This is a genomic window from Pantoea phytobeneficialis (assembly GCF_009728735.1).
Lineage (GTDB): Bacteria > Pseudomonadota > Gammaproteobacteria > Enterobacterales > Enterobacteriaceae > Pantoea > Pantoea phytobeneficialis.
Genome location: NZ_CP024636.1, coordinates 2856021 through 2913691, shown reverse-complemented (window position 1 = coordinate 2913691; position 57671 = coordinate 2856021). Strand labels below are relative to the sequence as shown.

Sequence of the window (57671 nt, the reverse complement as noted above, 5' to 3'; positions counted from 1 at the left end):
TCCAGTACCAGCCTCTGCGCATACACGCCCTCGCGGGCGGCGCAGGAAATCTGCCAGTCCAGCACCGTGATGCGCTCACGCAGCAGCGGCACCCGTTCACCGTAACCGGGTGTTTTCTCACCGGCGGCCAGCAGCGCACTGAGCGCCTGCTCCGCATCAGTGCGGGACGTCAGGTGCGTCTGCCACTGGCTCCGGGCGGCGCGGAACTGGTCCAGCGCCTGTGCGGGTGTGGTGGCAATGGTCACTGTGCATTCTCCTTCTTCGCCGTTTCACGGCGGCTCAGCAATTTGAGACGCGCTGCCGGTGACGGACCTTTACGGAAGTCGGAGTGCGCGGCGTCATCGGCAAAGATACCTGCCAGCTTAAACACCACGTCATCTTCCGGCAGCGCACCACCGGACAGCGCGGGCTGCGTAATGTTTCTGCTGATGAAGTCTTTCAGCACGGTTTCCGGGTCGTTGACGGAATGAACAACCCCGGAACCGCTACCGGCGCTGCGTCCGAGCGTGATTTTCAGCAGGCTGAGGGTTTTTATCAGCTGCTGGCCGTGCGTCCGCATGAAGTCCTGCCAGATATGCATGGCGCGGTGTTCTGCCAGACGGTCATGGGCGTTAATGTATGCGTGTGCCCGGTCTGCGGTTTTCCACGGCAGAAACTCGTTTTCGCTTTCATGCGCGGCCAGCAGGGCGTCGAACTCCTCCAGCGACTCGCGCTCGAGCGCCACCTCAGCGCGCAGCTTTTTCATTTCCGGCGTCATCACGCCGCCGTTCTCGCGGAACAGCCTGCGCCATTCGTCGTTCTGCGCGTTTGCGCTGGCTTCAGTCTCGCTGCGGCGCTGGCGGATGATTCCGGCCTGTGCTTCTGCTGACTCCTGTTTACGGCGAGCCTCAAGCCAGGCGGCTTTCGTGATGTTTACCTTTTCCAGCGCGGCCTGCGTGGCGGCGGGTAAGGATTTACTGCTGTCTGCGGTGGTGTCGGTCATGGCGGGTTCCTGTCAGGTCGGTTTCGGTAAGTCAATTGTGCCGGGGCTGGCACAGAAGCAGCCAGCGGCGGACGTTGTACGACGGACCAGACAAAAAGCCCTTCTTCTGGCGAGCCAGGGAAAGGTCTCACGAAAGCCCTTACTCAGCTTTCAGTTTTATATACATCCTTCACCATTCTTCACCTTGAAGAAAAAGAGAGTAAATACAGTAAATTAAAGGGTGAAGAGTTGAGAGATAATCCTTCACCCGCTGTTCACCACTCTTCACCTTCTGAATTTCTGAACGAAACCCCTCATAGAATAAATGGGAATAAAAGCCATGATTTATGTAACCACTAGTTACTGGGAAAAACGCTCTCAGCACTATCCGGTACTATATGACACTATATGGAACACACGTTTTTAGTGTGGTTATTGTGACGTTTAACACACAAATTTCTCCTGTTGTCACCGGCAGAAATATTCGCAGAATAAAGGGCTACCCGGTGCCGGACGTATCTGTCCGGTGCTCTACGGACACACTGAGAGGTAGCCCATGAACACCGTTTTATCCGCACCATCTTCCGCCCCGGCGGTTCCGGTTATGCCGGTATCGTCACCCGTTCAGGAGCGCTTTATGCGCCTGCCGGAAGTCATTCACGTCAGCGGCCTGTCCCGTTCGACCATTTACGACCTTATCAGCCGTGACGCCTTCCCGGCGCAGGTCTCGCTCGGCGGTAAAAACGTCGCGTGGCTTGCCAGCGAGGTGAGCGCCTGGATGAACGAACGCATCGCTGCGCGCGGTCAGGAGCGTGCCGCATGATTATGCTGACCCTTGGCGGTAAAACTCACGAACTGTCCGTGGCGGACGCGAAGCAGCTGGCGCTGGCGATTGCCTCTGAAGTGGACAGGCCGGGACAGCCGCAGCGCTTTCGCGGCTCCGGCATCGCCTTCAGTGTGCAGAGTGCCGAGACCGCATCTGCACCGTCAGACACTGAGATGTTTTCCGGTAACGGCATCACCCTCACCGACTGCTGAGGTGTTCCCCATGTGCTTTTTTCCTGCTTTCCCCGGCTTGCGCGCCGGGGGCTTTCCCTGGTACAGTAATTCTGCTGCCGCAAAATCGGCAGCCGGGCGTGGAAACCCGAGTTACTTCAAGGCGACACCAGACGCGTCGTGCGTCTTTTTTTGTGTCTTTGCCTCAGTGCACCCGTTATCCGGGCAGCGGTTTCTTTTCCGTTGCGCCGTACTCGTAATGGTGGCCCGGGCGGGGCAGCCTTCGGGCTGGCCGGTTTCCTTGAAGGCCGGTTTTCCACCCCCGTTCGGGTCACCGCCAGAGCGTGGAAACTCCGGTGGTGGCGATAACCGCTACTTCAAGGAGACTGCCCTTATGGCTACCGTCCCTCATTCCCCGCACCCTGAGTTTGTCTTTGTGTTTGCCGCCGTGCGCCGCTGTGAGCGCCATTCCCGCATTCAGATGCTGCGCACCACTGCCGCCGATGAGCACGCCGCCCGCCGGACTCTGGCCCGCGATTACGTCCTGTCCTTTGCCTGCCGCCTGCCGGTTGCGGAGGTGCGCGCATGAGCCACGCCTCGATTTCACACGCCGACATCATCCGCCTGGAGCACCTGCGTAACGCCGGGCGCTTCGTGTCCGACATGACCACCCTTCAGGAATGCTGCGAGAACCCGCAGCCACTTCAGCGCGCGCAGCTGGCCTCGCTGGTCTTCCTGATGACGGAACAGCTCGACGCCGTGGTGGCCCGCTGCCACGACAGCTGGATGAATGAGGAGGTGACGCCATGAAATCACAGCTGCTTTCCCCCGACCTGCGCGCGGCACTGGCCCGCCGCGCGGTGGCCTGCGCCTGGCTCACCCTGTGCCGGAAACAGCAGCGCTGGCCCGGCCTGACGCTCGCACGCCTTGAGCACGCGATTGAAAACGAGCTGGAGGGCTTCTACCTGCGCCAGCACGGCCGCGCACGCGGTCAGGAGATTGCCTGTGCGCTGCTGGATGACCTGCTGGCCGCCGGGCCGCTGAAGTCGGCCCCGTGCCTGAGCTTTCTCGGCCAGGTGGTGATGGACGAACTGAGCGGGCGCATTCACGATGCCCGCCCGCTGCACTGAGGGACGACACGATGAACAGAACCGTATCCGACGCGGCAGCCGCCGCGCGGGGGCACTGGCCCCGTATCCTGCCCGCACTGGGCCTGAAGGTGATAAAGAACCGCCATATGCCCTGCCCGGTATGCGGCGGGAAAGACCGCTTCCGGTTTGACGACCAGGAGGGACGCGGCACCTGGCACTGTAACCAGTGCAGGGCCGGTGACGGCCTGGACCTGGTGAAAAAGGCGCTCGGCATCAGCCTGACCGAGGCCGCCGAACGCGTCAACGCCCTGACAGGCAATCTGCCGCCCGTGGATGAAAAAGTTTCCTCCCTTTCCGGGGCTGAAGATAACGAAGCCGCCCGCGCTGCCGCTGCCTTTCTTGCCCGGCAGCTGGTCAGCAGCGCACAGGAGGCCGCCGGTAACGCCTACCTGTCCCGCAAGGGCTGGCCTGAGCACGTTTCCCTGACGCTGACAAAACCACAGAAGGTAGCGATAACGCGTTACTGTCCCGGCGATTTGGTTGTGCCGCTGTACGACATGAGCGGCGAGCTGGTCAACGTACAGCTGATTAACGCCGCCGGTGAAAAGCGCACCCTGAAGGGCGGGCAGGTAAAGGGCGCGTGCCACGTTTTCAGCAGCAGGAAATCAGCCAGGCGCATCTGGCTGGCCGAGGGATACGCCACCGGCCTGACGGTGCACAACCTGACCGGGGATGCGGTGTGGATTGCCCTGTCATCTGCCAACCTCCTTTCCCTGGCTGGCCTCATCCGCGACAGACATCCGTCACTGCCGCTGGTGATTGCCGCTGACCGCGACCTGAACGGCGACGGCCAGCGCAAAGCGCACCAGGCCGCGGCTACCTGCAACGGCACCGTGGCGCTGCCGCCGGTGTTCGGTGACTGGAACGATGCGTTCATTCAGCACGGTGAAGCCGCAACCGGGCAGGCGCTGACGGAGGCCGCTGCACCGCCCGAAGCCAGCCCGTTCGACACCATGAGCGAGGCGGAATTTTCGGCCATGAGCGCCAGCGAAAAGGCCGAGCGCGTGGCGGAGCACTACCGCAGCAATCTGGCCGTGGACGCCAGCGGGGAAATCCTCTGCCGCTACGAGGCCGGAGCGTGGAAGGTGATTTCCGGCAACCGGTTTGAACGTGACGTGGCAAAACTGTTTCAGCGCCTGCGCGCGCCGTTCTCGGCGGGCAAGGTGGCGGGTGTGGTGGACACGCTGAAGCTGATGCTGCCGCAGCAGGATGCGCCGCAGCGCCAGCTTATCGGCTTCCGTAACGGCGTGCTCGATACCCGCACCGGCGCATTCAGCCCGCACCGCCGGGAGAACTGGCTGCGCACGGTCAGCGACGTGGACTACACCCGCCCGGTGACCGGTGAGACGCTGGAGAGCCACGCGCCGCACTTCTGGCAGTGGCTGGACCGGGCCGCCGGTCGCAGCGCGGAGAAGCGCGACATCATTCTGGCCGCGCTGTTCATGGTGCTGGCGAACCGCTACGACTGGCAGCTGTTTCTGGAGGTCACCGGCCCCGGCGGCAGCGGTAAAAGCATCATGGCGGAAATCGCCACCATGCTGGCCGGGCCGGATAACGCCGTGTCAGCCACCATCGAGACGCTGGAATCCTCGCGCGAGCGCGCGTCCGTTATTGGCTATTCGCTCATCCGCCTGCCCGACCAGGAGAAGTGGAGCGGCGATGGCGCGGGCATCAAGGCGATTACCGGCGGCGATGCGGTATCGGTGGACCCCAAGTATAAGGACGCCTACTCAACGCACATTCCGGCGGTGATTCTGGCGGTGAACAACAACCCGATGCGCTTCACCGACCGCAGCGGCGGCGTCTCCCGTCGCCGGGTTATCCTGCACTTCCCGGAAATCATCCCGGCGAACGAGCGCGACCCGCAGCTGAAGGAAAAGATACAGGCCGAGCTGGCCGTTATCGTGCGCCAGCTGATGCAGCGGTTCAGCCAGCCGCAGGACGCCCGCGCGCTGCTCCAGTCACAGCAGAACTCCGGGGAAGCCATGCGCATCAAGCGTGACGCTGACCCGATGGTGGACTTCTGCGGCTACCTGTTTGCGACGCCTGAGCCAAACGGCCTGCACATGGGGAACGCCAGCATCCGGCCCCTGCAACCCCGTCGCTATCTGTATCACGCCTATCTGGCCTACATGGAGGCCAACGGCTACCGCAATCCGCTCAGCATGAAGTCATTCAGCCAGGCGCTGGAGAGCATCCTGCGCGAGTACGGGCTGAACTACCTGAAGCGCCGCACGAAGTCAGGGATACAGACCAACCTCGACCTGACGGACGACAGCAGCGCCGACTGGCTGCCGAAGTGTGATGAACCGGCAGCAGCCTGACCAATCCGAACCGGCGAAAGCCGGTTTTTTTACGCCCATGCTTCACCACCGGTGAAGAATACCCGCCACCATTCACCCATTCAGCACCACATAACACTCTGTTTAATATGGATAAAAGTGAAAGGTGAACAGTGTGAAGGATTTTTAGTAAAATCATTTTTTTATCAACAGGTGTCTGTTGTGCATTCAGAAACACAAGACCAAATAAATTCTCTTTTGAAAGAAGCTAAAAGCATTGCCTTGAGATACTACCGGTTGACTTGCAAGCCGCTGGGAGTGACAGGCGAGGTTGCAGAGTATGAAGCCGCAACTATCCTTGGATTGGACTTATGCACAGCTCGCCAGGCGGGCTACGATGCTACCGAGTCAGTTGATGGCATCGTAAAAACGATCCAGATAAAAGGGCGCTATATGCCCGATCCGAAGAAGATTTCTGCAAGATTAGGATCGATTGATATAGCAAAACCATTTGATACCGTCTTACTTGTTCTTCTCGACGAAAACTATGATGCTTTCGCGATATATGAGGCCACACGCGAAAATGTGCTTAGTGCACTTCAAGCCCCAGGTTCGCGCTCAAGAAATGAACGAAATCAGTTAGGCATAGCAAAATTCAAAGCGATAAGCACATTGCGTTGGAGCCGAGCTTCCCAGTAAGAGATGTCGAAATTGGTATACGTTTAGGTATACGCACAAAGTTGAATTTAAAAATAAAACATATAAATCAAAAAGATAAAAAACAAACACAGACTCCGCCAGCCCCAAAATTCTCCGTCAGTGATTACCAGAGTCATCTGACGAAGTCCTGAAAGCCCGCAAAGCGCAAGCTCTGCGGGCTTTTTTGTTTTGTACCGAAGGCCAGTAATGGTGAGACCATCGCTACCAGTGAAATGTACTCAAGCAAGCTGCACACAATGGGAGCAAATCAGTGCAGCCAAATGGTAGCTCTGTCGACGTTCATGATGAGAAAGACATCACGGTGCAACTGGGCTCAAATGCCCCCTCACATCATGACCTCGTTATTAATGCTACCTCGGTCGGAATGGGAAACGATGAACGCATTCCCTTCTCTCTTGAAAAACTGCAACGCTCTGCACTCGTCTGCGACATCATCATCTACCCCGAAAAAACAACATTACTACGAGAGGCAGAGTTGAAAGGCCATCCCATACATTTCAGGCGATTGATGTTACAGCATCAAATCAGCCTTATGCGGGCGTATATGTTAAATCAACAGACTATCCCCTAAGATGCCTCGTTTTAAACGCTGTAAGTGGTGATAACAATAAATAGGTACACCCTACAACTCGGTACAAATTTGACTTACGTCGACATCATACAACGATCACATCATCAATTTATTCCGACCTATCTATCGCTCATGCAATGAAATCCGAAATGCGCACAACCTTATCTCAGCGGTCTTTTGTAGCTTAATTTTTTCGGGGAGACGATGATGTCTACCTCTAATACCGCTTAATAAACACGTAAAAAAGAGTACCGATTATTGATTTAACTCAGCCATCAAAGCATGCATAAATGATGACGTTTCCCTCCCCATTGTTTTAGAATGAAGAGTTTATGAGGTCATTCGCCTTCTTAAAATCTATCGCTGGGAGAGTTGTTTTGATTGGGAAACCACTTGTAGTGGATTTGGATGGTACGTTAATCCATTCCGACATGCTGCACGAATCTGCATTAAGGGTGTTTAGGGATAGCCCGTTTGAAACGCTCCGCATTCCATTCCTTCTGTTAAAGGGCAAGGCTTGTCTAAAACAGCACCTTGCTTCACGAGCTGAATTTACTCCTAAGACTCTCCCATACAACGAAGAGTTACTTGAATGGCTCAAGCAACAGCGTGAAGAGGGCCGATATCTGGTTTTGTGTACGGCATCTGATAAATCGATTGCAGACCGGATTGCGGAACACTTAGGCATTTTCGACGAAGTTATTGCCAGCGATGGGGTGTCGAATATTGCCGGGGAACACAAAGCAGCTGCTTTAGTGCAACGCTTCCAACAACATGGTTATGATTACGCTGGAAATTCCTCGACGGATTTACCGGTATGGTCGCAAGCGCATAAAGCCATCGTTGTTAATGGGTCAAACGATCTGGTGAAAAAGGCCCAGGATATTGCAACGGTTGAACGCGTATTTCCTAAACGAGAAATCGGCTTTTCCGCATGGCGTCGGATGTTACGAATTCACCAATGGCTAAAAAACCTTCTCCTTTTAGTGCCATTGTTTGCAGCACATGATGTGAGCAATGGTGAGGCATGGCTTTCTCTGCTGTTGGCATTCATTGCGTTTAGCCTTTGCGCTTCATCAGTGTATATCGCCAACGATTTACTCGATCTTGACAGCGACCGCCTACATCCCCGAAAACGAAACCGACCGTTTGCGTCAGGCCTGATACCCGCCTGGATAGGCGTATTGCTTGCGCCACTGCTACTGATCATCAGTCTGGCCGTAGCCGGGTTAGTAGGGAAACACTTTTTATTCTGGCTGCTGTTCTATTTCGCCCTGACCTGCGCCTACTCATGGCTACTCAAACGACTGATGTTGGTTGATTGCCTCACTCTGGCAATGCTGTATACCTTGCGAATTGTTTCTGGTGCGGCGGCTGTGGGTCACGATCTCTCATTCTGGCTGTTGGCTTTTTCGGTATTTCTATTCCTTTCTCTCGCATTCGTTAAACGTTATGCAGAATTGGAACTTCAACTGCTCAGCGGAAAAGAGAAAATTCATGGCCGTGGATACCATACCGCCGATGCACCTTTGATTCAGACTATGGGGATTGTGGCTGGTTACTCATCTGTTTTGGTACTCGCGCTATATCTGAACAGCGATGCTGTGCTGAAATTGTACGCCGCACCTGAACTGATTTGGGGGGCCGTACCTGTCATGTTGTTTTGGGTAAGCTGGATGTGGATGCAAGCCCATCGAGGCAAAATGCACGATGACCCACTGGTCTTTGCAGTCAAAGATCGTGCCAGTCTCAGCGCGGGTATTATATTTGCCGCTATTTTGGTTGCCGGCACAGTGGGGGTTTCATGGTAACGATAAACTCATGGGGCCGCCTGTCTCGTGAAGAACACAACGTGGTGGCATTGAGTGACCGTGGTCAGATACAGGCTTCTCTCACCACTCCCGGTCTGGCTCATGGCATGGGACGCAGCTATGGCGATGTATGCCTAAATCCGCAGGGTGAGATCTGGATAACAACCGGACTTGACCACTTTATCGCCTTTGATGAAAGCACAGGGCGTTTGGTATGCGAAGCTGGAGTCTTGCTCCAGGACATTCAGAGGCTGATGATTCCGCGTGGCTGGATTCTGCCCGTTACGCCAGGGACTCAGTTGGTGACCGTTGGCGGAGCCATCGCCAATGATGTACATGGTAAAAACCATCATGTTGTGGGTTCATTCGGGGATCACATTAAAAGTCTGACCCTGATCCGGACCAATGGCGAAACGATCGAATGTGGCCCAGACCAGCATCCTGAATGGTTTTCCGCCACGGTGGGTGGCGTTGGTCTCACTGGCGTGATCGCTTCAGCCGAAATACAGCTTCGTCCCGTTGCGGGTCCATGGGTCGATACCGAGACCATTGCCTTTGACAACCTCGAGGAGTTTTTCCGACTGTCGGACACGTCAGAAGCCCAGTGGGAGCATACCGTCTCGTGGATCGACTGTATCTCAAAAGGCGGCGGCCGCGGTTTATTCATGCGCGGGAATCCGGCTGATACAAAGGATCGTAAGGCACCGAAGGCTGGCAAACTCACGATGCCCATCGTGCCCCCGGTCTCAATGGTTAACCGCCTGACACTTCGTCCTTTCAATATGACCTACTACCACCTCAAAAAGTGGCAGGCAAAAAGGGAACTCGCTCATTACGAGCCCTTTTTCTATCCCCTCGATAATGTGCTGCACTGGAACCGGATGTACGGTCCCAAAGGTTTCTATCAGTACCAGAGTGTGGTACCACGCGAAGTGGGACAAGATGCAGTTCAGGCGATGTTGAAAGAGATAGCACGCTCTGGAGATGGCTCCTTCCTCGCAGTACTCAAAACTTTTGGTAACCGACAGCCCCTTGGTATGCTGAGTTTTCCACAGCCGGGGGTCACACTGGCGTTGGATTTCCCAAACCATGGAGACCGCACGCACAAACTGTTCAAGCGACTGGATGCCATCGTACGTGAAGCGAAAGGCCGTATCTATCTCGCCAAGGATGCGCGCATGCCGAAAGAATTGTTCGAAGCTGGCTATCCACGCCTGGCTGAATTTATCCAATACCGAGACCCGGGCATCAGCTCTGGCCTCTCACGCCGCCTAATGGGAAGTTGAATGAAGCTTAAGAAAAAAATCGCCATCATTGGTGCTACTTCTGCGATTGCTGAACAATGCGCACGACAGTGGGCGAAAGAGAACCCATCAGAGATTGTTTTGGTCAGCAGGAATCAGGAAAAAGCCGAACGTATTGCTTCAGATCTCAAGGTGCGTACCCCGGATGCAGTAATTACCAACCTTCAGGTAGATTTTCTCGATGCGGGCCAAATTCAAGAGCTGATTCATCAAATCTATCAGTCAGGCAATGTTGATGTGGCACTTATTGCGCACGGCTCCCTGCCTGACCAGGAAGCATGTCAGAATGATCTCGTCCTGTGTCGGGAAGCTCTGGATGTCAATGGTATTTCGCCGGTGCTGTTTGCCGAGGCGTTTGCCATGCAGATGCAAAAGGCCAATAGTGGAACGCTCGCGATTATCGGTTCAGTTGCGGGTGACAGAGGCAGGAAATCTAACTATACCTACGGTGCCGCAAAAGGGTTGGTTGCAGGCTATGTACAAGGTTTACAACACCGCTTTGCAAATACGAATGTAAAGGTGGTTTTAATTAAACCAGGACCAACCGATACACCAATGACCGCACATCTCAAACAATCCGGTGCCAAACTCGCCCCCGTTGATCGCGTGGCAGCGGAGGTTGTACGCGGCATTGAAAGCGGGCAACGTGTTATATACACGCCAAAAATTTGGTCAGTAATCATGATGGTTATTCGCAATTTGCCACATTTCGTATTTAAAAGGTTGGATATTTAATGTCAGGATTGAAACCTAATACGGCTTCAGGAAGAAGCGCCAGCCTTATTAATAACCGTGCTATAAAGGATGCCGTATTTTTACTGGCTCTACTGTTGGTAGCAATTGTGGTTATTGTTCCTTTGTCGCCAAGAATGCCATGGTCAGGTCTCGACCCATCATGGATGTATGGGATGAACGAGGCAACTGCTCAGGGAATGTCTTTCGGCAAAGACATCGTCTTTACCTTCGGCCCATACTCTTCAATTTATACAAGAAGCTATCTTCCAGCCACCGATCACTTGATGATCTGGGGGTCGCTCGTTCTGGCAGTTTCCTTTGCCGTTGCTGTCTGGCTTAACTTCAGGACGGCGGGATGGGCTTTAAAAATTGCATTACTGGTTACCCTGAGCGCATTAACATATAGCCGCGATGCTCTATTCTTCTTTTATACAATGTTGGTAGGTATTCAGGTCTATCACTGGGCAATGGCATTCGATGCAAAGCAGGTTGCAGGATCAAAGGGTTTCGCTCTCAACGCAGTTTTGTTTGTGCCCTTTGGTTTATTGCCACTGATTAAAGGCTCGACGCTTGCTGCATGCATAGGAATTTCTTTTCTTGCGTTTGCTTTGCTGGTGAAAAGAAGGCAATGGAAACTCTGTCTTCTGATTGGCGCAACAATTTTAGTTTCGATGATGGTTTTTTGGGCGCTTTCCGGACAACCGTTAACCGGTCTTGCGGGTTATTTTATCGGGATGGCACCCATTGTTAGCGGTTACACCGAAGCTATGGCAATAAAAGGGGCTTCGCGTGAATACATTATGTATTTGCTGGCGACAGTCGCCCTTGTTGGTTTTCTGCTACGTGGCACGCGGGGTTCTTATTACGACCGAACGATTGTTGCATTTGTTTTTTTAGGCATCCTCTTTTTGGCTTTAAAAGCGGGCTTCGTCAGACATGACAGTCATGCGAACATTTCTGGAGCGATGATTCTGCTGGGAGCATTATTGGCAGGAACGCTACTCTCAACCAGAAGCGCCCCCCCCCTCCTCGCAGTCTGTTTGCTGGTGTGGGGTTACATCGATTTTTCCTATGCCCAAAACCCCATTGAAAGCATTGGAGCCAATACCAAGAACACGTTTTCCGGCGCATGGAATGGGCTAAAACAGCGCGTATCGACACCCCAGGCACTGACAAACGATTTTAACGATCGGATAAACCAACTGAATAAGCTTGGAGCCATTCCGAAGTTGGAAGGAACCGTTGATATTTATTCCTACGATCAATCTTATCTGCTCGCGTCTGGAAATAAGTGGAACCCACGCCCTATCCTGCAAAGTTATTCGGTCTACACCCCTAAACTTGCCGAATTAAATAAGATGCACCTTCTTGGAGACAATCGACCAGATAATGTTATCTTCAACGTTCAACCTATTGATAATAGGTTACCGACGCTTGAGGATGGTGCAAGCTGGCCTATTTTGCTGTCCAATTATGAACCAACCGCATTTTCGGGTGGTTATTTGTACCTTAAGCACCGAAACACCCCCACGCCATCAAACGAACCACTAAAACCAATCGGTGGAGGCGTTTACTCGTTTGGTGAGCAGATCAATTTGCCTGAATCTGACAAACCGCTATTTGCGAAGCTTGATATTCGCAAAAGCTTAGCGGGTTCGGTCATGAATACGTTATTCAAGACAAGCCAGCTTGAGATGAAACTGACGATGCAAAATGGCATCACTCGCAACTACAGAATCATCTCGGGAATGACGGAGTCTGGTTTTATCATTTCACCACTTATCGAAAATACTGAAGAATTTGGATTACTTACCTCAGATGCGCATACTCTCAATGATAAGAGAGTGAAATCGATTGAGATTTCTGCAACAAAACTGCCCTTTCTTTGGAAGCGGTCGTTTAATATCGAATTCTATCCGCTCGATTACCCGTCCTCACCGGATTTCATTGGTAAAATGGGTTTTGCTAAACCTCTGTCGGGATCCTTTGACAACGCCACATTAGTTCAACAATGCAACGGGAGTATTGATTCTGCGAATGGCGTCTCTCCATCATCTGGCACCATCAAAGCTTCATCATTACTCAATATTCAAGGCTGGCTGGCAGCTTCCGTTTCCCCTGCCGAAGTCCCGGATAATATTTATCTGGTACTAACTGATAGTGAAGGAAAACGTCATTTGTTTGATACTGAGCATGTAACGCGCCCAGACGTTGGTGAGTACTTCAAACAACCCTCATTGAACTCTTCCGGTTACCAATCGACCGCTGATGTGTCAAATTTAAATGGGGACTACAAGTTGGGACTTGCATACGCCAGAGACAATGAACTCTTTGTGTGCCCCCAATTCAACGTCCCGGTCAAGATATCTCAGGAGTAAATTTTGTTGCAGAAAAAGATAATACTTTCTGGCGGGGCTGGTCTGGTCGGTCAAAATTTGGTGGCCCGACTCAAGGCAAAAGGCTATTCAAACATTGTTGTTCTCGACAAGCATCGTACTAATCTGGACGTGCTGAAACGAGTTCAACCCGACATCACTGTCGAGTATGCCGATCTTGCCGAACCCGGCCAGTGGCAGCAGCACTTCGTAGGGGCGGATGTCGTGGTGATGTTACAGGCTCAGATTGGCGGTAACGATTATCAGGAGTTCGTGCGAAACAATATTGATTCGACCCGCCTCCAACTGGAAACCATCAAAGCGAACAACGTACCCTACATGGTACAGATCAGCTCCTCGGTCGTGGAATCGGTCGCTGATGATTTCTATACCAACACCAAAAAGGAACAAGAGAAAATGGTGTTAGAATGTGGTATTCCCTGCCCCATTCTGCGCCCCACCTTGATGTTTGGCTGGTTTGATCGCAAACACCTGGGCTGGTTATCACGCTTTATGAAGAAGGTCCCCGTGTTTCCGATCCCTGGGGATGGTCGCTACATGCGACAGCCACTTTATGTCGGAGATTTTGCCAATATCATTATCAGCTGCATCGAGAATGGCATTCGCGATGGCGTGTATAACATCTCAGGCCATGAAAAAATCGACTATATCGACATGATTCGCGAGATTAAACGCGCAATTCGGGCCAAAACGATAATTTTACGCATTCCATATTCTCTTTTTTATGCCTTGCTGTGGGTATGGGGCAAGTTTGATAAAAACCCGCCTTTTACCACCCAACAACTGGCGGCTTTAACGGCGAAGGATGAGTTCGAGGTGATTGATTGGCCCGGTATTTTCGGTGTTCCTTACACCCCTTTCAGTGCGGCTGTGGAAGAAACCTTTAACGATCCGCGCTATAGCGGTGTAGAGCTGGAGTTTTAAGATGGGACAACGCATTGCGGTGTTGGGCGCGGGTCCAATGGGTTTAGCAGTAGCCTACCAGTTAGCGCTTGATGGTCATCAACCCGTGCTTTTTGAAGCAGACGATCGTGTGGGTGGCATGACCGCGACATTTGATTTTAGTGGTCTGGATATTGAACGCTACTACCACTTTCATTGCATCTCTGATCATGCCTTTTTGCAGGTACTTGAAGAATTAGGCATTGCCGATCAGATGAAGTGGACGGAAACCAAGATGGGCTACTGGTATCAGGGACGTTTGCAGCCCTGGGGTAACCCGGTTGCCCTGCTCAAATTCCGTGGTTTAAGCCTGATGGCTAAATTCCGCTATGGCTTACATGCTTTCCTGTCGACCAAACGCGACGACTGGCGTCCACTGGATCATGTGGAGGCAAGTGGCTGGATCAAGCGCTGGGTGGGTGCAGAGGCCTGGGAAGTTTTGTGGCGCCGACTTTTTGACTACAAGTTCTACGACTATGCCCAAGGTTTGTCAGCAGCCTGGATTTGGAGCCGTATCCGTCGTATTGGCCGTTCCCGTTACAGTTTGTTCCGTGAGAAACTGGGTTACCTTGAAGGGGGTTCAGCCACGCTGTTAACCGCACTGAAAAGTGCCATCGAGGCCAATGGTGGCGAAATAAGACTGAAGTCACCTATCGAGAAGGTAGTCATCAACAATGGCAAGGTGGCTGGCGTGCAAGTAGCTGGTCAGCTTGAATCCTTCGATAAGGTGATCAGCACCATTCCGCTGCCTTATGTCTCTAAACTTATGCCAGATTTACCCTCAGATCTGTTGGCTAAATTCAGTGCCACCAAGAACATCGCGGTGGTCTGCGTAATTGCCAAACTCAGAAAAGCAGTAACAGAGAACTTCTGGTTGAACACCAATGACCCGGAGATGGATATCCCAGGCCTGGTGGAGTACACGAACCTGCGTCCACTCGACCAACATGTCGTGTATGTGCCGTTCTATGTGCCGGGCGAGCATCCCCTGTATGCTGAGTCTGATGAGGCTTTCCTGACTAAAGTGCGCAACTATCTCAAGAAGATCAATCCGTCGCTGACTGATGATGATTTTATTGACATGCGTGCCAGCCGTTATCGCTACGCACAGCCGATCTGCGATCCCGGATATCTGGAAAAATTGCCTCCAGTCGCCTTACCCGTGCAGGGACTGTGGGTGGCGGATACCTCTTACTACTACCCGGAAGATCGCGGCATTTCAGAAAGTATCGGATTTGGCCGACAAATGGCGAAGATGGCCACCCCGGAAAACAAGGAGTCTCCTCAGCCATGATCTCGCCACAATTCCTGCGATTTCTAGTCGCTGGAGGAATCGCTGCCGCAGCTAACTTTGGTTCACGATTCGTCTTTAGTATGTTTGTCGGCTACGGCTTCGCGGTTTTTTTTGCTTACCTGGTCGGTATGCTGGTGGCTTTTCTGCTGATGCGCGGGCATGTTTTTAATGCAAGTCAGGGCCCGCTCGCACCACAGGTATACAAGTTTGTGGCAGTGAACGTTTTGGCCGTTATTCAGACATTGGCGATCAGTCTGCTTCTGGCTCGCTGGTTGTTGCCATCGGTTGGCATCGTGGATCATGCCGAAGCGATAGGCCATTTGGCCGGTGTGCTGGTACCGGTGGTGACCAGCTACTTTGGCCATAAGCTTTTAACCTTTCGATGAACAAGTTCTTTACTCGACTCCAGGGTGCGCTGCATGAGCGGCGCATCATTCGCGCCATTGTCTGGTTTGTCACTATTGGAGTAATGCTTTATCTGGCGGCTGTTTTCTGGTCCGGGTGGCAGTCGACGGTAGAAGCATTCTCTGCGCTAGGACTTCAGACGTTGGTGATCAGTGCCGTTCTGTCGAGTAGTTCTTATTTATGGCGCTTCGGACGGTGGGAGTATTCTCTTCATTGTCTCGATAATGTCGTCCCCAGATTTACCCATCTCGGCATTTATATGTCCGGGCTTGCCTTGACGGCCACACCAGGGAAATCCGGCGAAACTTTTCGTTCTGCTTTGTTGGTCCCGCACGGCGTGAAGGTTACGCACAGCCTCGCCACGTTCCTTGTTGACCGAGGGTCAGATGTATTGGGGATGATTTTGCTGGGTATGCTGGCCGCCATGACGGCAGGGCAGTCGCTGGCTTGGGTATGGCTGTTGGCGTTCGCTGCTATTCTGCTGGGGAGTTGCGTCTTTGCATACGCCCTTTCACACCCTATGGTCAGTACCGGCTGGAACCGACTGGGTCGTGCAGTGACATGGTTGCCAATCAAAGGTGGGCAAGCGACGCTTGAAGCCTGGGCTCAAGTGTGGAAACCCACCAGAGTTTCGGCTTTCTCGGTTGTCGCGATGGTAGCTTATGGCACGCAGGCTCTGGTCTTTGCCTGGTTCTGCCAGATCCTGGGAACGGGCATTTCAAGCGCTGACTGCGTGTTAATCTTTGTGCAGGCAACGTTGTTCGGCGCAGCAAGTATGATACCAGCCGGACTTGGCGTCATGGAGGCCGCACTGGTTTTTCAGTTGGTGGCGCATGGTGTCAGCGATGGTACGGCGATGTCTCTTGCCATCTCAATTCGTCTGGTAACGCTATGGTTTGGGATGTCATTGGGTGCGCTCTCTTTGTTGCTGTTGTCGGGTCGGGACCTGAGCTCAAAACAAGGCCCCACCAGAACACGATGATTCATTTACAGTTTATTCCTAAAGCCAGATGTTATTGAGCGTGCCATTGTTAACTACAGTCATAACAATGATGACTTTGATGAGGGAATATTCATGAAAAAGACAATTATCGCTTTATCAACATTTCTGCTGGCTTCGTCGGCATTTGCCGCTACCACACACGCAACAGATAACGATGTGGCCAATGCACAGGCTGGCGCAAATACGGCTAAAGAGAAACTGCATCAGGCCCAGGATCAGGGCGCTGAGCTGAAACTCAAGTCCAAACATGCCGCTGAAGGAAAGAGCGACAGCCTGAGCAGCAAAGCCAGCGAAGGGACGCAAAAAGCCTGGCATAAAACCAAAGAAACCACGGAAAAAGGTGTGGATGCCACCAAAGAAGGTGCGCAAAAAGGCTGGAACAGCACCAAAGAAGGTGCCAGCGAACTGAAGAAAAAAGTGACCGAATAATGCTCACAGAGGCCGCAGCGAATGCGGCCTTTTTTATTGCCATAATCCTCAATTTTGCTTCCCGACGACATAGCGCTTACACTGGTGTTTTCCATTCATAACCATTAATCATTCTTATGTCAGACACCTTCACTCGCCAACCTCTTCCCCTGCCAAATGGTCACAACAAAGTGCTGCTGCACTCCTGCTGCGCGCCATGTTCAGGTGAAGTGATGGAAGCGATGCTGGCCTCCGGTATCGACTACACCATCTTTTTCTACAATCCGAACATTCATCCGCTGAAAGAGTACGAACTGCGCAAAGAGGAGAATATCCGCTTCGCCGAACAGTTTGGCGTACCTTTTGTTGATGCAGATTATGACAAAGACAACTGGTTTGAACGCGCGCGCGGTATGGAGTGGGAACCGGAGCGTGGGGTGCGTTGTACCATGTGTTTTGATATGCGTTTCGAACGCACAGCGCTGTATGCTTATGAACATGATTTCCCGGTGATTACCAGTTCCCTCGGCATCTCTCGCTGGAAAAACATGCAGCAAATCAACGATTGTGGCGTACGAGCCGCAGCGCGCTATCCCGACATGTTGTATTGGGAATTTAACTGGCGCAAAGGTGGTGGCTCGGCACGTATGATTGAAATCAGCAAGCGCGAACGTTTTTATCAGCAGGAATACTGCGGCTGTATCTATTCGCTACGCGATACCAATCGCCATCGCGTGGCCAGTGGCCGTGAACGCATTGAAATAGGCGTACAGTATTACCAGCCAGATGAATAAAGCCAAAGATTAACTTTGCAGGATGCTGGTGAAAAAACGCTGCACCAGCGCCGCATTCGGTTTTTTCCCTTCCTGAATGATGGAACGTAACAGCCAGGCGTCGGTAAAGGCGACTACCGCCTCGGCTTGCTGCGCAGTCAGTGCAAAATGTTGCTGTAAAATGTGCTGGTGGCTGGCAATCCATGCGGCAGCAGCCTGACGCAGACGTGGACGCGATACTGCCGCCACAAATAACGCGTATTCACAAATTAGCCTTTCGCGTTCATCCAGAGTCCAGAAAAGAAATTGGGTTAGTTGCTGCGCGACAGAGTTTTCTTCCATTGCAGCAAACCACGCGTGCGTCTGCTGCGTAAAGCTCTCCACCGCCCGTTCAATTACCGCCGCATGCAGTTCATCCAGGTTTTTAAAATGATAGGTGACGGTGCCTGGTGAAATCGCGCACTGTTCAGCCACCGCACGGTGAGTACAGGCATGCAGTCCCTCCAGGCGGATAATCATCGCCGCATGATGCAAGATCGAATCACGCATCTGTTCACCACCGGCGCGCCCTGCCCTTTTTCCGTCACCTGACATTTGGCTCACCTTATTTCAATAGCTCGGCAGTGCCTGAAAAGGTGTTCTTACCATTGGCAGAAGTGATATGAAATGCCGACGCACCGGCAAGGTCAGCTTTCTGCCCCAGTGCAGCCACCAATTCATCCAGATTACGGGCACCGCTGGCGCTGATATGCCCAACCACCTGTTGCGTACCAGGCATTATCACTTCCGTCGCCGCCAGAGAAGAAGCACTGACTGCAACCAGCGCGCCCGCCATCATCATTTTCACAAGGATATTTTTCATGTTTGCTCCAATTAACAGGGAAATGTTGGAGCGCATGGTAGAGCGGTACTCAGACAAACATAACCCCGCCCCGCTGACAAACTTATTCACTAATATTGAACAACCAAACACAACAAAATTACCGTACATCGTACAAATTTCAGCACTAAAACCCAACCATAAGCTGAATGACATGGTTATGCAGCCAAAACCTCTGCTAATCGTACTGGCGTACAACCAAATCGTGTCAAGCCTTCTCGATATGCAGCAAAAAAAAGCAGCGTTTCGCGCGGAAACGCTGCTTGATAAAAAGCCCAAATGGTTAAATTCGTTAGCGAATCACCACGGTTAACAGCACAATCACCACCATGATGATCAGGCAATGGCACACCACTTTATCCAGTTTGCGCATCATGCCTCCCTGGGGTTAGAACCACTGACCAAAACGTTTGATGTAGAGGGTTTTCATTCCCTGGGCAACCAGGCAGTAACCCAGCAAGGTGGCGACCAGCCACGGGAAGTAAGCCCACGGCAACGGGACCAGTCCCACCATGGCACCAAGCGGTGAGAACGGCAGCAATATCCCCGCTACCATCACACAGGCCGTCGTCAGCAGCACCGGTAACGCTGCGCGGCTCTGAATAAACGGGATCTTTTGCGTACGCAGCATATGTACCACCAGCGTCTGCGACAGCAATCCCTCGACAAACCAACCGGACTGGAACAACGACTGCATGGCCGGAGAATTAGCGGCAAACACATACCACATCACCGCAAAGGTGGTGATATCGAAGATCGAAGATGTCGGCCCAATCCACAACATAAAACGTTTGATGTTGCGCGCATCCCATTTACGCGGTTTACGCAGAAACTCGCGGTCCATTTTGTCCCACGGTAGTGCCAGCTGCGAGACGTCATACATCAGGTTCTGAATCAACAAATGAATCGCCAGCATTGGCAGGAATGGAATGAACGCACTCGCCACCAGTACCGAGAACACGTTGCCAAAGTTAGAGCTGGCGGTCATGTTGAGGTACTTAATGATGTTGCCGAAGGTTTCACGTCCTTTCATCACCCCCGCTTCCAACACCATCAAATCTTTTTCCAGCAGGATAATGTCAGAAGACTCCTTGGCGATATCTGCCGCACTGTCCACCGAGATGCCAACGTCGGCATCGCGCAGTGCCGGAGCATCATTGATACCATCGCCCAGAAAGCCTACGGTATGATCCTGCTGCTGCAAGGCTCGCAAAATGCGCGATTTTTGTAACGGCGTCAGTTTGGCAAACACCGCGCTACGTGCAGCAACTGTTGCCAGCTGCTCATCGTTTATTGCCGCGATATCATCGCCGGTGACAATGGTGCCGCAGTCGATGCCCACCTGCTGGCAAATACGCGCCGTGACCACCGGATTATCCCCGGTCAACACTTTCACGCTGACACCATTCTCCTGAAGCGCGGTGATGGCTTTCGCAGCGCTCTCTTTAGGCGGATCGAGGAACGTCAACAACCCTTCCACCGTCAACCCCTGCTCATCTGCCACGCTCAACGCATGTTGTAAGCCCGGATCAGGCAGCACACGACTGGCTACCAGCAAGACCCGGAATCCTTGTTGGTTGTACTGATGAGCCAGCGCCAGTAGCTCCGCACGGCGGGTTTCATTAAGTGGCTGGATCAGTTTGCCTTCACGTTCAGCGACGGAAATGCTCAACATCTCTTCCACCGCGCCTTTACAGATCAACAGTTGCTGGCCGAGACGACGATCGCCCACCACCACCGAGACACGGCGACGGACAAAATCAAACGGCAACTCATCCACTTTGCTGTAATAATCGGCCACCGCATGGCTGACGCGGGTTTCACCGTAGCGCAGAATCGCGCGATCCATCAGGTTGGGCGTGCTGCTCTGATAGTGGCTGTTCAGCCAGCTCAGCATCAGAACGCGTGAGTTCTCGACACCAGCGCAATCCAGATGATGCTCCAGAATGATGTTGTCCTGGGTCAGTGTGCCGGTTTTGTCAGTACACAGGATGTCCATCGCCCCGAGGTTCTGAATCGCGTTCAGACGCTTCACAATCACTTTGCGGCGCGACATGGCGATGGCCCCTTTCGCCAGATTGGAGCTGACAATCATCGGCAACATTTCCGGCGTCAGACCCACCGCCACCGCCAGCGCGAACAGGGTGGCATCCAGCCAGTCGCCTTTGGTCAGGCCATTGATCAGCAGCACCACCGGCACCATCACCAGCATAAAGCGAATCAATAACCAACTGACGCTATTCACCCCCCGGTCAAAGGCAGTTTGCGTCCGGTTGCCAACAATGGATTTCGCCAGGCTGCCAAAATAGGTTTCTTCACCGGTTGCCACCACCACCGCTTTGGCGGTGCCGCTGGAGACATTGGTGCCCATCAGGCAGACGCTACCTAACTCCAGCAAAGATGCGCCCTGCTGGCTTTCGCTGCTGCTTTTACTCGCCACATTGCCGGTGACATCATATTTTTCTACCGGCAGCGATTCGCCAGTCAGAATCGCCTGGCTGATAAACAGATCGCGTGAATCCAGCAGGCGCACATCAGCCGGGACCAGATCACCGGCAGACAGCCAGATAATGTCCCCTGGCACCAGCGTGGTGATATCCACTTCCTGTTTGCGGGCGGGTTGCTGTGCCGATTCACGACGCTGCACCGTGGCAGTGGTGCGAACCATCGATTTCAATGCCTGGGCGGCTTTATTGGTGCGAAACTCCTGCCAGAAGCGCAGCAAACCGCTGAGCGTTACCATCGTTACAATGATGATGACACCGGTAAGGTCAGTCTCCTCCCCACGACGCGCGGGCAGCCAGAAATCGGTAACGAAACTCACCAACGCCAGTACCATCAGGACATAGATAAACGGGTTGTTGAATGCCTGGACCAGTTGCACCAACGCCGGTGGCGCTTTGTCATGAGCCACCTGGTTGTAGCCAAATACCGCGAGGCGCGCTTCGGCTTCGTTGTGGCTCAGCCCCTCGGCATCGCTGTGCATGCGCGCGAGGGTTTCGTTGGCGGTGTAAGCCGCTTCTTCTTCAATCAGATAGCGAGGAGTTTTCTGGCGTGGTGGACGTGCCAGATTCAGCACACTTTTTTCATTATTGAGTTTCATGTCAGTCATCGTGACATTCCTCTTTTTTACGGCGATAAATATCCCTGCATGTCAGGCATGCATTATTGGGGTGCAAATTAACGGCTAAAGGTTATTTAGAAAAAAATAACCTGTCGGGAATTTTCATATATCCTCCCGGAAATACAGAATAAACAACCCACCTGCCTCACAGGCAAGAAGCTGAACTTAAAATGTGGGTCTGCACACGACAGGCGCAGTAAAACTCAGCACACTGAAGATCAGTGTGCGCACCGAGGTGGAGGGAAAAGTGCGTGTAAAATCATATGCATGACGTCAACCCCCGAGCATTAGCCCGTAGCAAATCCATATAAAGGGGAACAATCGTCAGAAATGAGAGAGGATTGCTGCCCGCCGACTCCGGCAAGCAGCAACAAAAGAATTCGCGCGTCAGCTTGCCTTGTGTAATGTTAAATAAGGGTGACTGTCCAACTGAATTCTCCTGTTTGAAGTTGCGGCCATTATATTCCCGAGTCGGGTATTGTAAAGTTAATTATTCGGCCATCGGCTTCCGTTTAATTTCCGTTGTAAATTGCCGGATACGCCGCAGCCGAATGTTAAGGTTTCGCAAATCCGTTAACCTCCTTATAACCGTAACGCTAGTCTTAGAACAGATAAGCATATGCATAGCCAATAATTGACTATTCTTCATGGCAGCGCTTTCGTAAACTCGCGTTACTTTTTTATAAGGCAAGGAAATCACATGAAAAAAATAATCCCCTCCCTGCTGGCGTTATCGATGGTAGCCGCATTCACAACGCAAGCCGCCACCCCGAAAGATACGCTGGTGATTGCCCAATCTACCGACGATGCCGACAGCTTTGACCCGGCGAAAGGTTTTGAGCTGACCACGGTGCAGGCGTTTACTAACCTTTATCAACGTCTGGTCCAGTCTAATCCGCAGAATCCGACCGAACTGCAACCGACACTCGCCACCTCGTGGCAGCCAGGCAGCGACAACCGCAGCCTGACCTTTGAACTGCGTAAAGATGCCAAATTCTCCAGCGGCAACCCGCTGCGCCCGGAAGATGTGATCTTCTCGCTGGGCCGCGTAGTGAAACTAAACCTCGATCCATCCTTTATCCTGACCCAGTTGGGCTGGAACAAAGACAACGTCGACAGTTTCCTGACCAAAGTCGACGATAACCACGTCAAAATCAGCTGGAGCGCCAACGTCAGCCCGGCCTACGTGCTGAGCCTGCTTTCGGCACCGGTTTCTTCGATTGTTGATGAGAAAACCGCGCTGGCGCATGAAAAGAATGGCGACTTCGGTAATGGCTGGCTGGCGACCAACTCCGCAGGCAGCGGTCCGTATCAGATCCGCAAAGTGGTACTGCATGAAGTGGTGCTGCTGACGGCTAACCCAACCTCGCCGGCTGGCGCGCCAAAACTGAAAAATATTCTGATCAAAAACGTGCCGGAACCGGCCGCCCGTCGTCTGCTGCTGGAACAGGGTGATGTGGATATCGCACGTAACCTCGGCGCTGACCAGATCGCCGCGCTGAAAGGCAAAGCGGGCGTCAAAACCGAAGCCATTCCGATGGCCTCGCTTTACTACATCCAGTTCAACGTCGGTTCCGATCCGGTGCTGAAAAACCCGGCCCTGTGGGAAGCAGCACGTTACCTGTTCGACTACAAAGGTATCGCTAACGACCTGCTGAAAGGTCAGTTCGAAGTGCACCAGACCTTCCTGCCGAAAGGTTTCCTTGGCGCGCTGAACGATACCCCGTACAGCTACGATCCGGAAAAAGCCAAAGCGATTCTGAAGAAAGCCGGTCTGACCAACGTCAGCTTTACCCTCTCCACCAGCAACCAGCCGCCGTATCTCGACATTGCTCAGGCGTTGCAGGGCAGCTTTGCCAAAGGTGGCGTGAAAGTTGAAGTCCAACCGGGCCTCAGCTCTGAAGTCTCCACCAAAGTGAAGGCGCATCAGTACCAGGCCACGCTGAATGCCTGGGGTGCAGACTACTTCGACCCCAACACCAACGCCGCCTCTTTTGCTTACAACCCGGAAGATGGCAGCAAAACCATCGCTTACCGTTCCGACTGGCATATCCCGGAGCTGAGCAAGCAAACGCTGGCGGCCACCGCCGAGAGCGACAACAACAAACGTGTTGAGCTGTACCAGGCAATGCAGCGTGAAGTGTTGAAGAACTCACCGTATGTCATCGGCTTGCAGGCACGTAACCTGATTGCGTTACGCGATAACCTGAAAGGCTATGTGCAGGGGATCAACCCGGATATGGTGTATTACTCACAGGTCACCAAGTAATGGCGGCGTCAGCCCCACAGGCCGGGTCCGCCCGGCCACTCTGGCAACGCACCAGCCGATTGCTCACCAGCCTGCTGTCGTTGCTGGTGACGCTGATCGGCCTGCTGGCCTTTACCTTTATGCTGTCGCATCTGTCGCCGGTCGATCCGGTACAACAGATCGCGGGCGATCACGCCAGTGAAGCCACCTATGCCCAGGTGCGGCACGATCTCGGTCTCGATCAACCGGTGCTGGTGCAGTTCTGGCGTTATATCAGCCATCTGGCACAGGGTAATCTTGGGCTGTCCCACCTGACCAATCAGCCGGTAAGTGCCGACCTGATGCGCACCTTCCCGGCCACCATTGAGCTGGCAACCTGTTCGATGATTTTTGCCGCCGTGTTCGGCGTGGCGCTGGCATTGCTGGCTGCATGGAAACCGGGCAGCATCATCGACAACGTGGCACGTTTTATTTCACTGCTTGGCTACTCGGTGCCGGTGTTCTGGCTCGGCTTGCTGGGCCTGCTGCTGTTTTATGCCGTGCTGCACTGGTCTGCCGGACCAGGACAGTTAGACGACATCTGGATTTATACGCTGGAGCCAAAAACCGGCTTCGTACTGATCGACAGCTGGCTGTCGGGCGATCCTGAGATGTTCCGCAACGCCATTGCCCATATCTGGCTGCCGGTGGTGATCCTCGGGCTGCTGGCGATGGCAGGGATTACGCGCCTGTTGCGTGCCGCGCTGCTGGAAGAGAGCAGCAAGGAGTACGTTATCCTGGCGCGCGCCAAAGGTGCTGGCCGCACACGTATTCTGCTGCGCCATATCTTTCCTAACGTGCTGGGCACGCTGATTACCGTTATCGCCCTCTCATACGCCACCTTGCTGGAAGGTTCGGTGCTGACTGAAACCGTTTTTGCCTGGCCTGGTGTTGGGCGTTATATGACCAATGCCTTGTTCTCCGCCGATGTTCCGGCGATTCTCGGCGCCACCTTGCTGATTGGCAGCTGCTTTATCCTGCTCAACGCCGTGGCCGACGCCCTGACCTGGTTAACCGATCCGAGAACCCGATGACTCAACAACTCTCTGAACTGGAAACGTTACGTCCACGCCGCAGCCGTCGCCGCATCACCTCCCTCAGCATCGGTTTAACGCTGGTGGGAATTCTGCTGGTGATGGCGATCTTTGCCCCGTGGCTCGCCCCTGACGATCCCAATGTGCAAACCATCGGTATGCGTCTGCTGCCCCCTTCGGCCGCCCACTGGTTTGGCACCGATGGTTTTGGCCGTGACCTGCTGTCGCGCGTGATTTACGGTACGCGCCCAACGCTGATGCTGGTGACGCTGATTTTGGTGCTAACCATTCCGGTGGGTCTGCTGGTCGGTATCACCGCCGGTTACGTTGGCGGCTGGACTGAACGCGTTTTGATGCGCATTACCGACATCTTTCTCTCGCTGCCTAACCTGGTGATCGCTCTGGCGTTTGTCGCCATGCTTGGCCCCGGCCTGATGAATGGCGCATTGGCGCTGGCGCTCACCAGTTGGCCGCCATTTGCCCGTCAGGCGCGTGCTGAGACTCTGGCACTGCGCCGCAGTGATTACCTCGCCGCAGCGCGTATGCAAGGCATTACCGGCCTGCGTCTGATGTTTGGTCATATTCTGCCGCTCTGCCTGCCCACCGCCGTGGTGCGTGCTGCGCTGAGTCTCGGTGGCATCATTCTTTCCGCTGCCGGTTTGGGCTTCCTTGGTATGGGCGTGCAACCGCCGACCGCCGAATGGGGTTCGATGGTGGCCGAAGGCAGTAAAGTGATTTTCGACCAATGGTGGGTCGCCGCTGCGCCTGGCGGGGCTATTTTACTTGCCAGCCTGGCATTTAACCTGACAGGCGATGGCCTGCGCGATCAACTGGATACCCGTCATGCCAAATAATCTGTTAATTGATGCGCAGGGACTGACGATCCGTAGTGACGATGCCCTGCTGGTCGATAACATTCACTTGCAGCTGGGCCGCGAACGCGTGGCGCTGGTCGGCGAATCCGGCTCGGGTAAATCCCTCACCGCCCGCACCCTGATGGGCCTGCTGTCGCCGTCGCTGCATTTGCAGGCCGAACGTTTGCAGGTGGTTGGAGAAGATGCGTTGCAGATGCGTGAGCGTGACTGGAGCCGACTGCGCGGTAGCAAGGTGGCGATGGTGATGCAGGACCCGAAATATGCCCTCAATCCCACGCGCACCATTGGCTGGCAGGTGGAGGAACCGCTGGTGTTGCACCATCGTCTGAGCCGCGCCGAGCGCAAAGAGAAGGTGTGCGAGATGCTGGATGCGGTGGGCCTGCCCGATCCGCGCCAGCTGATGAAGCGTTATCCCCACCAGCTCTCCGGTGGTATGGGGCAGCGCGTGATGCTGGCGATTGCGCTGATCACCGATCCCGAACTGCTGATCGCTGATGAACCGACCTCTGCGCTCGATCATGCAATGCGCGATCAGGTACTGGCGCTGATTCGCCGTCTGGTGGAACAACGCAATATGGGGCTACTGCTGATCAGCCACGATCTGCAACAGGTGTCGGAACACTGCGAACGGGTGATGGTGATGTACAAAGGCCGCCTGCTGGATACGCTGCCAGCGGCGGAGTTGTCCCACGCCAGCCATCCTTATACCCGCACGTTGTGGGCCTGCCGCCCGAGCAAAGCCACTCATGGTACAGCACTGCCGGTGCTGGATCGTGCCGCCCTGGAGCAGAAGCATGATTGAGTTATCCAACCTGAGCGTCTCCCATAAGCAGGGCTACGAGCTGCGTACCGTGGTGCATGACGTCACCCTTAACGTGAAGGCTGGCGAGTGTTTTGGCCTGGTTGGCCCTTCTGGCTGCGGCAAATCATCGTTGCTGTGGGTGATTGCCGGTCTGAATCCCCACTGGTCCGGCAGCATGGCGCTGGCAGGCACCCGCGTGCAGCCCGGTAAGCCCTTTACCGGCCAACTCCGCCGCGATGTGCAGATGGTGTTTCAGGACCCCTATGCTTCGCTGCATCCACGCCACCGGCTGCGTCGCACCCTGGCCGAGCCGCTGAAGATGCTGAAATACGACCATATCGATGATCGTATTAACGAGGGCTTTCGCCATGTCGGTCTTGATCCGGCATTGGCGGATCGCTATCCACATCAGTTGTCCGGTGGTCAGCGCCAGCGCGTGGCGATCGTGCGCGCCCTGCTGTTGCAGCCGAAGATCCTGTTACTGGATGAGCCGACGTCGGCGCTGGATATGTCGGTCCAGGCAGAAATCCTTAACCTGCTGAACGAGCTGAAGCGCGATGATGGACTGACGATGGTGCTGGTAAGCCACGATCCCGATGTCATCGACCATATGTGCGATCGTGCGGCGCGTATGGCTCAGGGGCGGATTGTTGAACAGTTAAGTGCATAAATTTCCGTCGCGGCGCGATTTATCGCGTCGCGACGGGTGGATTCATCGCGCAATCCATTAATGCGCCATCGTTTGCAGCGTTTCGCTGCGAATCGACTCCGTTATCTCCGCCTTCAGCGTCATAAATTCCGGTGAGGTTTTGATGGTGTAATCCCGTCCACTGTTAAAGTTCACCGCCACTTCCTGCTTGATGCGACCCGGCCTGGCACTGAAAATCGCCACTTTGTTCGCCATAAAAATCGCCTCGTCGATATCGTGGGTAACAAACAGTACCGTCTTACGCGACTGCTCCCACACCGATAACAACAGTTCCTGCATCATCACGCGCGTCTGATTATCCAGCGCACCGAACGGCTCATCCATCAACAACACTTTGGGATCGTTCGCCAACGCGCGGGCAATGGCGGTACGCTGCTGCATCCCGCCTGATAGCTGGCGCGGATAGTGCTGTGCAAAACCGCGCAGACCCACCTGCTGGATATAGTAATCGCTGCGTTCTTTCTGCTGCGCCGTGCTTAAGCCCCGCTCACGCAGGCCGAAGCGAATGTTCTCCTCCACCGTCAGCCACGGGAACAGCGTGTAGCTCTGGAACACCATGCCCCGGTCAGCGCCAGGGCCATCGACCGGTTGTCCATCCAGCCAGATCTCCCCGCGCGTGGGGGTATCCAGCCCGGCGATAATGCGCAGCAATGTTGATTTTCCACACCCCGATGGCCCAAGAATGGTAATGAAATCATTCTCTTCCACCTGATAATGAATCGGTTGCAGCGCCTGGGTTTGTTCGCCTTTCGGCCCGGTAAAGACGCGCTCCACTCCGCGTACATTCAGCTTGCTGTGCTTCATCACAGGTTACTCCATGCAAACAAGCGCCGGTTGGCGACTTTGAACAGATAATCCGACACCAGACCGATACAACCAATCACAATGATGCCAAAGATAATTTGCCCGGTATTCAACAGCGCCTGGCTGTCGACGATCATATGACCGATGCCGCTTTCCGAGCCGATCAGCTCCGCGACGATGACGTAAGTCCAGGCCCAGCCCAGTACCAGCCGCAACAGCTCCGCAATGCCTGGAGCGGCGCCAGGGATCAACACCCGACGCACGATCGAGCGATTGCTACACCCCAGCGTGTAGGCCGCTTCGACCAGATCGCGCCGCGCGCTGCTGACAGTGACCGCCACCATCAACACAATCTGGAAAAAGGAGCCGATAAAGATGACGAGGATCTTTTGCATCTCACCAATACCGGCCCACAGGATCAGCAGCGGCACAAACGCCGACGCTGGCAGATAACGGCAGAAGGAGACAAAAGGTTCGAGAAAGGCTTCCCACATTTTGTACGCGCCCATCATGATGCCGAGCGGCACACCTATCAGCGCCGCCAGCAGAAACCCGGCCAGTACACGCATCACCGTCATACCGATATCCAGCGAGAAATTATATTCGGTGAACAGCGATACGCCCTGCTCCAGCATGGTGATCGGATCGGCCAGGAAGGTAGGCGAAACCATGCCACTGAAGGTCACCAGCGCCCACACCGCGACAAACAGCACAAAGAATCCCACGCCGAGGCCAATTCTCAGCCGGGTTGAGATCGCTTTCAACGGCACCATCAGCGGATTGTGCCAGCGACGTGGCGCATCCGGCAGTGCCTCGGGTGGCGTTACGGGTTGGCTTTTACTCATCTCCATCTCCTGTCTCCCTGATTACTGCACGAAGCTGGCGTCGTACAGGCTTTTCACGTCCGGCATTTTCTTGATCACACCGGCACGCAACAGCAGCTTGCCCGCTTCATCGCTAAAGCTTTCGATCTCACCATTAAAGAATTTTTTGTTCTCTTCCGGGCCTGCCCAACGCAGGTAGCTGGCAGATTCGGCAAACTCTTTACCGCTGGATTTCACCGCCGCACCCATGATTTCGTTCGATTTATCTGGCTGTTGTTTGATCATCTCCAGCGCATCGTAGTAGCTCGCCACCAGCGCTTTGGCTGCCTGTGGATGCTCTTTCAGGAAAGTTGGCGTGCAGCCGAGGGTATCCATCACCATCGGGTAGTCGAGGGTAGTGGCAAGGATTTTGCCGGATTTCGGTTGATTACGGATCACCGACAGATAAGGTTCATAGGTTACCGCCGCATCGTTTTGCCCGGCCGCGAATGACTGAGCCGCGGCCTGCGGTGCCATAGTCGCCAGATGGACGTCTTTCATCGTCAGGCCGTTTTTATCCAGCATCCACGCCAGCAAGAAGTAGGGTGACGTGCCCGGCGCATCAACCGCAATGGTTTTGCCTTTCAGGTCTTTGATGCTGGTGATGTCGCTACGGGTTGCCAGACCATCAGCGCCGTAGGATTTATCCAGCTGGACGATCTGTTTAATCGGCACACCGGCTGCATTCCACGAAATATAGGTTTCTACCGTGGTTGCCGCGCACTGAATGGTACCCGATGCCACCGCCAGATGACGGCTGCTTTGCGGGATCATTTTTACATCAACATCAAGGCCATGTTTTTTGAAGATTCCGGCTTTGTCGGCCAGGGTCAGAGGCGCAAATCCGGTCCAGCCGGAGATACCGATTGCCACTTTAGTGTCGGCTGCCTGGGCGCTCAGCACGCCTCCTAACATCACTGCTACGGTTAACGCACGAACTGCATGTTGCACTGGCTTACCCATCTTCCACTCCTGTCAAAAAGGTGATGAAAAACAACAGTTGTATAGGCTTATCTATACAAGCAAAGCAATGGCTGTGCCAGAAAGGAGATTGAGTCTGTGCGGTGGCGCACGCGGATGATCCGAAAATGCGCTGCACCGTCACAGAGCAAGTTTGCAAACGTAACAACCACTTTGGTGCAGCTATACTCGCCACATCTCAGTCAAAAAAGGAATGCCGTATGACGGTCAAATTGCGTCCGCTGGAGCGGGAAGATCTGCACTTTGTGCACCAGTTAGATAACAACGCCAGCGTGATGCGTTACTGGTTCGAGGAGCCGTATGAGGCCTTTGTTGAGCTTTCGGACCTGTACAACAAACATATTCATGATCAGACCGAACGCCGTTTCGTGGTTGAGCATGATGGACAAAAAGCCGGGCTGGTGGAGTTGGTCGAGATTAATCACGTCCATCGTCGCGCTGAGTTTCAGATCATTATCGATCCGGCGCATCAGGGCAAAGGTCTGGCAAGCCAGGCGGCGAAGCTGGCGATGGATTACGGATTTTCGGTGTTGAATCTCTACAAACTCTACCTGATTGTCGATCAGGAGAATGAGAAGGCCATCCACATCTACACCAAGCTGGGATTTGAGGTGGAAGGGGTGCTGAAACACGAGTTTTTTATCAACGGCGCCTACCGCAACACCATCCGTATGTGCATCTTTCAGCAGCAGTACCTGGCGCAGCATAAAACGCCGGGGGCGATGGTGAAACCAACCGCCCAGTAGCGGCGCGATTTATCGCGCCACTACGGTTCTTGCGTACCATTAACCGCGCGCGCCCACTGGGTTCAGGAAAGGTTTAGGGTTGGCTGGCTTCAGGTCATACATGCCACCGTAGAAGGGATCGACCAGCAGCCAGCCAGGGAAACCAAGCAACGGAATATTACCCAGCAGATACCATAAATTGGCGCTGCCCTCGATCGGCATCGTCACCGGCACATAGCCCGGTCTTTCCAGCATCACCTGATAATGTTTCTTGCCAAAATAACGACCGGTGGATTTCGCCAGCTCAACGTTTTGCGGCGTAAAGCCCTGCGCCACGGCATGGCCGGTCTCATCCTGCACGGTAAAACGCGCGCCTTGTGGCACGGAGTCGATTCGTACCGATTGCGTTTCGGTGCCAACAATGGTCGCACAGCCGCTTAACAGTAGCGCGCAGGCAGGAAGGAGATGTCGCAGGTTCATAGCAGGTCCGCTTCAGAGTCAGAAGGGACAGTCTAAACTGCCCTCCCGCCCTTTTCACTCGCCTCAATCGCGCTATCAGTGGCGCTTTTCTGCGCTTTATTGCGGTTGACAACAGGCAGCAATCGCCGCGATATCCTGTGGCGTGGTGCGACAGCAACCGCCAATCAGGCGTGCACCAGCCTGTTGCCATTCGGGGAATTTGTCGTGCAACGTGCAACCCGACGGGGCCGAATGCCAGGTTTTACTGGTGGCATCGTACTGTTCGCCGGAATTGGGATAAACCAGCAACGGTTTGTCGCACAGCGCCTGCAAGGTGCGCAGCGCGGGCGTGACGCTCTCCAGCGCAACGCAGTTGATTCCCACCGCCACCACCTGTGGAGCCGCGTTGAGCAACGCCGCAACCTCGTTCAGCGGGGTGCCATCGCTGATATGATTTGCGTCACGCAGCGTAAAGGAAAACCAGGCACTGCTGTCCGGGAACTCCGCCAGCAGGCTGACCAGCGCCTGCGCTTCGGCAAATGATGGCAAGGTTTCACACGCCAGCAGATCCACACCCGCTTCAAGCAAGGCGGCAACGCGCGGGCGATGGAAGGCTTTCATTTCAGCCTCTGGCAGCGCGTAATCACCACGATATTCCGCGCCATTGGCGAGAAAAGCTCCGTAGGGACCAACCGAACCGGCCACCAGCAGCGGTGCTGCCGTGCCTGATGCTGCGCGATAATCATCACGCGCCCGTTGTGCCAACGCGGCACTTTGCTGAATCAGCGTACGAGACTGAGCTTCATCCAGGCCGCGTTGCGCAAAGCCCTGCGGTGTGGCCTGATAGCTGGCGGTAATGGCGCAATGGGCGCCTGCGGCGAAGTAGTCGTAGTGCACCTGATAGATCAGTTCAGGGTTTTCCATCAACACCTTCGCCGACCAAAGCGTATCAGCCAGATTACAGCCTCGCGCTTCCAGTTCGGTTGCCAGTGCACCATCAAGAATCAGGGTATCGGTTTGAGATAGCGCCTGCGCTACCGGGTTACGCCACATCGTTGGCCTCCTCAGCCTTCAGAGATGATTTACGTCGTTGCGTGACATGGTATGCGGCATAGCAGAAGAGAACAAACGGAATCCCGCACCACAAGGCAATCCGCTGTGACGGGTCGAAAGCCAGCCCAACACATGCCAACAGGCACAGCAGAAAGCCGAGAATCGGCGTCAGTGGGTAAAGTGGCGCTCGATACACCAGATCTTTCAGCGAACCGCCCTGCTGCACATGATGGCGACGGAACATAAAGTGAGATGCGCAGATACTGAGCCACACGGCCACCACGGCAAAACCGGAGATGGCTGACAACGCAACGAAAACGGTATCGGGGGCAATCACGCTGGAGAATAACGCCAGCAGGCCGCCAATCATGCTGACGGTAATCGCCAGCACCGGGATGCCACGACGATTCACGCGGGCAAAACAGCGCGGCAAGGTGTTTTCATTGGCCAGTGACCACAGCATACGACCCGAGGCGTACAAGCCGGAATTTGCGGCCGACAGGATGGCGGTGAGAATCACGAAGTTGAAGATATCCGCCGCCCAGGGAATGCCAATCTTCTCGAATACCAACACAAACGGGCTTTTCACGATCCCCGCCTGATCCATCGGGATCAACGCGGCCAGTACCAGCACGGTGCCGATAAAGAACACAATCAGACGAGCGACCGTGGTGCGGATCGCCAGCGGCAGGGCTTTTTGCGGCTGTTCGGTTTCACCGGCGGCAATGCCAATCAGTTCGGTGCCTGAGAAGGCAAAGTTGACGGCGACCATAGTCATCAGAATCGGCAGCGTGCCATGCGGCAGCCAGCCGGATGCGGTGAGGTTATGCAAGCCAGGTGCAGCACTGCCATCCTTCATCGGGATAAAACCAAACATCGCCCCGGCACCGAGAATGATAAAGGCGACAATGGTGATGACCTTGATAATCGAGAACCAGAACTCGCCTTCGGCAAAGAAGCGCGTTGAGACAATATTCAGCAAATAGATGGCGACGCAGAACACCAGGCACCAGACCCAAACCGGGATGCTCGGGAACCAGTACTGCATACAGAACCCGGCGGCGGTCAAACTGGAGCCGAGGGCCACCGTCCAGGTCAGCCAGTAGAGCCAGGCCACGGTATAACCGGTGGCCGGACTCAAATAGCGCGCGGCATAGACATGGAAAGCACCGGTTTCCGGCATGGCAACGGCCAACTCGCCGAGGCATACCATCACCAGCCACACCACCAGCGCACCAATCAGATACGCCAGTAGCGTACCGGCGGCACCGGTGGTGGAGATGATATAACCGGTATTAAAGAACAGACCTGTGCCGATCACACCGCCGAGCGACAGCATCACCAGATGCCGTACTTTCATGGTGCGCTTAAAGTTTTCCTGCGAAGGATTTTGCTCGCTTTGCATTATTTTTATCCATATGGACGTCTAAACATCTACATGGATACAGGGTTATACGCGCCAGCGCGTCGAAATGCAACGTGGCAAAAGGTAAGGATTTTGTTGGAAGGGTGCGGCCCCGCGATGGCGGGGCGCAGCGTCAGCCGCCGAAGACACCTTGCAGATAGCGCTCCAGCGCAATACGCGAACTAAAGCCGTGCGGGATACCGTAATGTTCCTGGTTATCGCCTGCCAGATAGAGAGGAAACTGCGTATAGTGATCGCAGGTTTTCATTTCTGATGCCGGTTCAGCAAAGTTCAGACTTTTCTCTTTCAGCGTGGGATGAATGATCAGGGCCGTACGCCCCATGCGGGCTTCACGGTTGACGTAGACATAATTGTCGCCACGACGATAACCATAGATTTTGGGCGTAAGGGTATCCATTTCGAACCCTGCTTTTTCCAGTACGCGCGCTACCTCATCTGGTCGTAAATACATGCTTGCTCCTCTCTTCTTAGCCTCGCAACCTTACAACAGCCGTGCTGCACAAGGCATTCGGAATTTTCCATAAAGCCAGGTTAAAACCTGCCATCACTGGCAACTCGTCTGCATTAAGTATTACGTTTTAATTTAAAGGGAGCGAAAAATGTTTAGCCAGATTGGCAAAATGTTCCCATCGCTGCCGCAAATTAACGGAGCTCGCTCGAGCCACCGTAGATGCACTGCAAATAGCGCTTCAGAGATGCACGCGAGGTAAAGCCGTGAGCGATACCGTAATGCTCCTCCGTTTCGCCCGCCAGATAGAGCGGAAACTGCGTGTAGTGATCGCAGGTTTTCATCTCTAAAGCAGGTTCAGCGAAGCCCAGGCTGCGTTCTCTCAGCGTAGGGTGAATGACGAGTGCGGTGCGCCCCATGCGCGCTTCGCGGTTGACGTAGACATAGTCCTCGCCACGGCGATAACCAAAAATTTTGGTGGTAAGGGTATCCACTTCGAAGCCTACCTTTTCCAGTACGCTCGCTACCTCATCCGGTCGTAAATACATGATTGTTCCTCTGTTATAAAAGTCGCGCAACTTTACACAGCGGGGAAAAACGGGACATCCGGAATTGTCCCGAAAGTCAGGAGAAAATCTGCGTTTGATCGCGATTCGTCTACACTAAGTCTTACGTTTTAAAGTAAAGGGAGCGAAAAATGTTTAACCGAACCAGTAAAAACGAGGCCTCTGATATCAATCAGGATGTGAACGAGCTGGCTGATTCGCTGGAAGCATTGCTGAAATCGTACGGCAGCGAAGCCAAAGATGAAGTGGAAAACGCACGCAGTAAAGCACAATCGCTGCTGAAACAGACGCGCGCGAAACTGAACGGTAACAACCGGGTTTCCCAGGCCGCGCGTGACGCGAGTTACCAGGTTGATGCGTATGTACATGATAAACCCTGGCACGGTGTCGGCATTGGTGCCGCGGTCGGTCTGGTGATTGGTGCGCTGCTGGTCTCGCGCCGCTAATCCACATTGTAATCCCGTAGCGGCGCGATTTATTGCGCGATAAATCGCGCCGCTACGGTCCGGTCATTGTTCAAATTTGCAGCAGCGCTTGCCTTAATCACCCCGCCCTCACCCTTCACAAAAATTTTTTTTCCTCGCAAAGGCGCATGATCCCTGGTCTTAGGCCAATTCTGAGGCTTCAAATCACAAACCCATATATATAGTGGGCTTGACCACAACAACCACTACATCTAGTATTTGCTTCATCAGTTCACTACCAGATGTCGGCAAGGATGAGGCTCGCAGCAAAAGGATTTTTTGCTTCGTATCTCGCATCCTGACCATACCAAGAGGGAAATACGAATCATGCGCATTATTATTTACACCAAGAACAATTGTGTCCAGTGCAATGCAACAAAAAATGCCATGGACCGTAATGGCATCGATTACCAACTGATTAACCTCGATGCTCAGCCTGAAGCTATCGACAACCTCAAATCCCTTGGCTATCGCCAGGTGCCGGTGGTGATGACTCACGATGATCACTGGAGCGGCTTCCGTCCCGATAAAATCGCCAGCCTGCGCCAGCTCGCTGCTGTCGGGGGATAAGGCGATGTTTCCACTGGTGTACTTTTCCAGCCAGTCGGAAAACACGCACCGATTTATCATACGTCTGGGCCTGCCTGCACGACGAATACCCATCGACAGCACGCAGCGCCTGCATATCGACCAGCCCTACATTCTGGTGGTGCCGAGCTATGGCGGCGGCAGTGCCAGAGGGGCGGTGCCCGGACAAGTGATCCAATTCCTCAATGATGAAGCTAACCGACGCGGTATCCGCGGGGTGATTGCTGCCGGCAACCGCAACTTCGGAGCGGGATTCTGCCTGGCAGGCGACATCATTGCGCAGAAATGTCAGGTTCCCTATCTCTACCGCTTTGAGTTGATGGGAACCCCCGACGATATCGCTAATGTAAAAGCGGGAGTGACCCAATTTTGGCAACGACAGACACCCTCAATGGCGCAGGACTTGACTACCACGCCCTGAACGCGATGCTGAACCTGTATGACGCCGATGGCCGCATCCAGTTCGATAAAGACCACGAAGCCACGCATCAGTTTTTCCTGCAACATGTTGCGCCCAATACCGTGCCTTTCGCCTCTGCGGCGGAACGCCTGCGCTATCTGGTGGCTGAAGGCTACTACGAAGCTGAGGTACTGAATCAGTACGATTTCGCCTTCCTGTGCCAGCTGCACGACGAAGCTGATGCCTGGGGTTTCCGTTTTCATACCTTCCTGGGGGCGTGGAAGTTCTACACCAGCTACACGCTGAAAACCTTTGACGGCAAGCGTTACCTCGAAACCTTTGAACAGCGCGCCTGCATGGTGGCGCTGACGCTGGCACGCGGTAACGAATCCCTGGCGCGCGAACTGCTGGCAGAGATGCTGAGCGGTCGCTTCCAGCCTGCAACGCCCACCTTCCTGAACTGCGGTAAACAGCAACGCGGTGAGTTGGTTTCCTGCTTCCTGCTGCGTATCGAAGACAATATGGAATCGATTGGCCGTGCGGTGAACTCCGCATTGCAGCTCTCCAAACGTGGCGGCGGCGTGGCATTTTTGCTGTCGAACCTGCGAGAGTCCGGCGCACCGATCAAGCGTATCGAGAACCAATCTTCCGGCGTGATTCCGGTTATGAAGATGCTGGAAGATGCGTTTTCTTACGCTAACCAACTGGGAGCACGTCAGGGTGCGGGCGCAGTGTGGCTGAATGCCCATCACCCGGATATCCTGCGTTTCCTCGATACCAAGCGTGAGAACGCCGACGAGAAAATTCGCATCAAAACGCTGTCCCTCGGCGTGGTGATCCCGGACGTCACTTTCCGTCTGGCAAAAGAAAATCGTGAGATGGCGCTGTTTTCGCCGTATGACGTGGAACGCATCTACGGTAAGGCTTTTGGCGACATCAGCATCAGCGAACATTACGATGAGATGCTGGCCGACGACCGCATTCGCAAAACCTTTATTCAGCCGCGTGATTTCTTCCAGACGCTGGCGGAGATTCAGTTCGAATCCGGCTATCCCTACATCATGTATGAGGATAGCGTCAACCGCAGCAACCCGATTGCCGGCCGCATCAATATGAGCAATCTGTGCTCGGAGATTTTGCAGGTCAACAGCGCCAGCGAGTTCCATGACGACCTGAGTTATCGCCGTGTCGGCAAAGATATCTCCTGTAACCTGGGTTCGCTCAACATCGCGCATGCGATGGATTCACGCAATCTGGCGCAGACCGTGGAAGTCGCGGTGCGAGCCCTGACTGCCGTGTCGGATATGAGCGAGATTAACTCGGTGCCCTCGGTGGCTGAAGGCAACCGCCGTTCACACGCGATTGGTCTTGGTCAGATGAACCTGCATGGCTATCTGGCGCGCGAAGGCATGGCTTACGGTTCACAAGAGGCGCTGGATTTCACCAATCTCTATTTTTACTGTGTCACTTATCATGCGGTGCGCACCTCTAACCTGCTGGCACAGGAGCGTAAACAGAATTTTGATGGTTTTGCACAATCCACCTATGCCAGCGGCGCGTACTTCGACAAGTACACCGAACGGGCCTGGCAACCGCGTACTGCACGGGTAGCGCAACTGTTTGCTGATGCTGGCATTGCCCTACCCAGCCAGGCTGACTGGCAGGCATTGCGTGAAGCGGTGATGACGCACGGTCTGTATAACCAGAATCTCCAGGCGATTCCGCCCACCGGTTCGATCTCATACATCAACCACGCGACCTCCAGCATTCACCCGATCGTGTCACGGATTGAGATTCGCAAAGAGGGTAAAACCGGCCGTGTTTACTATCCGGCCCCGTTTATGACCAATGACAATCTGGATTTCTATCAGGATGCCTACCAGATTGGCCCGGAAGCGATTATTGATACCTACGCCGAAGCGACCCAACACGTCGACCAGGGACTTTCTCTGACGCTGTTCTTCCGTGATGACGTCACCACGCGTGATATCAACAAAGCGCAGATCTACGCGTGGAAGAAAGGCATCAAAACGCTTTATTACATTCGACTGCGCCAGATGGCGCTTCAAGGCACTGAGGTGCAGGGCTGCGTCTCCTGCGCGCTGTGATGAAAACTATGCGACTAAATCAAATTCAAGCGATTAACTGGAACCGTATCCAGGACGAGAAAGATCTCGAAGTGTGGAACCGCCTGACCAGTAACTTCTGGCTGCCGGAAAAAGTGCCGTTGTCCAACGACCTGCCCGCCTGGCAGACACTGGATAAACAGCAGCAACAGCTGACCATCCGCGTGTTCACCGGACTGACGCTGCTCGATACCATTCAGAACGTGATTGGCGCACCGGGGCTGATGGAGGATGCGTTGACACCACATGAAGAAGCGGTACTGTCCAACGTCAGCTTTATGGAAGCGGTTCACGCCCGCTCCTATAGCTCGATTTTCTCCACCCTATGTAACACGGCAGATGTTGATGCCGCTTATCGCTGGAGTGAGGAGAATGAGGCGCTGCAAAATAAAGCGAAAATCGTGCTGGAGCATTATCGCGCAGATGACCCGCTGAAGAAGAAAATTGCCAGCGTGTTCCTCGAATCGTTCCTGTTCTATTCCGGCTTCTGGCTGCCGATGTATTGGTCAAGCCGTGGCAAGCTGACCAATACGGCGGATTTGATTCGTCTGATTATTCGCGATGAAGCGGTGCACGGTTATTACATCGGTTATAAGTACCAGAAAGCGCTGGAAAATGTCGATGATGCACGCCGTGAAGAGTTGCAGCAATTCGCCATCGAGCTGCTGCTGGCGCTGTACGAAAACGAGGTTGTTTATACCGAAGCGCTGTATGCCGATGTGGGTTGGGCGGAAGAAGTGAAAACCTTCCTGCACTACAACGCCAACAAAGCGCTGATGAACCTCGGTTACGAAGCGCTGTTTCCGGCGGAACTCACAGCAGTGAACCCGGCGATCCTTTCTGCCTTGTCGCCAAATGCCGATGAAAACCACGACTTTTTCTCCGGTTCCGGCTCCTCCTATGTAATGGGCAAAGCGGTCGAAACAGAAGACGAAGACTGGAACTTTTAATCGCTTCATATCGGGCTGGCCTCAGCCCGATATTTCCTCTGTTCACTGCTGGATATTTCCCCGTTATTTCGCCTCTACATCGTCATCAGTCTGTCATTTTTTCTTCCTTGCAATGGTCCATATATCGCCTGGTAAAGCGCGATTTATCGCCGCTCAGATAAATAAAACCGCCAGAAGCACAAAAATTCAGCCTGAATTTGAGAAAAAATTGATCCTTGCTTATCCCTTGTGAGCACTGGAAATTCTCGCCATTCTCTCCATCATCGCCAGCCAAATATCACCCTCAAGGGTTGTCAGATAATCTCATTATGTTACGGTATAGGCCGCTTAATTTTAACCAGGGCCACAACAAGAAATAGCGAAACATCAATTAACCAGGAATTTAATTACTGCATGGCAATTAAACTCGAAGTAAAGAATTTATATAAGATATTTGGTGATCACCCGGAAAGGGCATTTAAACATATTGAACGCGGTGAGGGTAAAGAGGCAATTCTGGCGAAAACCGGACTTTCTCTCGGCGTAAAAGATGCCAGTCTGGCCATTGAAGAAGGCGAGATCTTCGTCATCATGGGGCTTTCAGGTTCAGGTAAGTCCACCATGGTTCGCCTTCTCAATCGTCTGATCGAGCCGACACGCGGCCAGGTGATTATTGATGGCGTCGATATTGCCAAAATATCCGACGCCGAACTGCGCGAAGTGCGCAGAAATAAGATCAGCATGGTATTCCAGTCATTTGCTCTGATGCCACATCTGACGGTATTAAATAATACCGCCTTCGGCATGGAATTAGCGGGCGTAGCATTGCAGGAGCGTCAGGAAAAAGCGCTGGAAGCATTGCGTCAGGTCGGACTGGAGAATTATGCCCATGCATACCCGGATGAACTTTCCGGTGGTATGCGTCAGCGCGTCGGATTAGCCCGTGCGCTGGCAATCAATCCCGATATTTTGTTGATGGACGAAGCCTTCTCTGCACTTGATCCGCTTATTCGTACTGAAATGCAGGATGAGTTGGTAAAATTGCAGGCAAAACATCAACGTACCATTGTCTTTATTTCCCACGATCTCGATGAAGCGATGCGTATTGGCGATCGCATTGCCATTATGCAGGGCGGTGAAGTGGTCCAGGTCGGCACACCGGATGAAATATTGAATAATCCAGCCAACGATTATGTGCGAACCTTCTTCCGTGGCGTCGATATCAGCCATGTGTTCAGCGCCAAAGATATTGCGCGACGCAGCGCGGGTGCGCTGATCCGTAAAGCGGCGGGTCTTGGCCCACGATCTGCGATCAAGTTGTTGCAGGATGAAGATCGCGATTTTGGCTATGTACTGGAAAAACAAAAATTTGTTGGCGTGGTTTCAACCGATTCGCTGAAAGCGGCTCTGGCCGCAGGCGAGGGTCTGGACAACGCGCTGTTGGATATTCCGGCGGTTCCGGCGGACACCTCACTGAATGATCTGCTCTCCCATGTGGCGCAGGCACCTTGTGCCGTACCGGTGGTAGGTGAAGAAAATCAGTATGTTGGTGTGATATCGAAAAGCACGCTGCTGCGCGCTTTAGACCGTGAAGGAGCCTGATAATGAGTGAACAAAATAGCAATCCGTGGGATAGCGCCAGTCAGACTACGCAGGCGGCCACTCCCGACAGTAGCGCAACCGATCCCTGGTCAACCGGGGCCAGCGCACCGGCAAGCCCCGGCACGCATGAGGCCGCCAGCAACGCCGCCAGCAACAGCGACTGGTTAAGCAGCGCACCTTCGCCGCAGCCGGAACATTTCAATATTCTGGATCCGTTCCATAAGACGCTGATCCCGCTCGATAGCTGGGTGACTCACGGCATCGACTGGGTGGTAAACCACTTCCGCCCGGTGTTCCAGGGCATCCGTGTGCCGGTGGATTATATCCTCAGTGCCTTCCAGCAACTGCTGCTGGGTATGCCTGCGCCGGTCGCGCTGGTGGTGTTCGCGCTGATCGCCTGGCAGATCGCCAGCCCGGCAATGGGTATCGCGACCCTGATTTCGCTGGTGTTGATTGGCGCAATTGGTGCCTGGTCACAAGCGATGGTGACGCTGGCGCTGGTGCTCACCGCCCTGTTGTTCTGCATCATTATCGGTCTGCCGCTCGGCATCTGGCTGGCACGCAGCGAACGCGCGGCGCGCATCATCCGACCACTGCTGGATGCGATGCAAACCACACCAGCCTTCGTCTATCTGGTGCCAATTGTCATGCTGTTCGGCATCGGTAATGTGCCGGGCGTAGTGGTGACCATTATCTTTGCCTTGCCGCCGATTGTGCGTCTGACGATTCTCGGCATTAAACAGGTTCCGGCAGATTTGATCGAAGCCAGTGAGTCCTTTGGTGCCAGCCCGCGTCAGATGTTGTTTAAAGTGCAACTGCCACTGGCGATGCCGACCATTATGGCTGGCGTTAACCAGACGCTGATGCTGGCGCTGTCGATGGTGGTGATCGCCTCGATGATCGCCGTCGGTGGTCTTGGCCAGATGGTGCTGCGCGGTATCGGTCGCCTCGATATGGGCCTCGCCACCGTGGGCGGTGTGGGTATCGTGATCCTCGCCATTATTCTTGATCGTCTGACCCAATCGGTGGGTCGCGACAGCCGCAGCCGTGGCAATCGCCACTGGTACAGCAGTGGCCCGGTTGGCCTGCTGATGCGCCCTTTCAGTAAAAAGCCCTGATTCATTTGGGCGGCCCACTGTAGCCGCCCGTCTCCGACGCCACACGTAAAATAAGGAATGACTATGCGCAAGACAGCCCTATTCGCTGCCGTCCTGACGACATTCGCCGTGACGCATGTGTCCGCCGCCGACCTGCCGGGTAAAGGCATCACCGTTAAACCGGTGCAGAGCACCATCTCAGAAGAAACGTTTCAGACGCTGCTGGTGAGCCGCGCGCTGGAAAAACTGGGTTATACCGTCGATAAACCCAGCGAAGTGGACTACAACGTTGGCTACACCACCATTGCCGAAGGCGATGCCACCTTTACCGCCGTCAACTGGCAGCCGCTGCATGATGATATGTATAAAGCCGCCGGTGGCGACCAGAAGTTTTACCGCGAAGGGACTTATGTAACCGGTGCGGCACAGGGTTACCTGATCGACAAAAAAACAGCGGATCAGTACCACATCACCAACTTTGCCCAGTTGAAAGATCCTAAGCTGGCGAAGCTGTTTGATACTAACGGCGACGGCAAAGCTGACCTGACCGGTTGCACCCCAGGCTGGGGCTGCGAGGCCGTGATTAACCACCAGATTGACGCTTACGGTCTGAGCAAGACGGTGGAGCACAACCAGGGAAATTACTCGGCAATGATTGCCGACACCATCACTCGCTTTAAGCAGGGTAAGCCGATCCTGTACTACACCTGGACCCCCTACTGGGTGAGCGACGTGCTGAAGCCGGGTAAAGATGTGGTGTGGTTGCAGGTGCCGTTCTCATCGCTGCCGGGCGAGCAGAAAAATGTCGATACCAAGCTGGCGAACGGTGCCAACTACGGCTTCCCGGTGAATACCATGCATATTGTTGCCAACAAAGCCTGGGCTGAGAAAAACCCGGCGGCGGCGAAACTGTTTGCCGAGATGAAACTGCCAATCACCGACATCAATGCGGAAAATGCTGCCATGCATGCCGGTCAGTCTTCTGAAGACGATATCAACCGTCACGTTGATGGCTGGATCAAAGGTCATCAGGCCGAGTTTGATAAGTGGGTGCAGGACGCACTGGCTGCGGCGAAGTAAATATCACCGGGCCCACATACTGCACACCTCCTTCTCCCGCTTGCGGGAGAAGGTCGGGATGAGGGCCATCAGCAGCTAAAGTCGCGCGATAAATCGCGCCGCTACAGAGGGCGACCAGGTTTTCCCAATCGATTCGGACGCTATAGCGTACTGGTACGTCCTGTTAATTAACACAACAATGAAATAGTTTTTTGGGTTACTATTAACCCATTATGATTATTTGCCTGCTCATGACGCTATGAATGCTTCCCATCAGGGCCTCAGTTCTGCCCTGGTCGCGCTGATGTCGGTCGCGACTGGCCTTGCCGTCGCCAGCAACTACTATGTCCAGCCGCTGCTGGATACCATCGCCCACCAGTTTAATCTCTCCGTCAGCCTCGCCGGCTTTATCGTCACCACCGCCCAACTCGGTTATGCCTGTGGCCTGCTGTTGCTGGTACCACTCGGCGATATGCTGGAACGGCGCGCCCTGATTGTTTCTATGAGCCTGCTCGCGGCCGGTGGCATGATGATCACCGCGCTCTCCCCTTCCCTGCCGTTAATGCTGCTGGGCACGGTAGTGACCGGGCTGTTTTCTGTCGTGGCACAAATTCTGGTGCCTCTTGCGGCCACCCTCGCAGCGCCCGAGAAACGCGGCAAAGTAGTAGGAACGGTAATGAGCGGTTTATTGCTCGGTATCCTGCTGGCACGAACCGCCGCAGGTGCGCTAGCGCAACTGGCTGGCTGGCGCAGCGTTTACTGGACCGCCAGCGTATTGATGATCCTGATGGCACTGGCGCTGTGGCGTTATCTGCCACGCTATAAGCAGAATGTCCCACTTAATTACCCGCAGTTGTTACGCTCCATCTTCAGCCTGTACGCCGCTAACCGGGTGATACGTACCCGCGCGTTAACCGGCTGCCTCTCTTTCGCCAATTTCAGCATGCTCTGGACCTCCATGGCGTTCCTGCTATCAGCGCAACCTTATGGTTTTAATGAAGGGGAGATTGGTCTGCTGGGTCTGGTGGGTGCCGCAGGGGCACTGGCGGCACGTCAGGCCGGTAGTCTGGCTGATAAAGGGAAAGCCAAACTGACCACCAGCACCGGGTTGATGATTATGTTAGCGGCGTGGGGTGTAACCGCGCTGGGGGCACACCATTTGCTGGCACTGATTATCGGTATTTTGCTGCTCGACTTAGCGGTGCAGGCAGTACATATCACTAACCAAAGCGTGATTTATCGTCATAAACCAGAGGCGCGCAACCGCCTGAATGCCGGCTATATGACCAGTTATTTTATCGGTGGTGCGCTGGGTTCAATCATCTCGGCGAACGCATTTCATCATGCAGGCTGGTATGGCGTTTGTGGAGCCGGTGTGCTGCTCACCACAATTAACCTGTTGATTTGGTGGCGCAATGCGCGCTACGAAAGTGTTTAGAAAACGTAAAGACCGGACCTAATCGATGAGCAATACTGTTCATCAATGATTGGGTTTGTTATGGTTAGCCAGAGAGTTATTCATCATGGTTATTTTTTCTCGCGAAATTATTCAACTGTAAAAAGATTTCGCGAGGCGAATTGATAGCATCCAATGCCTGCGCATCCGTAGCCTTGGATCGGGCAACACGCCCAGGGTCAGGGAATGACCTGGAATCGCCGGGTGCTGACAGTGTGATCGTGCTAACAATCACTGGCGGGAATTATGACTACGCTTAATCTGTCACCACCATTACTATACCAGTTGCAACTAGTGAGGTTTTTTTAGAATGGAAAGTTCGTTTACTCCCATAGAGCAGATGCTAAACATCCGTGCTACTCGCCATAAAGATTTTCCATTGCAGGAGATCATCCTGACGCGTCTGTGCATGCATATGCAGGGCAAACTGCTGGATAATCGCAACAAAATGTTGAAGGCGCAGGGAATTAACGAAACCTTATTCATGGCGCTGATCACCCTTGATGCGCAGGAAAATCAGAGCATCCAGCCTTCTGAACTGAGTTCTGCTCTCGGATCTTCCCGTACCAACGCCACACGTATTGCTGATGAGCTGGAAAAACGTGGCTGGATTGAGCGTCGCGAAAGTGACAACGACCGTCGCTGCCTGCATCTGCATCTGACTGAGAAAGGTAACGAATTTTTACGCCAGCTGCTGCCACCTCAGCACCAGAGCCTGCAATATCTTTGGTCGTCGCTCTCCTCAGACGAGCAAGGACAGCTGGAAGCGATTACCCGTAAGCTGCTTAACCGCCTCGACAAAATGGATGAAGAGCAACTCATCGCCTCCCTGTCACGCTAATAGCAAGAAGTGCGACACAATCACCTGTCGAAACCGATATTTTAATCCCCTTTTTATCCGGCCAGCGTCACAAGCGCTGGCTTTTTTCGACTCGGGACCCCGTGTTGATGGATGAACACATCCCGAAAAAATGGAAAACGTGGAGAATAACATGAGTGCGACAGCGGCAGATCAAAGCCCGCAACAGCCAGCAAATAAAAAGAAAAAGCGCAAAGGTGCGCTTATCCTGCTGGCTATCGTGTTTGTCATTATTGGTATTGCCTATCTGGCTTACTGGTTCCTGGTGCTGCGTCATTTCCAGGAAACCGACGATGCTTATGTCTCAGGTAATCAGGTGCAGGTGATGGCGCAGGTGTCTGGCAGCGTCAATAAAGTGTGGTTTGATGACACCGACTTCGTGAAGAAAGGTGACGTGCTGGTATCACTCGATAAAACCGATGCAGAACAGGCGTTTGAAAAAGCGCAGACTGCACTGGCTACCAGCGTACGTCAGACGCATCAGTTGATGATCAATGGCAAGCAGGATCAGGCCACTATCAAGTTGCAACAAACGGCGCTGGAGCAGGCCGAGGCAGACCTGAAGCGTCGTGAGCCGCTGGGTGCCGCCAACCTGATTGGCCGTGAGGAACTGCAACACGCGCGCGACGCCGTGGCTACCGCTAAAGCGCAACTCGACGTAGCAGTGCAGCAGTACAACGCGAATCAGGCGATGATCCTCAACACCTCACTGGAAAACCAGCCGGCGGTGAAACAGGCCGCCGCTGAACTGCGCGATGCCTGGCTGGCACTGCAACGTACCGAGATCCGCAGCCCGATGGATGGCTATGTCTCCCGTCGTAGCGTGCAAGTTGGCTCGCAAATTTCCACCAGCACGCCACTGCTGGCAGTGGTGCCTGCCACCAATTTGTGGATAGATGCGAACTTCAAAGAAACCCAACTGGCAGACGTGCGCATTGGCCAACCGGCGACGGTCGTCAGTGATATCTACGGTGATGATGTGGTGTATCAAGGCAAGGTGGTAGGTCTGGATATGGGCACCGGTAGCGCCTTCTCCCTGCTGCCGGCACAGAACGCCACCGGTAACTGGATCAAAGTGGTTCAGCGTCTGCCGGTACGTATCGAGCTGGATGCGAAAGAAGTGGCAGAACATCCGCTGCGTATCGGCCTGTCAACGCTGGTCAAAGTGGATACCTCCAATAAGGATGGCGCAACACTTGCCAGCAGCGTCCGTAGCCAGGCCGCTTATGAAAGCGATGCGCTGGCAATCGACCTGACGCCAGTAAACCAGATGATTACTGACATCGTTCGTGCCAACGCCGGCTGATAACGCGGGAGGCTGTTATGGCACAAAAACCGCTTGAAGGCGCGCCGTTAGTCCTGATGACCATCGCCCTGTCGCTGGCGACGTTTATGCAGGTACTCGATTCGACGATTGCCAACGTGGCGATTCCCACCATCGCCGGGAACCTGGGTGCCTCTAACTCCCAGGGCACCTGGGTGATCACCTCTTTCGGGGTGGCAAACGCCATCTCGATTCCGATCACCGGTTGGCTGGCGAAACGCGTCGGTGAAGTGAAGCTGTTTACCTGGGCGACAATCCTGTTCGCCCTCGCCTCCTTTGCCTGTGGTGTCTCCGAAAGTCTGTCGATGCTGATTTTCTTTCGTGTCATCCAGGGGGTGGTGGCTGGGCCCCTGATTCCGCTGTCGCAGAGTTTGTTGCTGAACAACTACCCCCCCGCAAAACGCAGCGTGGCGCTGTCGTTGTGGGCAATGACGGTGATCGTGGCACCGATCTGTGGACCGATTCTCGGTGGCTGGATTAGCGATAACTATCACTGGGGCTGGATCTTCTTCATCAACGTGCCGATTGGCGTGGTGGTGGTGATGCTGACGCTGCAAACCTTGCGCGGTCGGGAAACACAAACGGCCAGCCGCCCGATTGACATGGTCGGTCTGGTGCTACTGGTGGTGGGTATTGGTTGCTTGCAGGTCATGCTGGACCGTGGCCGAGAACTGGATTGGTTTAGTTCCACTGAAATCATCACGTTAACCGTTGTCGCGGTCGTAGCCCTGGCGGTGCTACTGGTATGGGAACTGACGGATGACCATCCGATTGTCGATCTATCGCTATTTAAATCGCGCAATTTCACCATCGGGTGTTTGTCGATAAGCCTTGCCTATATGCTCTACTTCGGCTCGATTGTTTTGCTGCCGCAGCTATTGCAGGAAGTGTACGGCTATACCGCAACCTGGGCCGGGCTGGCTTCCGCGCCGGTGGGGATTATTCCGGTAATCCTGTCGCCGATCATTGGTCGCTTTGCTCATAAGCTGGATATGCGCCGTCTGGTGACCTTCAGCTTTATTATGTATGCGGTGTGCTTCTATTGGCGCGCGTATACCTTTGAGCCGGGGATGGATTTTGGTGCGTCGGCGTGGCCGCAGTTTATTCAGGGCTTCGCGGTGGCATGCTTCTTTATGCCGCTGACCACCATTACGCTGTCGGGCTTGCCACCAGAACGCATGGCGGCGGCATCCAGTCTGTCGAACTTTGTGCGTACACTGGCTGGCTCCATCGGGACGTCGATTACTACCACCATGTGGACCGATCGCGAATCAATGCATCACAGCTATTTGTCGGAATCGGTGAATCCGTATAACGCCAATTCGCAGCAGATGTACGATCAGTTGGAAAGTCTTGGCATGACCCATCAGCAGGCATCAGCGTATATCGCACAGCAGATCACCAACCAGGGGCTGATTATCTCTGCCAACGAGATTTTCTGGGCCTCGGCCGGGGTGTTTCTTATTCTGTTGGTGCTGATTTGGTTCGCACGTCCACCTTTTGGGGCGGGCGGTGGCGGCGGTGGTGCACACTAAGCAAAAAAAAACGGGCCATAATGGCCCGTTTTTTTATGCGTTCTGTCGCCACCATTCGGCAAGCAGGATGCCAGTTGCTACCGACACGTTGAGACTTTCTACGTTGCCGGTACCGCCAATCGACAGGCTCATGTCACCCTGTTGGAAAGCGCTGTCGGACAGCCCTTCACGCTCCTGGCCCAGCACCAGCACCATTTTGGCTGGCAGCTCAGCTTTTGCCAGCGGTGTACCTTCATGGCTGGAGGTCGTGACGATGGTGTAGCCTGCTTTGCGGAAGGCTTCCAGACCGGCGGAGAAGTTTTCACCGCTGATTGCCTGGACGTGCTCCGCGCCACCTTCTGCGGTACGCACTGCGGCACCCGATTCCAGCAGTGACGCATCATTCACCAGCAGCCCCTTCACACCAAAGTGGGCGCAGCTACGCATGATGCCGCCGAGGTTATGCGGGTTGCTGACATCTTCCAGTGCCAGTACACAATCTTTGGCTTCGGCCAGGCTTAACCACTCAGATACCGCCATCCCCATGCGTTTTTTAATGATGAAACACACGCCGCCGTGATGTTCAGTTCCTGATGCTTTCGCCAGCTCGGCATCGTCCACCACATGGTAGGCTTTGCGGTTGGCGGCGAGCCAGCGCAATGTTTCACGGAAACGCGGCGTCACGCTCTGGACAAACCAGGCGCGGACGATGCTCTCGGGACGGCTCTGGAACAACGCCTGGCAGGCATTTTCCCCGTAAACACGCGTCTCTTCCTGACGCTGGCGGCGAATCTGCTCCGGGTCGATAGCAGGCTTGCTGACGCTACCCTCTTCCAGCGCGTTGTTTTCAGCTACCGGTGGGCGTGAAACGGTGCGCCACGGTGAATCCTCGAAGCTACGTGCTTTGCGATTATCATCGCCGCGATCGCTGCGACGACCCGCACCGCGACCGCCTTCTTCATTATTACGTCCAGTGCGGGGGCCAGAACGACGATTCTCTTCCTGGCGCGCAGCAGGACGGCCGCCTTTGCCGGTACGGGGGTTTGGCGCACGCGAGCCTTTCTGGCCCTCATCCTCACCACGTACATACATCACTTTGACCTTGCCGCTTTTGCCTTTAATTTCGTCGTTCATCTGTTCCTCCAGCATTGAGAGCGCGAAGATTACCTGATGTGTCGGCGCTTAGCTATCAACTATTGAACCTATCGAGCAATCCAGATTGAGCATAGCATTCAACCCTTTCATAATGCTCGGCAATCATAAATATACAGATCCGGTTTGAGGTAACTATGAATACGGTATGTGCCTCCTGTCAGGCAACCAACCGCGTGCCCGAAGCACGCATTGCCGATGGAGCCAAATGTGGCCGCTGCGGCGGTGAGCTGTTTAACGGCGAAGTGGTGAGCGCGACTGCTGCGACGCTGGATAAATATTTGCAGGACGATTTGCCCGTGGTGGTCGATTTCTGGGCACCGTGGTGTGGGCCTTGCGTCAACTTCGCACCGGTATTTAAAGATGTCGCCGATGAGCGGCGCGGCAAGGTGCGTTTTGTGAAGGTGAATACAGAAGCCGAACCAGCGCTGAGTTCACGTTTCCGTATTCGCAGCATTCCCACCATCATGTTGTTTAAGAATGGCGAGTTGGTCGACATGCTGAACGGCGCGATGCCAAAAGCACCGTTCAACGAATGGCTCGACGAGTCGCTGTGATCCCCTCCGTGGCCAGCCGGGTGCTGGCCATATTACCTTTGCACGGCATTTCCATTACAATTACGTTTTTGCTGCCCGCCTGAGTGTTATGTCTGAGAATGCCGTCCTGCGTTTGCGCACGCAACGTCTTGCCCGCGCTACCCGTCCGTTTCTGGCCCGTGGCAATCGGGTTATCCGCTGTCAGGGTTGTCTCCTGCCGCATCAACATTGCGTATGCGCCACATTACAGCCGCAAACCGCCCGCAGCCGTTTTTGTCTGGTGATGTTTGATACCGAACCGATGAAACCCAGTAATACCGGACGTCTGATCGCCGATATCCTGCCGGATACGCTGGCATTTGGCTGGTCACGTACCGAGCCCGACGCCGCATTATTACAAGCGGTGCAGATGAGCGATTATCAACCGTTGGTCGTGTTCCCCGCGTCCTATGCCGATACCGGTCGCACCGTGCTGACGGAGCCGCCACGCAGCGGCAAGCCCCCGCTGTTTATTATGCTCGACGGCACCTGGACTGAGGCACGCAAAATGTTCCGCAAAAGCCCCTGGCTGGATGCATTCCCGGTGATGTCTTTGAATGTGACCAGCCCGTCACGTTACACGCTGCGCGAAGCACATGGCGAAGGTCAGCACTGCACCGCAGAAGTTGCCGCTGCATTGCTGGAGCAGGCTGGCGACGTCGCCGCTGCCGATGCGTTACAACAGCATTTCACGCGCTTCCGTCAGGCGTATCTGGCCGGTAAACCCCATCATCCGGCACACGCGTTATGTGACGAGGATAACTAACACTATTCTTTTTTTGCACAGCGCACTGAACTATAGTAGAGCATCGCCACGGAGCTGGCTTTCAATCATGGATGATGCGCTATGAAACTCTTCGTGTTGGTTATTTTCCTGCTGGCCGGTTGCAGTACCGCGCCAAAACATCAACAGGGCTTTCCCCTGAAATTTCAGTCTGTCAGTACCCATCCTTCTGCGTTGATCGCTGCCGATGCACTGCAACCCGGCGATCTGCTGCTCTCATCAGCCACCTCGCTGCAATCCTGGGGGATTCGTCTGTTTACCCTGACGGGCGTCAGCCACGCGGCTATTTATCTGGGTGATCAGCGAGTTGCTGAAGTGGTGGGGAGTGGGGTCAACATTATCCCCCTCGATCGCGCGATTGCCGAAAGTAATAATCTGCTGGCTTTACGCATACCGGGCATCACCGTTGAACAAACGCTGCGGCTGCGCGAGTTTTCCGACCTGCAACAGGGCAAAAAATACAACTTTAAAGGGATTGTGATGTTTATGCCCTTTATGGTGTCGCGTCGTGTGTGTGAATTACCGCTGATAAATGAACAGGTGCGCAGCAACTGCCTGACGATACTGGCTAACATACAACTGGCCGACGAGGAAAATCCTGAATCTGACCGTTTTTTCTGTTCGGAATTTGTGCTGGCGGGTTACCGCTATGCCGGAATTGAGTTGCTGGCGGGCCAGGCAAACTGGGTTAGCCCGGCGGATTTATTGCATCTGCGTGAGGGGGATGTATCCGCCTGGCACGCACAACAGCCGATCGAATATATCGGTCATCTCAAACGCTGGAATTTGAAAGAGATCCTCAGCCTGCGATCGCCAGATCGGCAAGCGCAGTAAAAAGCGTTTACAATCACGCCATCCCCCATGTCAGGAGTGCATGATGAGCCAACGCGGACTGGAAGCGCTGTTACGACCTAAATCCATTGCGGTAATCGGTGCGTCGGTAAAACCGGGGCGCGCGGGTTATTTTATGATGCGTAACCTGCTGGCGGGCGGTTTTAGTGGCCCGGTATTGCCGGTAACGCCGAAGTACAAGGCGGTGAGCGGCGTGCTCGCCTGGCCCGATATCGCCAGCCTGCCTTTTGCCCCCGATCTTGCCATCATCTGTACTCATGCCAAACGTAATCTGGCGTTGCTTCAACAACTGGGGGAGAAAGGTTGTAAAGCGTGCATCATTCTTTCCGCTCCCCCAGAACAACTGGATGAATTGAAAGCCTGCGCCAGTCAGTGGCAAATCCGCCTGCTCGGCCCCAACAGCCTTGGCCTGCTCGCCCCCTGGCAAGGACTTAACGCCAGTTTCTCCCCGGTACCCATTGCCAAAGGTCGTATCGCGTTTATTTCGCAATCGGCGGCGGTATCCAACACCATTCTCGACTGGGCGCAGCAGCGTAATCTTGGTTTCTCCTGGTTTATCGCACTGGGCGACAGCCTCGATATCGATGTCGATGACCTGCTTGATTTCCTCGCTCGTGATGGCAAAACCAGCGCCATCCTGCTCTATCTGGAACATCTTAGCGATGCGCGCCGCTTTGTCTCAGCATCGCGTAGCGCCTCGCGCAATAAACCGATTCTGGTGATCAAAAGCGGGCGTAGCCACCAGGCACAGGCAATGATTGGTACCCGCAGTGGGCTGGATGCTGCCTGGGATGCAGCCATCCAGCGTGCCGGTTTGCTGCGGGTGCAGGATACTCATGAACTGTTCTCCGCAGTGGAGTCGCTCAGCCATATGCGCCCATTACGTGGCGATCGTTTAATGATTATCAGCAATGGCGCCGCCCCGGCGGCACTGGCGCTGGACGAGTTATACGCGCGCAATGGCAAACTGGCGACGCTAAGCGAGGAAACCTTGCAGGCGCTGGCAGCACAGTTGCCGGCCGGTGTCGGGCGTGGCAATCCGCTCGATCTGAAAGATGATGCCACCCCCGAGCGCTACGTCGCCTGCATTGAGAAGTTGCTGGATAGTCATGAACTGGATGCCTTGATGATCATTCACGCCCCCAGTGCCGTGTCACCGGCCAGCGAAACTGCCGAGCAGATCATTGCGGCGATAGCGCGCCATCCACGCGGCAAGCAGGTGACATTGCTGACCAACTGGTGCGGTGAATTTTCCTCGCAGGCGGCTCGTCGCGCCTTCACCCAGGCAGGAATTCCAACCTGGCGTACGCCGGAAGGGACAGTGACAGCCTTTATGCACCAGGTGGAGTACCGCCGTAATCAGAAGCAGCTACGGGAAACGCCTGCGCTACCGTTGGGCCTGACGCAAAACAGCGCGCAGGCGCATCAGCTTATTCAGCAGGCGCTGGACCAGGGCATCACCACGCTGGACACGCATGAAGTCCAGCCGGTGTTGCAGGCTTATGGCCTGGCAACCCTATCGACCTGGATTGCCGCTGACAGCTCTGCGGCGGCCAGCATCGCTAGTCAGATCGGCTATCCGGTGGCGTTGAAGTTGCGCTCACCGGATATCCCGCACAAGTCTGAGGTGCAGGGGGTGATGCTTTATCTGCGCAGCGCCAGTGAAGTCAAACTGGCCGCCGACGCGATTTTTGACCGTGTTCGGCAAACCCATCCCGAGGCACGGATTGATGGCCTGCTGGTGCAGAGCATGGCCAACCGCGCGGGTGCACAGGAGCTGCGCATAGTGGTGGAACAGGATCCGCTGTTTGGTCCGATTATTATGTTGGGAGAAGGCGGCGTGGAATGGCAGCCAGATAAACAAGCTGCCGTAGCTTTGCCCCCCCTGAACATGACGCTGGCGCGCTATCTGGTGATCCAGGCGATGAAAAGCGGCAAAGTTCGCAGTCGCAGTGCGTTGCGACCCCTGAACATTCCTGCACTCAGTCAGTTGCTGGTTCAGGTTTCTAACCTGGTGGTTGATTGCCCGGAGATCCAGCGGCTGGATATTCATCCGCTGCTGGCCGCCGGTGACGAATTTACCCTGCTGGATGTCACGCTACAGCTCGCCCCGTTCCAGGGCGATAACGAAGCGCGGCTGGCGATTCGCCCCTATCCTCACCACCTTGAGGAGCAGGTTGAACTGAAAGATGGTCAGCATTGCCTGTTCCGCCCGATCCTGCCAGAAGATGAGCCGCTACTGCGGGACTTTATTGCGCTGGTGACGAAAGAAGATCTTTATTATCGCTATTTCAGTGAGATCAATGAGTTCACCCACGAGGATCTGGCGAATATGACGCAAATCGATTATGACCGCGAGATGGCGATTGTCGCCGTCCGTCAGCACGCGGGTCATGATGAAATTATCGGGGTGACGCGTGCAATTTCAGACGCCGACAATATTGATGCTGAGTTTTCCGTGCTGGTACGATCGGATTTGAAAGGATTGGGCATGGGCAGACGTCTGCTGGAGAAGATGATCCGCTATACCCGCGATCACGGTCTGCAACAATTGAACGGTATCACCATGCCACACAATACCGGCATGATTACCCTGGCGCGAAAACTTAACTTTCGCGTGAGTATTCAACTGGATGACGGAATTGTCAGCCTTAATTTGCCGCTTAACGATGCCATCAACTAACCTTGTAGAGAAAGGTAAAAATCCTCCCTGTAGGCTCGGTTGATGTTATCATTTAGCGTTAGGATCATGATTTGATGGCAAAAGGCCATGCGATGAACAGAGAAGAAGTGCACCGTGATGTTGTCTAAATTCAAACGTAATAAACACCAACAACACCTCGCACAGCTGCCTAAACTGTCACAATCCGTTTCGGACGTGACCACGCTCTACTCGCCTGTTGAGTTCCGTGAAACCCTGCTGACGAAAATTGCCACTGCGGAAAAACGTATCTGTATCGCTGCGCTGTATCTGGAAAATGATGATGGCGGGCGTGGAGTTATGCAGGCGTTGTATGCTGCTCGTCAGGCTCGTCCAGAGCTGGATATCAGTATTTTGGTGGACTGGCATCGTGCCCAGCGTGGCCGCATTGGCGCAGCGCGTGGTCTCACCAATGCCGACTGGTATTGTGAAATGGCCGCACAACATCCGGATATCGCGATTCCGGTTTATGGTATTCCGGTCAATACGCGTGAAGCGTTAGGTGTGCTGCATCTGAAAGGCTTTATCATTGACGATACCTTGTTGTATAGCGGTGCCAGCCTCAACGATGTTTATTTGCACCAGCATGATCGCTACCGTTATGACCGCTACCAGCTGATTCGTAACCCGCAGTTGGCAGACACCATGTATCAATGGATTTGCGCTAACCTGAAGCAATCTGATGCGGTGCATCGTCTTGACCAGACCGAACGCCCATCCAGCCCGGAAATCAAAAACGAAACCCGACAGTTCCGCCAGGATCTGCGTGGCTTTAATTATCAGTTTTCCGGAAACTCGGGCAATGAAAGTCTGACGGTGACACCGTTGGTTGGCCTGGGTAAACGCAGCCTGCTGAATAAAACCATCTTCCATTTGATGCCCTGCGCTGAGCGTAAACTCACCCTGTGCACCCCATATTTCAACCTGCCTGCCATTCTGGTACGTAATCTGATCCATTTGCTGCGTCAGGGGAAGGAAGTGGAGATCATTGTTGGGGACAAAACCGCTAACGATTTCTATATCCCACCGGAGCAACCCTTTAAGATCATTGGTGCGCTGCCTTATCTCTACGAGATTAACTTACGTCGTTTCCTGAGCCGCTTGCAGTACTACGTCAACAACGGACAACTGACAGTGCGTTTGTGGAAAGATGGCGAAAATAGCTATCACCTGAAAGGCATATGGGTTGACGATGAGTGGATGATGATCACCGGGAATAACCTTAACCCGCGCGCCTGGCGACTTGATCTGGAAAACGCGGTACTTATCCATGATCCGCTAAACCAACTGGCTGAACAGCGAGAGAAAGAATTGGCGCTGATTCGGACTCATACCACGGTGGTGCAGCATTTCCGTGAGCTGGAAAGCATCGCCGATTATCCGGCAAAAGTACGCAAGTTGATTCGCCGTCTGCGCCGTATCCGTATCGATCGTTTAATCAGCCGCTTGTTGTGATGGCGGCTTCGCCAGCCGCCCGTCAGGAGCGGCTGGCCTTCTGTTACAACGCGATGCCCTTGCCTTTACGATGCAGCATCAGCGAAACCAGAAAAGCTAATGCCCCCATCGCCGAAACATACCAGAAGAAACTGGTTTCAATTCCTTCTTTTTTCAGCAATAGCGCGACGTACTCCGCTGAACCACCAAAGATAGCATTCGCCACCGCATAAGATAACCCAACACCAAGCGCCCGCACTTCAGGTGGAAACATTTCAGCCTTCAGAATGCCGCTGATGGCGGTGTAGAAGCTGGTGATTATCAATGCCAGCATCACCAGAACAAACGCCAGCCAGCCGCTCTGCACATTTTGCAGCAACGTCAGGATAGGTACGGTACAAATGGCAGCTCCTGCACCGAAAATCATCATGGAGGATCGACGCCCAATTTTATCCGAGAGCGCCCCAATAATGGGTTGAATCAACATAAAGACCAGCAGAGCGCCAGTCATCAACCCACTCGCCGCACGCGCATCCATTCCTGCGGTATTCACCAGATACTTTTGCATGTAAGTGGTGAAGGTATAGAAGCTGAGTGAACCGCCAGCGGTAAATCCCAGCACCATCAGAAATGCACGCGAATGGTTGCGTAGCAGGCCCAGGATACTGCCGGCATCACGATGCTCACGGTGTTTTTTCTCTGAAGTTTCGTTGAGGGAGCGGCGTAACCACAGCGCAACCACCGCCAGAATGGCGCCGAGGAAGAAAGGAATACGCCAGGCCCAACTGTGCAACTGCTCATCACTGAGTAGCAGCTGCAACACCACTACCGTGAGCACGGCCAACAATTGACCACCAATCAAGGTCACGTACTGGAATGATGCGTAGAATCCTTTACGTCCCTCCAGGGCTACTTCACTCATGTAGGTCGCGCTGGTGCCATATTCGCCGCCCACGGAAAGTCCTTGAAACATCCGGGCCAGCAGCAGGATAACTGGCGCTGCAATGCCGATTTCAGCGTAACCGGGCAGGCAGGCAATCACCAGCGAACCGAAGCACATCATGCAGACCGAGATCAGCATGGAGTTTTTGCGTCCGTGACGGTCGGCAATATAACCAAATAGCCAGCCTCCGATAGGACGCATCAAAAAGCCGGCAGCAAAGACGCCTGCGGTTTGCAGAAGTTGGGTGGTGGTGTCGCCCGATGGGAAAAAGATATGGGCAAAATAGAGTGAGAAGAAGGAGTATACGTAGAAGTCGAACCATTCAACCAGATTACCGGATGAAGCCCCAACAATCGCCCAGATGCGTTGTTTGCTGATGGCCGTCGTGTCGTGATGTACCACTTTTTGTTGTAGAGAGTCTGTCATCTTTACCTCTTTTCCTTGCGAATAATAAACGCTAAAGAATTCAGTAAAGCATTTGTTGGCCTGTTACGTGAACTGGATTCACGCCTGATGGCAAAATCTACGAATTTGTCGCAGCCTGCTCGCCCCACGTTTTACCGGGTGCGATTTATCGCATCATTACCCGTTGCGGCGCGATTTATCGCGCGGGTTTTATTGTTCCGGACGCTAAAAAATGCGCGATAAATCGCGCCGCTACGGGGATATTGACTGGTTTCCAGACGTAAAAAAGCCCTGAACTTTCGTTCAGGGCTTCTTCACTTAATTGATGCCTGGCAGTTCCCTACTCTCGCATGGGGAGACCCCACACTACCATCGGCGCTACGGCGTTTCACTTCTGAGTTCGGCATGGGGTCAGGTGGGACCACCGCGCTACAGCCGCCAGGCAAATTCTGTTTATCCGCACCGCCCTCACAGGCCATACGAATCAATCCGTTCGAACAATGCTGAAAATTCTCGCGTCTCTCAACTCAAAACGCCTCTGGCGTTGTAAGGTTAAGCCTCACGGGTCATTAGTACCGGTTAGCTCAATGCATCGCTGCACTTACACATCCGGCCTATC

Annotated in this window: 57 protein-coding genes and 1 rRNA gene (1 of these 58 only partly in view); 42 read left to right on the top strand and 16 right to left on the bottom strand. The window is 54.2% G+C overall.

Features of this window, described 5'->3' with window-relative positions:
• Positions 1-245, bottom strand: the start of a protein-coding gene (locus CTZ24_RS13520; protein ID WP_208723778.1) for a phage polarity suppression protein. 304 nt of this gene lie to the left of the window's left edge; 245 of the gene's 549 nt are visible here — the first part of the coding sequence; the start codon lies at positions 243-245; its stop codon lies beyond the left edge, outside the window.
• Complete coding sequence (locus CTZ24_RS13515) at positions 242-982, bottom strand: phage polarity suppression protein (RefSeq protein WP_208723777.1); 741 nt, start codon at positions 980-982, stop codon at positions 242-244. The genes CTZ24_RS13520 and CTZ24_RS13515 overlap by 4 nt, the downstream gene beginning before the upstream one ends.
• Positions 983-1517: 535 nt before the next feature.
• Here CTZ24_RS13515 and CTZ24_RS13510 point away from each other — a divergent pair.
• The 18 genes from CTZ24_RS13510 to CTZ24_RS13420 all read left to right on the top strand — a co-directional run bounded on the left by CTZ24_RS13510 (position 1518) and on the right by CTZ24_RS13420 (position 17773).
• Entirely contained in the window at positions 1518-1784 is a 267-nt protein-coding gene (locus tag CTZ24_RS13510) for a helix-turn-helix transcriptional regulator (RefSeq protein ID WP_208723776.1), read from the top strand.
• On the top strand, positions 1781-1999 hold the full coding sequence (locus CTZ24_RS13505) for a hypothetical protein (protein WP_208723775.1): 219 nt from the start codon (positions 1781-1783) through the stop codon (positions 1997-1999). The genes CTZ24_RS13510 and CTZ24_RS13505 overlap by 4 nt, the downstream gene beginning before the upstream one ends.
• 10 nt (positions 2000-2009) lie before the next feature.
• On the top strand, positions 2010-2546 hold the full coding sequence (locus CTZ24_RS13500) for a host cell division inhibitor Icd-like protein (RefSeq protein WP_208723774.1): 537 nt from the start codon (positions 2010-2012) through the stop codon (positions 2544-2546).
• The gene (locus CTZ24_RS13495; RefSeq protein ID WP_208723773.1) at positions 2543-2767 is read left to right on the top strand and encodes a hypothetical protein; all 225 of its coding nucleotides are present in this window, start codon (positions 2543-2545) and stop codon (positions 2765-2767) included. Before CTZ24_RS13500 ends, CTZ24_RS13495 begins: the two co-directional genes overlap by 4 nt.
• Complete coding sequence (locus CTZ24_RS13490) at positions 2764-3087, top strand: DUF5375 family protein (protein ID WP_208723772.1); 324 nt, start codon at positions 2764-2766, stop codon at positions 3085-3087. The genes CTZ24_RS13495 and CTZ24_RS13490 overlap by 4 nt, the downstream gene beginning before the upstream one ends.
• Positions 3088-3098: 11 nt before the next feature.
• On the top strand, positions 3099-5432 hold the full coding sequence (locus CTZ24_RS13485; RefSeq protein WP_208723771.1) for a phage/plasmid primase, P4 family: 2334 nt from the start codon (positions 3099-3101) through the stop codon (positions 5430-5432).
• Positions 5433-5549: 117 nt separating this feature from the next.
• On the top strand, positions 5550-6089 hold the full coding sequence (locus CTZ24_RS13480) for a DUF6998 domain-containing protein (RefSeq protein ID WP_244633982.1): 540 nt from the start codon (positions 5550-5552) through the stop codon (positions 6087-6089).
• A gap of 271 nt (positions 6090-6360) precedes the next feature.
• Positions 6361-6681 (top strand): Rossmann-fold NAD(P)-binding domain-containing protein, encoded by a 321-nt coding sequence (locus CTZ24_RS13470; RefSeq protein WP_208723770.1) that lies wholly within the window; start codon positions 6361-6363, stop codon positions 6679-6681.
• Positions 6682-7013: 332 nt separating this feature from the next.
• Positions 7014-8492 carry a UbiA family prenyltransferase gene (locus CTZ24_RS13465; protein WP_244633980.1) on the top strand — a complete coding sequence of 493 codons (1479 nt, stop codon included), beginning with the start codon at positions 7014-7016 and terminating at the stop codon, positions 8490-8492.
• Positions 8486-9778 carry an FAD-binding oxidoreductase gene (locus CTZ24_RS13460; protein WP_208723769.1) on the top strand — a complete coding sequence of 431 codons (1293 nt, stop codon included), beginning with the start codon at positions 8486-8488 and terminating at the stop codon, positions 9776-9778. Before CTZ24_RS13465 ends, CTZ24_RS13460 begins: the two co-directional genes overlap by 7 nt.
• Entirely contained in the window at positions 9779-10531 is a 753-nt protein-coding gene (locus tag CTZ24_RS13455; RefSeq protein WP_208723768.1) for an SDR family NAD(P)-dependent oxidoreductase, read from the top strand.
• A complete protein-coding gene (locus tag CTZ24_RS13450; RefSeq protein ID WP_208723767.1) occupies positions 10531-12909 on the top strand; it encodes a hypothetical protein in 2379 nt (792 codons plus the stop codon). The genes CTZ24_RS13455 and CTZ24_RS13450 overlap by 1 nt, the downstream gene beginning before the upstream one ends.
• Positions 12910-12912: 3 nt before the next feature.
• A complete protein-coding gene (locus CTZ24_RS13445; RefSeq protein ID WP_021184407.1) occupies positions 12913-13851 on the top strand; it encodes an NAD-dependent epimerase/dehydratase family protein in 939 nt (312 codons plus the stop codon).
• A 1-nt stretch (position 13852) separates the two neighbouring features.
• Positions 13853-15163, top strand: a complete 1311-nt coding sequence (locus CTZ24_RS13440) for an NAD(P)/FAD-dependent oxidoreductase (protein WP_021184408.1) — start codon at positions 13853-13855, stop codon at positions 15161-15163.
• Entirely contained in the window at positions 15160-15549 is a 390-nt protein-coding gene (locus CTZ24_RS13435) for a GtrA family protein (RefSeq protein ID WP_036626490.1), read from the top strand. The genes CTZ24_RS13440 and CTZ24_RS13435 overlap by 4 nt, the downstream gene beginning before the upstream one ends.
• The gene (locus tag CTZ24_RS13430; protein ID WP_208723766.1) at positions 15546-16550 is read left to right on the top strand and encodes a lysylphosphatidylglycerol synthase transmembrane domain-containing protein; all 1005 of its coding nucleotides are present in this window, start codon (positions 15546-15548) and stop codon (positions 16548-16550) included. Before CTZ24_RS13435 ends, CTZ24_RS13430 begins: the two co-directional genes overlap by 4 nt.
• A gap of 93 nt (positions 16551-16643) precedes the next feature.
• Positions 16644-17000, top strand: a complete 357-nt coding sequence (locus tag CTZ24_RS13425) for a KPN_00521 family repetitive protein (protein ID WP_021184411.1) — start codon at positions 16644-16646, stop codon at positions 16998-17000.
• A gap of 116 nt (positions 17001-17116) precedes the next feature.
• A complete protein-coding gene (locus tag CTZ24_RS13420) occupies positions 17117-17773 on the top strand; it encodes an epoxyqueuosine reductase QueH (RefSeq protein ID WP_208723765.1) in 657 nt (218 codons plus the stop codon).
• Positions 17774-17782: 9 nt separating this feature from the next.
• Here the strand turns inward: CTZ24_RS13420 and CTZ24_RS13415 are convergent, their stop codons facing one another.
• Positions 17783-18301 carry a TetR/AcrR family transcriptional regulator gene (locus tag CTZ24_RS13415; RefSeq protein WP_244633978.1) on the bottom strand — a complete coding sequence of 173 codons (519 nt, stop codon included), beginning with the start codon at positions 18299-18301 and terminating at the stop codon, positions 17783-17785.
• A 55-nt stretch (positions 18302-18356) separates the two neighbouring features.
• On the bottom strand, positions 18357-18614 hold the full coding sequence (locus CTZ24_RS13410; protein WP_021184414.1) for a YdgH/BhsA/McbA family protein: 258 nt from the start codon (positions 18612-18614) through the stop codon (positions 18357-18359).
• Between CTZ24_RS13410 and CTZ24_RS13405 the strand changes: the two genes are divergently transcribed.
• Positions 18613-18945 carry a hypothetical protein gene (locus CTZ24_RS13405; RefSeq protein WP_208723763.1) on the top strand — a complete coding sequence of 111 codons (333 nt, stop codon included), beginning with the start codon at positions 18613-18615 and terminating at the stop codon, positions 18943-18945. The two genes, CTZ24_RS13410 and CTZ24_RS13405, sit on opposite strands and share 2 nt — an antisense overlap.
• A gap of 75 nt (positions 18946-19020) precedes the next feature.
• On the opposite strand, the gene mgtA is transcribed toward CTZ24_RS13405, so the two are convergent.
• Positions 19021-21744 carry a magnesium-translocating P-type ATPase gene (gene mgtA / locus CTZ24_RS13400; RefSeq protein WP_208723762.1) on the bottom strand — a complete coding sequence of 908 codons (2724 nt, stop codon included), beginning with the start codon at positions 21742-21744 and terminating at the stop codon, positions 19021-19023.
• 712 nt (positions 21745-22456) lie between these two features.
• Here mgtA and CTZ24_RS13395 point away from each other — a divergent pair.
• The 5 genes from CTZ24_RS13395 to CTZ24_RS13375 are packed head-to-tail and all read left to right on the top strand — an operon-like array spanning position 22457 to position 27424.
• Positions 22457-24025 (top strand): ABC transporter substrate-binding protein, encoded by a 1569-nt coding sequence (locus tag CTZ24_RS13395; RefSeq protein WP_021184417.1) that lies wholly within the window; start codon positions 22457-22459, stop codon positions 24023-24025.
• Positions 24025-25077: an ABC transporter permease gene (locus tag CTZ24_RS13390; protein WP_208723761.1), complete on the top strand. Its 1053-nt coding sequence runs from the start codon at positions 24025-24027 to the stop codon at positions 25075-25077. Before CTZ24_RS13395 ends, CTZ24_RS13390 begins: the two co-directional genes overlap by 1 nt.
• Positions 25074-25931, top strand: a complete 858-nt coding sequence (locus CTZ24_RS13385) for an ABC transporter permease (RefSeq protein ID WP_208723760.1) — start codon at positions 25074-25076, stop codon at positions 25929-25931. The genes CTZ24_RS13390 and CTZ24_RS13385 overlap by 4 nt, the downstream gene beginning before the upstream one ends.
• Positions 25921-26754 carry an ABC transporter ATP-binding protein gene (locus CTZ24_RS13380; protein WP_021184420.1) on the top strand — a complete coding sequence of 278 codons (834 nt, stop codon included), beginning with the start codon at positions 25921-25923 and terminating at the stop codon, positions 26752-26754. Before CTZ24_RS13385 ends, CTZ24_RS13380 begins: the two co-directional genes overlap by 11 nt.
• Positions 26747-27424, top strand: a complete 678-nt coding sequence (locus CTZ24_RS13375; RefSeq protein WP_021184421.1) for an ABC transporter ATP-binding protein — start codon at positions 26747-26749, stop codon at positions 27422-27424. The genes CTZ24_RS13380 and CTZ24_RS13375 overlap by 8 nt, the downstream gene beginning before the upstream one ends.
• A gap of 57 nt (positions 27425-27481) precedes the next feature.
• On the opposite strand, the gene CTZ24_RS13370 is transcribed toward CTZ24_RS13375, so the two are convergent.
• The 3 genes from CTZ24_RS13370 to CTZ24_RS13360 are packed head-to-tail and all read right to left on the bottom strand — an operon-like array spanning position 27482 to position 30045.
• Entirely contained in the window at positions 27482-28267 is a 786-nt protein-coding gene (locus CTZ24_RS13370) for an ABC transporter ATP-binding protein (protein WP_021184422.1), read from the bottom strand.
• Positions 28267-29112: an ABC transporter permease gene (locus tag CTZ24_RS13365; RefSeq protein ID WP_208723759.1), complete on the bottom strand. Its 846-nt coding sequence runs from the start codon at positions 29110-29112 to the stop codon at positions 28267-28269. Before CTZ24_RS13365 ends, CTZ24_RS13370 begins: the two co-directional genes overlap by 1 nt.
• A gap of 21 nt (positions 29113-29133) precedes the next feature.
• Complete coding sequence (locus CTZ24_RS13360) at positions 29134-30045, bottom strand: ABC transporter substrate-binding protein (RefSeq protein WP_235056588.1); 912 nt, start codon at positions 30043-30045, stop codon at positions 29134-29136.
• A gap of 266 nt (positions 30046-30311) precedes the next feature.
• Between CTZ24_RS13360 and speG the strand changes: the two genes are divergently transcribed.
• Positions 30312-30857 (top strand): spermidine N1-acetyltransferase, encoded by a 546-nt coding sequence (speG, locus tag CTZ24_RS13355; protein ID WP_021184425.1) that lies wholly within the window; start codon positions 30312-30314, stop codon positions 30855-30857.
• 39 nt (positions 30858-30896) lie between these two features.
• Here speG and CTZ24_RS13350 read toward each other — a convergent pair whose 3' ends face one another.
• The 5 genes from CTZ24_RS13350 to CTZ24_RS13330 all read right to left on the bottom strand — a co-directional run bounded on the left by CTZ24_RS13350 (position 30897) and on the right by CTZ24_RS13330 (position 34770).
• Positions 30897-31316 carry a peptidase associated/transthyretin-like domain-containing protein gene (locus tag CTZ24_RS13350; RefSeq protein WP_021184426.1) on the bottom strand — a complete coding sequence of 140 codons (420 nt, stop codon included), beginning with the start codon at positions 31314-31316 and terminating at the stop codon, positions 30897-30899.
• A 96-nt stretch (positions 31317-31412) separates the two neighbouring features.
• The gene (gene mmuM / locus CTZ24_RS13345) at positions 31413-32348 is read right to left on the bottom strand and encodes a homocysteine S-methyltransferase (protein WP_021184427.1); all 936 of its coding nucleotides are present in this window, start codon (positions 32346-32348) and stop codon (positions 31413-31415) included.
• Positions 32338-33753: an S-methylmethionine permease gene (gene mmuP, locus CTZ24_RS13340; RefSeq protein WP_208723758.1), complete on the bottom strand. Its 1416-nt coding sequence runs from the start codon at positions 33751-33753 to the stop codon at positions 32338-32340. The genes mmuM and mmuP overlap by 11 nt, the downstream gene beginning before the upstream one ends.
• 133 nt (positions 33754-33886) lie before the next feature.
• Entirely contained in the window at positions 33887-34225 is a 339-nt protein-coding gene (locus CTZ24_RS13335; RefSeq protein ID WP_021184429.1) for a DUF2002 family protein, read from the bottom strand.
• 191 nt (positions 34226-34416) lie between these two features.
• Positions 34417-34770 carry a DUF2002 family protein gene (locus tag CTZ24_RS13330; RefSeq protein ID WP_021184430.1) on the bottom strand — a complete coding sequence of 118 codons (354 nt, stop codon included), beginning with the start codon at positions 34768-34770 and terminating at the stop codon, positions 34417-34419.
• A gap of 149 nt (positions 34771-34919) precedes the next feature.
• Between CTZ24_RS13330 and CTZ24_RS13325 the strand changes: the two genes are divergently transcribed.
• The 12 genes from CTZ24_RS13325 (at position 34920) to emrB (ending at position 48227) form a co-directional block, all read left to right on the top strand.
• Positions 34920-35234 (top strand): DUF883 family protein, encoded by a 315-nt coding sequence (locus CTZ24_RS13325; protein WP_021184431.1) that lies wholly within the window; start codon positions 34920-34922, stop codon positions 35232-35234.
• Positions 35235-35579: 345 nt separating this feature from the next.
• Positions 35580-35822, top strand: a complete 243-nt coding sequence (locus tag CTZ24_RS13320; RefSeq protein WP_021184432.1) for a redoxin NrdH — start codon at positions 35580-35582, stop codon at positions 35820-35822.
• 4 nt (positions 35823-35826) lie between these two features.
• The gene (nrdI, locus tag CTZ24_RS13315) at positions 35827-36261 is read left to right on the top strand and encodes a class Ib ribonucleoside-diphosphate reductase assembly flavoprotein NrdI (RefSeq protein ID WP_208725556.1); all 435 of its coding nucleotides are present in this window, start codon (positions 35827-35829) and stop codon (positions 36259-36261) included.
• On the top strand, positions 36210-38348 hold the full coding sequence (gene nrdE / locus CTZ24_RS13310) for a class 1b ribonucleoside-diphosphate reductase subunit alpha (protein ID WP_208723757.1): 2139 nt from the start codon (positions 36210-36212) through the stop codon (positions 38346-38348). Before nrdI ends, nrdE begins: the two co-directional genes overlap by 52 nt.
• An 8-nt stretch (positions 38349-38356) precedes the next feature.
• A complete protein-coding gene (nrdF, locus tag CTZ24_RS13305) occupies positions 38357-39316 on the top strand; it encodes a class 1b ribonucleoside-diphosphate reductase subunit beta (RefSeq protein WP_021184435.1) in 960 nt (319 codons plus the stop codon).
• Between the two features lie 393 nt (positions 39317-39709).
• Positions 39710-40897 carry a glycine betaine/L-proline ABC transporter ATP-binding protein ProV gene (proV, locus tag CTZ24_RS13300; protein ID WP_021184437.1) on the top strand — a complete coding sequence of 396 codons (1188 nt, stop codon included), beginning with the start codon at positions 39710-39712 and terminating at the stop codon, positions 40895-40897.
• Between the two features lie 2 nt (positions 40898-40899).
• Entirely contained in the window at positions 40900-42015 is a 1116-nt protein-coding gene (proW, locus tag CTZ24_RS13295; protein WP_208723756.1) for a glycine betaine/L-proline ABC transporter permease ProW, read from the top strand.
• Between the two features lie 63 nt (positions 42016-42078).
• Positions 42079-43074 (top strand): glycine betaine/L-proline ABC transporter substrate-binding protein ProX, encoded by a 996-nt coding sequence (proX, locus tag CTZ24_RS13290; RefSeq protein WP_021184439.1) that lies wholly within the window; start codon positions 42079-42081, stop codon positions 43072-43074.
• A gap of 238 nt (positions 43075-43312) precedes the next feature.
• Positions 43313-44491, top strand: a complete 1179-nt coding sequence (locus tag CTZ24_RS13285; protein ID WP_208723755.1) for an MFS transporter — start codon at positions 43313-43315, stop codon at positions 44489-44491.
• A 328-nt stretch (positions 44492-44819) separates the two neighbouring features.
• The gene (mprA, locus tag CTZ24_RS13280) at positions 44820-45350 is read left to right on the top strand and encodes a transcriptional repressor MprA (protein WP_013510181.1); all 531 of its coding nucleotides are present in this window, start codon (positions 44820-44822) and stop codon (positions 45348-45350) included.
• 151 nt (positions 45351-45501) lie between these two features.
• Complete coding sequence (gene emrA / locus CTZ24_RS13275; protein ID WP_021184441.1) at positions 45502-46674, top strand: multidrug efflux MFS transporter periplasmic adaptor subunit EmrA; 1173 nt, start codon at positions 45502-45504, stop codon at positions 46672-46674.
• Between the two features lie 17 nt (positions 46675-46691).
• Positions 46692-48227: a multidrug efflux MFS transporter permease subunit EmrB gene (emrB, locus tag CTZ24_RS13270; RefSeq protein WP_021184442.1), complete on the top strand. Its 1536-nt coding sequence runs from the start codon at positions 46692-46694 to the stop codon at positions 48225-48227.
• Positions 48228-48260: 33 nt separating this feature from the next.
• On the opposite strand, the gene CTZ24_RS13265 is transcribed toward emrB, so the two are convergent.
• Positions 48261-49340 carry a tRNA/rRNA methyltransferase gene (locus CTZ24_RS13265; protein WP_208723754.1) on the bottom strand — a complete coding sequence of 360 codons (1080 nt, stop codon included), beginning with the start codon at positions 49338-49340 and terminating at the stop codon, positions 48261-48263.
• 155 nt (positions 49341-49495) lie between these two features.
• Here CTZ24_RS13265 and trxC point away from each other — a divergent pair, with 155 nt between their 5' ends.
• From trxC to pssA, 5 genes are all read left to right on the top strand, one after another.
• On the top strand, positions 49496-49915 hold the full coding sequence (gene trxC, locus CTZ24_RS13260) for a thioredoxin TrxC (RefSeq protein ID WP_036626502.1): 420 nt from the start codon (positions 49496-49498) through the stop codon (positions 49913-49915).
• Between the two features lie 88 nt (positions 49916-50003).
• On the top strand, positions 50004-50699 hold the full coding sequence (locus CTZ24_RS13255; protein ID WP_208723753.1) for a tRNA-uridine aminocarboxypropyltransferase: 696 nt from the start codon (positions 50004-50006) through the stop codon (positions 50697-50699).
• Positions 50700-50780: 81 nt separating this feature from the next.
• The gene (locus tag CTZ24_RS13250; protein WP_208723752.1) at positions 50781-51551 is read left to right on the top strand and encodes a YaeF family permuted papain-like enzyme; all 771 of its coding nucleotides are present in this window, start codon (positions 50781-50783) and stop codon (positions 51549-51551) included.
• Positions 51552-51594: 43 nt separating this feature from the next.
• A complete protein-coding gene (locus CTZ24_RS13245) occupies positions 51595-54252 on the top strand; it encodes a bifunctional acetate--CoA ligase family protein/GNAT family N-acetyltransferase (RefSeq protein ID WP_208725555.1) in 2658 nt (885 codons plus the stop codon).
• A gap of 117 nt (positions 54253-54369) precedes the next feature.
• Positions 54370-55725, top strand: a complete 1356-nt coding sequence (gene pssA, locus CTZ24_RS13240) for a CDP-diacylglycerol--serine O-phosphatidyltransferase (protein ID WP_208725554.1) — start codon at positions 54370-54372, stop codon at positions 55723-55725.
• 43 nt (positions 55726-55768) lie between these two features.
• On the opposite strand, the gene CTZ24_RS13235 is transcribed toward pssA, so the two are convergent.
• Both CTZ24_RS13235 and rrf read right to left on the bottom strand, forming a co-directional pair.
• Entirely contained in the window at positions 55769-57073 is a 1305-nt protein-coding gene (locus CTZ24_RS13235; protein WP_208723751.1) for an MFS family transporter, read from the bottom strand.
• Between the two features lie 306 nt (positions 57074-57379).
• Positions 57380-57495: ribosomal RNA gene (rrf, locus tag CTZ24_RS13230) — 5S ribosomal RNA — on the bottom strand.
• Positions 57496-57671 lie beyond the last annotated feature (176 nt).

Coding starts and splice junctions, on each gene's coding strand:
- CTZ24_RS13505 (WP_208723775.1), top strand. CDS start 1,781: ATGATTATGCTGACCCTTGGCGGTAAAACTCACGAACTGTCCGTGGCG.
- CTZ24_RS13460 (WP_208723769.1), top strand. CDS start 8,486: ATGGTAACGATAAACTCATGGGGCCGCCTGTCTCGTGAAGAACACAAC.
- speG (WP_021184425.1), top strand. CDS start 30,312: ATGACGGTCAAATTGCGTCCGCTGGAGCGGGAAGATCTGCACTTTGTG.
- CTZ24_RS13235 (WP_208723751.1), bottom strand. CDS start 57,073: ATGACAGACTCTCTACAACAAAAAGTGGTACATCACGACACGACGGCC.
- proX (WP_021184439.1), top strand. CDS start 42,079: ATGCGCAAGACAGCCCTATTCGCTGCCGTCCTGACGACATTCGCCGTG.
- CTZ24_RS13515 (WP_208723777.1), bottom strand. CDS start 982: ATGACCGACACCACCGCAGACAGCAGTAAATCCTTACCCGCCGCCACG.
- CTZ24_RS13370 (WP_021184422.1), bottom strand. CDS start 28,267: ATGAAGCACAGCAAGCTGAATGTACGCGGAGTGGAGCGCGTCTTTACC.
- CTZ24_RS13455 (WP_208723768.1), top strand. CDS start 9,779: ATGAAGCTTAAGAAAAAAATCGCCATCATTGGTGCTACTTCTGCGATT.
- CTZ24_RS13265 (WP_208723754.1), bottom strand. CDS start 49,340: ATGAACGACGAAATTAAAGGCAAAAGCGGCAAGGTCAAAGTGATGTAT.
- CTZ24_RS13430 (WP_208723766.1), top strand. CDS start 15,546: ATGAACAAGTTCTTTACTCGACTCCAGGGTGCGCTGCATGAGCGGCGC.
- CTZ24_RS13485 (WP_208723771.1), top strand. CDS start 3,099: ATGAACAGAACCGTATCCGACGCGGCAGCCGCCGCGCGGGGGCACTGG.
- CTZ24_RS13425 (WP_021184411.1), top strand. CDS start 16,644: ATGAAAAAGACAATTATCGCTTTATCAACATTTCTGCTGGCTTCGTCG.
- CTZ24_RS13415 (WP_244633978.1), bottom strand. CDS start 18,301: ATGCGTGATTCGATCTTGCATCATGCGGCGATGATTATCCGCCTGGAG.
- emrA (WP_021184441.1), top strand. CDS start 45,502: ATGAGTGCGACAGCGGCAGATCAAAGCCCGCAACAGCCAGCAAATAAA.
- CTZ24_RS13510 (WP_208723776.1), top strand. CDS start 1,518: ATGAACACCGTTTTATCCGCACCATCTTCCGCCCCGGCGGTTCCGGTT.
- CTZ24_RS13335 (WP_021184429.1), bottom strand. CDS start 34,225: ATGTATTTACGACCAGATGAGGTAGCGCGCGTACTGGAAAAAGCAGGG.
- mmuM (WP_021184427.1), bottom strand. CDS start 32,348: ATGTGGCGTAACCCGGTAGCGCAGGCGCTATCTCAAACCGATACCCTG.
- CTZ24_RS13465 (WP_244633980.1), top strand. CDS start 7,014: ATGAGGTCATTCGCCTTCTTAAAATCTATCGCTGGGAGAGTTGTTTTG.
- nrdI (WP_208725556.1), top strand. CDS start 35,827: ATGTTTCCACTGGTGTACTTTTCCAGCCAGTCGGAAAACACGCACCGA.
- proW (WP_208723756.1), top strand. CDS start 40,900: ATGAGTGAACAAAATAGCAATCCGTGGGATAGCGCCAGTCAGACTACG.
- CTZ24_RS13440 (WP_021184408.1), top strand. CDS start 13,853: ATGGGACAACGCATTGCGGTGTTGGGCGCGGGTCCAATGGGTTTAGCA.
- CTZ24_RS13365 (WP_208723759.1), bottom strand. CDS start 29,112: ATGAGTAAAAGCCAACCCGTAACGCCACCCGAGGCACTGCCGGATGCG.
- CTZ24_RS13245 (WP_208725555.1), top strand. CDS start 51,595: ATGAGCCAACGCGGACTGGAAGCGCTGTTACGACCTAAATCCATTGCG.
- CTZ24_RS13330 (WP_021184430.1), bottom strand. CDS start 34,770: ATGTATTTACGACCGGATGAGGTAGCGAGCGTACTGGAAAAGGTAGGC.
- CTZ24_RS13380 (WP_021184420.1), top strand. CDS start 25,921: ATGCCAAATAATCTGTTAATTGATGCGCAGGGACTGACGATCCGTAGT.
- CTZ24_RS13390 (WP_208723761.1), top strand. CDS start 24,025: ATGGCGGCGTCAGCCCCACAGGCCGGGTCCGCCCGGCCACTCTGGCAA.
- nrdF (WP_021184435.1), top strand. CDS start 38,357: ATGCGACTAAATCAAATTCAAGCGATTAACTGGAACCGTATCCAGGAC.
- CTZ24_RS13450 (WP_208723767.1), top strand. CDS start 10,531: ATGTCAGGATTGAAACCTAATACGGCTTCAGGAAGAAGCGCCAGCCTT.
- CTZ24_RS13350 (WP_021184426.1), bottom strand. CDS start 31,316: ATGAACCTGCGACATCTCCTTCCTGCCTGCGCGCTACTGTTAAGCGGC.
- proV (WP_021184437.1), top strand. CDS start 39,710: ATGGCAATTAAACTCGAAGTAAAGAATTTATATAAGATATTTGGTGAT.
- CTZ24_RS13405 (WP_208723763.1), top strand. CDS start 18,613: ATGTTTGCTCCAATTAACAGGGAAATGTTGGAGCGCATGGTAGAGCGG.
- CTZ24_RS13500 (WP_208723774.1), top strand. CDS start 2,010: ATGTGCTTTTTTCCTGCTTTCCCCGGCTTGCGCGCCGGGGGCTTTCCC.
- pssA (WP_208725554.1), top strand. CDS start 54,370: ATGTTGTCTAAATTCAAACGTAATAAACACCAACAACACCTCGCACAG.
- emrB (WP_021184442.1), top strand. CDS start 46,692: ATGGCACAAAAACCGCTTGAAGGCGCGCCGTTAGTCCTGATGACCATC.
- CTZ24_RS13420 (WP_208723765.1), top strand. CDS start 17,117: ATGTCAGACACCTTCACTCGCCAACCTCTTCCCCTGCCAAATGGTCAC.
- CTZ24_RS13435 (WP_036626490.1), top strand. CDS start 15,160: ATGATCTCGCCACAATTCCTGCGATTTCTAGTCGCTGGAGGAATCGCT.
- CTZ24_RS13250 (WP_208723752.1), top strand. CDS start 50,781: ATGAAACTCTTCGTGTTGGTTATTTTCCTGCTGGCCGGTTGCAGTACC.
- CTZ24_RS13285 (WP_208723755.1), top strand. CDS start 43,313: ATGAATGCTTCCCATCAGGGCCTCAGTTCTGCCCTGGTCGCGCTGATG.
- mgtA (WP_208723762.1), bottom strand. CDS start 21,744: ATGACTGACATGAAACTCAATAATGAAAAAAGTGTGCTGAATCTGGCA.
- CTZ24_RS13410 (WP_021184414.1), bottom strand. CDS start 18,614: ATGAAAAATATCCTTGTGAAAATGATGATGGCGGGCGCGCTGGTTGCA.
- mprA (WP_013510181.1), top strand. CDS start 44,820: ATGGAAAGTTCGTTTACTCCCATAGAGCAGATGCTAAACATCCGTGCT.
- CTZ24_RS13375 (WP_021184421.1), top strand. CDS start 26,747: ATGATTGAGTTATCCAACCTGAGCGTCTCCCATAAGCAGGGCTACGAG.
- mmuP (WP_208723758.1), bottom strand. CDS start 33,753: ATGCAAAGCGAGCAAAATCCTTCGCAGGAAAACTTTAAGCGCACCATG.
- CTZ24_RS13495 (WP_208723773.1), top strand. CDS start 2,543: ATGAGCCACGCCTCGATTTCACACGCCGACATCATCCGCCTGGAGCAC.
- CTZ24_RS13490 (WP_208723772.1), top strand. CDS start 2,764: ATGAAATCACAGCTGCTTTCCCCCGACCTGCGCGCGGCACTGGCCCGC.
- CTZ24_RS13255 (WP_208723753.1), top strand. CDS start 50,004: ATGTCTGAGAATGCCGTCCTGCGTTTGCGCACGCAACGTCTTGCCCGC.
- CTZ24_RS13385 (WP_208723760.1), top strand. CDS start 25,074: ATGACTCAACAACTCTCTGAACTGGAAACGTTACGTCCACGCCGCAGC.
- CTZ24_RS13325 (WP_021184431.1), top strand. CDS start 34,920: ATGTTTAACCGAACCAGTAAAAACGAGGCCTCTGATATCAATCAGGAT.
- trxC (WP_036626502.1), top strand. CDS start 49,496: ATGAATACGGTATGTGCCTCCTGTCAGGCAACCAACCGCGTGCCCGAA.
- CTZ24_RS13360 (WP_235056588.1), bottom strand. CDS start 30,045: ATGTTAGGAGGCGTGCTGAGCGCCCAGGCAGCCGACACTAAAGTGGCA.
- CTZ24_RS13320 (WP_021184432.1), top strand. CDS start 35,580: ATGCGCATTATTATTTACACCAAGAACAATTGTGTCCAGTGCAATGCA.
- CTZ24_RS13395 (WP_021184417.1), top strand. CDS start 22,457: ATGAAAAAAATAATCCCCTCCCTGCTGGCGTTATCGATGGTAGCCGCA.